The sequence below is a fragment of the Tractidigestivibacter scatoligenes genome (genome assembly GCF_001494635.1).
GTDB lineage: Bacteria > Actinomycetota > Coriobacteriia > Coriobacteriales > Atopobiaceae > Tractidigestivibacter > Tractidigestivibacter scatoligenes.
This window is the reverse complement of sequence record NZ_LOJF01000009.1, coordinates 345,006-402,676: the sequence shown is the minus strand read 5'-3', so window position 1 is coordinate 402,676 and position 57,671 is coordinate 345,006. Positions and strand designations below refer to the sequence as shown.

Genomic DNA, 57,671 nt, shown 5'->3' with positions numbered 1-57,671 from the left:
CTTGGAGGAGGATGGCCCCGCGCCCGATCTTCCTGTCTTCGAGCTGGGGGGCGTCCACTTTGGACTCGCTTTCTCCTTTGACGACCTCAATGACTTCGATGACTACGATTTCGACGTGGACGTGGTGCTCTATCTTGACGGTTATGGGTTTGCCATGGACGACCCATCATCTGCCATGGGGGTCTCTGTCTCGGACGGCCGTTTCATGGATGACGCCGAGGCAACAGACGCCTGGATTGTTGGCGTGGGCTCGCTTGGCACCTATGGCACTCAGGTGTTCACTGGCTCGAGCTTCGTCCTTACCCCGTGGGGAGAGCTTGCCGCGCAGTCTCCCTCCTTCGAGGAGGATCTTCTCATCGCAGACGTTGACCCGGAGCTTGACGGCCCTCTTGACCATCCGCTGAATCCCGAGGTTTACGATCGCCCCCTTGTCGCTTGGAACGCGTTGTCACAGGGCCTTGCCGAGTCCCTCTCGCAGATGGGCTTCACCCAGGCAGCCGTGCTGGTGGATGGCACGCTGGACTCCAGTGCCGTTGCCACCTTGGCCACCGACGCGCTTGGGCCCACCAACGTCCATGCGCTGCTCGTAACGGGTATCGACGACAAGCTCGACTCATCTGCCCGAAGGCTTGCCGAGAACCTCAGGCTGCCGGTTCGCGAGCTTCCCATGGCAGCACTCTCGCCCGATCATGCCCTGGCGGCAGACCTCGCGCAGGCCCACCTCGTGGCGCTTGCCAGAGAGGAGGGTGCCATGCCGCTCTCGAACCTCGACAAGACGGCGCTTGCCTTGGAGGTCTTGCCTGGGTCTATGCCGCACGCAGGCCTTGCCCCGCTTGGCGACGTCTACCGCTATGCCGTGATCGAGCTTGTGCACATGAGAAACACCATCTCGCCAGTTATCTCGCGCACCTCTCGGCACGCTTTCGAGGTGCCCGCCATCCCGGGCATCGAGGAGTGCGGTCTCACGGCAGAGTCTCGCCTTGACTTTGTCGACTACGTGCTCGCAAGCCACATCGAATGGGGGCGCCCCCTGTCTGACATTGTGGACGATGGGGGTCACCCGCAGGTGGTTTCCGCGATACTCGATCGCCTTGCCTCATGCGAGCCCGCACGGATGTCATGCGGACCTGTCATCGTTGCCTCGTCGCGGACACTCGAGGACGTTGCATGGCCGCTTGGCATGATGTGGCGCGATCGCGCGCGCACAAAGGCAGAGCGTGCAGGCGAGGGCATTGGCGGAACCATCTCGCTTGGTGACGACCTCGACGAGGCAATTGCCCAGGCGACAGAAGAGCTGGGCAGTGTTGCGGGGTCACATGACGCCAGCAAGGGGCAGCAAGGCGGAGAGGAGGCCGGCGTTCCTGCAACGCCTAGGGATCGCGAGAAAGACATGCGCGACATACTCAACCTCCTCCGAGACTTCTCGCTTACGGGAGGCCTTGCCGCCGACCAGCCCGAGGGGCGTTCCGGCAGGCATGGGCAGGGTGGTCGACCTGGACCGGGTGGAACGCCTGGTGACAGCTCCATATGGAGGACCTTCTCAGAGAACTAGCCCGCACTTCCCACGGGCGCACGGTATGCTAGAATAGAACGAACGTTCTAACCATCTTCATACGGTGGAGGAGGTGCTTCTCGTGATTATCCTGGGCATTGACCCCGGCCTTGCCAACACTGGCTGGGGAGTAGTCGAGACCCGTGGCCCTGTGTGCAGGGCGCGCGCATATGGCTGCGTCTCCACCTCGTCTTCGGAATCTATCGACCGCCGCCTGGGCAAGATTTACGAGGGCATCTCCAAGGCTATAGAGACCTATACGCCCAGTCAGCTTGCCATCGAGAAGATCTTCTTTGGTGAGAACTCCCGCTCGGCTCTCGCTACGGCGCACGCGCGTGGTGCGGCTCTTGTTGCAGCGGCAGAGGCTGGGCTTGAGCTAGGGGAGTACACCCCCATGCAGATTAAGCAGGCAGTTGTGGGTACTGGGTCTGCGGACAAGCGCCAGGTTATCTTCATGGTGAGGAGCATACTCGCCCTTGATCACGACCCGCGCCCGGACCACTGTGCGGACGCCCTTGCTGCAGCCATTTGTCACGCCAACCTCACGCGCACGCAGCGACTCACGCGCGAAGGGGCGGCGGTTCAGGTCTTCGAGCAGGAGAGGGCGCAGGAAGAGCTTGATGCCGCCACGGCGCGCGGCGTTACGGCGGCAGCAACGGCAGCGCGTCTTGCTGGGACCCGCGGGGAGGCGTCGCCCTTGGGTCACGTGCGGCAGAGCAGGAGGAACACCCAATGATCGTGCAGCTCACAGGTACTCTTGTCGAGGTGCTGCCCTCTCATGTGGTCATCGACGTTGGGGGCGTTGGCTACGAGCTTGGCGTCTCGGCTACTACGGCGGCATCGCTGCCGGCGGTGGGCGAGGCTGGCGTCACCGTGCTCACGCGCATGCTCGTGAAAGAGAACTCGGTAGAGCTCTATGGCTTCGCCACGCGCGAGGAACGTGCCGTGTTTGACAAACTCGTAGCCGTATCCGGCGTGGGGCCAAAGCTTGCGCTTGCAGTGCTCTCCACGTTTTCGCCGGCAACGCTTGCCACCATCGTTACCCTTCAGGACGAGGGCCGCATGGCGCAGGTGCCTGGCGTGGGCCGCAAGAAGGCGCAGCGGCTCCTTGTTGAGCTTCAGGATGTCTTTGCCAAGGACGCTACCTTGCGCGGTCTTGTGGGCATGAGCGAGCCTGAGGCACGTCAGTCCAAGGTGCCCGACACCGCCCAGTCCGTTACCGACGAGGCAACGGCCGCGCTCCTCTCCATGGGGTTCTCGCCGCAGGAAGCCGAGCTTGCCCTTGACGGGCATGAGGAGGCTGGTGCCGTGACGGTCGAGAAGGCCATCCAGTTTGCGCTTAAGAGGCTTGGAGGCAACCTGTGACGTGGGAGGCACAAGAGGAAGACCTCTTCGACGACGTGCCGGGCTCTGGCCATGGCCACGGAGGGCCTCGTCCCGTGACGGGGGAGCTCACGGCGGATGACCTCGAGGTGGACCGCAGCCTCCGTCCCACCACGCTGGACGAGTACTGTGGCCAGGAGCGGGTTCGCGATAACCTTCGCGTGCTCATTGCCGCCGCCAAGGACCGCCATGAGACGCTTGACCACGTGCTCTTCTCTGGCCCTCCGGGTTTGGGAAAGACAACGCTTGCCAACGTGGTTGCCAACGAGATGGGCGCGCGCCTTCGCACCACCTCCGGGCCCGCCATTGCGCGCACGGGCGACCTTGCCGCCATTCTTACCAACCTCGAAGAGGGTGACGTCCTCTTTGTGGACGAGATCCACCGCCTCAACCACCAGGTCGAGGAGGTCCTCTATCCCGCTATGGAGGACTTCTTCCTTGATATTGTCATTGGCAAGGGACCGGCCGCGCGCTCCATTCGCCTCGATGTCCCGCACTTCACGCTCATTGGCGCAACTACGCGCACGGGGCTTCTCACCGGCCCGCTTCGCGACCGCTTTGGCATCTCGTATCGCCTGGACTACTACACCGTCGATGAGCTCAAGCACATTGTCCAACGTTCGGCCGCCATCCTTGGTGTCGAGATAGACGAGCAGGGTGCTGCCGAGATAGCCTCGCGCTCTCGTGGCACGCCGCGCCTTGCCAACCGGCTGCTAAAACGTGTCCGCGACTACGCGCAGGTGAGGGCTGGCGGCGTCATAACATGGGAGGTTGCTGCCGAGGCGCTCTCGTTCTTCGAGATAGACGAGATGGGCCTTGACTGGATGGACAAGAAGATCCTTACGGCGCTCACGAGCACCTTCAGGGGTCGACCCGTGGGTCTTACCACCATTGCCTCTGCGGTGGGGGAGGACCCCTCTACCCTCGAGGACGTCTACGAGCCGTACCTGCTCCAGCGAGGACTCATCGTGCGCACGCCGCAGGGACGTCAGGCAACCCCTGCCGCCTTCGAGCACCTGGGGATGCCGCTTCCGCCCCAGCGCTAGAATCATGGTCGCAGAAGCGTATGCAGAGAGGATGGCACCATGCTTGAGAGGGACTACATCACCGAGCTTATCTCGCAGTTCGTCGAGGCGGTGACAAGGGCGCTTAGACTTGCCGTCGAGAAGGGCGACCCTGCCTCTTGCCGGGCAGTTGAGCAGCAGGTTGCAGACCTCATCGACCTTGACGCCCAGACCGCCATGGCGCTCTCGCCGGACTCACTCGTTACCATGCTCGTGCTCTCTGGCATGGGAGACTCGGTGGCGTCTTACGTCTGCTACGCGCTTGACCGCGTCTCGCGCGTGTACGAAGAGCATGGCGAGGAGGACCTTGCTGGCCTGCGGCGTCTTCAGTCCCAGGCGGTTGGCGAGAGCTTTGGCTGCGACCCGGCGACTCCTCCGGAGGAGCTTGCCTCGCTTGACGCCGAGCTCTTTGGAAGCACCGAAGAGGATGCATAGAGAGAGCCAGCAGCAACAAATCTCTGAGGTGTTCAATCTATAGCGTCAATATTATTTTTGTTGAACATTCAGCTTACCTTTGGCATACTGAAGCTTAACAAAAGCTTACAGGTGTCGGAGGTCGTATGGCACTTTCAAGAAGCATGTTCAAAGTTCTTGCCGCCCTTGCGCAGTCTGATGCTCGTATGACGCAACGTCAGCTCAGTGCCGCCTCCGGCCTTTCCCTTGGAACCGTAAATTCAGTGCTTCACGATGCCGAGGAGGCAGGTCTGGTTGAGGACGGGCTTCTTAGCATCGATGGCCTTAAGTCGCTCAAGCCCTACGAGGTGGGAAACGCCATCATCATGGCCGCTGGCCTCTCCTCTCGCCTTGCCCCCATCTCCTACGAGAAGCCCAAGGGCCTCCTCCGAGTTCGCGGCGAGGTCCTTATCGAGCGCCAGATTCGCCAGCTCCAAGAGGCGGGCGTCACTGACATTACCGTTGTGGTTGGCTATAAGAAGGAGTACTTCTTCTACCTTGCAAGCAAGTTTGGCGTTCATATCAAGGTAAACCCACAGTACGCCACGAGGAACAACAACTACACGCTATGGCTTGTGCGAGATCGCCTAGACAACACCTACGTGTGCTCGTCGGATGACTACTTCGAGGAGAACCCCTTCGAGCACTACGTCTACGAGGCCTATTACGCCACGCAATATGTGAGTGGTCATACAGACGAGTGGTGCGTGTCTACAGGCTCGGGTGGGCGAATCACCGAGGTGAGCGTGGGTGGCGCTGATGCTTGGACGATGCTCGGACATGCCTATTTCGACCGGGCTTTCTCCACGGCGTTCGTTCCCATCTTGGATGCTGCCGTGCGCAAGCTCGAGACCGCAGACATGCTCTGGGAGGATATATTCCGGTCCCACACGAATGAGCTGCGCATGGTTGCGCGTCACTACCCCGGCGCATCAATCCATGAGTTTGACACCCTCGATCAGGTGAGTGGCTTTGACCCTGCCTTCATCGAGAACGTTGACTCTAACATCTTTGAAAACATCGTCTCGGTCCTTGGATGCGAGAAGTCTCAGATCCACAGCTTCTATCCCTTGAAGCAGGGCCTCACCAACCTCTCGTGCCACTTCTCGGTGGGCGAAGGCGCGGACGAGCGGGAGTACGTGTACCGTCATCCTGGCCTTGGCACCGAGAAGATGGTCGACCGCGCTGCCGAGGAGGCGGGGCTTCGCCTCGCGCGTGACCTTGGGCTCGACAACACCTTTATCTACGAGGACCAGCGACAAGGATGGAAGATCTCGCGGTTTGTGAGCAACGCCCGTCCCCTTGACCCGCATGACCACGTGCAGCTTAAGCGCGCCATGGAGATGTGCCGCAAGCTTCACGAGAGCGGCGCCACGCTCAGCCGAAGCTTTGACTTTGTCGAGGAGGGCCTTGGGTACGAGAGGCTCCTCGCAGAGCGCGGGCCCATCGAGATCCCGGGGTACAACGAGCTCAAAGAGAAGGTCCTGCGGCTCAAGGAACTCGCCGAGAAGGACGGATTCCCATGCTGCGTCTCGCACAACGACTTTTTCTACCTTAACTTCCTCATTGACGAGCAGGACGAGTACAGCCTCATCGACTGGGAGTATGCCGGGATGTCTGACGAGGCAAGCGACTTTGGCACCTTCACGGTGTGCTGCGAGCTCTCCAACGCGGAGGCAGAGGAGGCCTTGCGCGACTACTTTGGACACACGCCAACCATCCGCGAGCGTCGCCACTTCTGGAGCTATGTGGTCTTTGCGGGCTGGTGCTGGTATGTGTGGTCCCTCGAGAAGGAAGTCGAGGGTGACAACGTAGGCGAGTGGCTTCTCATCTACTACCGCTACGCGCAGGACAACGTGGACCGCGTGCTCTCCTGGTACGAGGGCGTCGAGCCAAGAGGCGAGCGTGAGGCTTCGTAACTGTCCCTACGACTGCGGGGCAGCTCGCAAAAGCCCAGGCATCCTGTGTCCTTTTTGCATATGCCGTTCATGCTCCTCGCGCATGCGTGTAGTATGAACACGACAACTTCCTTACACGCAGTTGATGTGTTCATGACAAACGCTTGGCGGTGGCAGTATGGCGGGACGCGTTCACAAAGGCAACGCTACCCCGGGAATCTCTCGTAGGGGTTTCCTTGCGCTGACCGGTGGCGCCGCCGCTTGCCTTGGTCTAGGAGCCATGGCGGGCGCGGGAGGGACATCGAGCAACTCGGTTGTTATCTACTCGTGTGGCGAAGGCATTCGCAACGAGACACAGATGACCGCCCTGCGTGAGGTTTTTCCATCCTACGACATCCGCATGCACTACATTACCACAGGAAACTGTGCCGCCCGACTACGCATGGAGGGCACCTCAACGGAGGCGGACATAGTGATGGACCTCGAGGGCGGCTACATCAACCAGGTATCCGACAGCCTTGAAGTCCTTTCTGATTTTGACGAATCAATTTTCTGCGAGGACCTTCGCGATCCGGATGACCGTTACTTTCCCTTCTCCCGCGAGAGCGCTTGCATTGCCACGAATGATGACGTTCTTTCGGAGCATGGCATACCTACTCCCACCTCGTACCAGGATCTTCTTGATCCCATGTATGCCGGTGTAGTCTGCATGCCTAACCCCAAGACCTCGGGCACGGGTTACAACTTCCTAAAGAGCCTCGTCAACGCGTGGGGCGAGGACGCCGCATTCGACTACTTCGATGCGCTGGCGGAGAACGTCTACCAGTTCACCTCGTCGGGCTCCGGTCCCGTTAACGCGCTGGTACAAGGCGAGGCGGGCGTGGGTTTTGGCATGACCTACCATGCGGTTTCCGAGATTAACGACGGTGCCCCGCTTTCCGTTCACTTCTTTGAGGAGGGGTCTCCTTGGGATGTCTACGGCTCGGGAATCGTTCAAGGCCGTTCCAGCCGCCAAGCAGTCCACGACGTTTTTGGGTGGCTCTGCACCGAAGGCGTGCGCATTGACAACGAAACATACGTGCCCGATCAGGTCCTGGTAGGCGTGACGCCCGAGATTCCCAACTACCCGAAGGACATCACCTATGCCGACATGACCGGCATCACCGATGTGGACGAGAAGATGCGTCTGCTGGAGAGATGGAGCCACTGATTGCGATGACTGGACAAAATACCGATTCAAACGCAGCGCCCAAGCTCTCCGCCCACGGCATTGCGAAGTCCTTCGACGGCCGCGAGGTGCTCCATGGAATAAGTTTCGACGTGCTGCGGGGAGAGTTCCTCTCGATACTGGGGCCCTCGGGCTGCGGAAAGTCGACCATCCTGCGCATTCTCATTGGTCTTGAGCACCCTGACGCAGGCTGCGTTCTTCTCGACGGCAAAGACATCACGGACGCTGCTCCTAGCAAGCGTCACATGGGGATAGTCTTTCAGGACTATGCGCTCTTCGAGAACATGACCGTGCTGGGAAACGTTGAGTATGCGTTGCGCTTCGACCCAACCAGACGCGAGTGCCGTACCAAGATCGCGCTCGAGGCGCTCGCGAGTCTTGGCATGGCCGACTACGCCAACAAGCCAGTTGCGGGACTCTCTGGCGGCCAGATGCAGCGCGTGTCCATAGCGCGAACGCTCGCGCTGAGCCCCGAGGTCATCCTCTTTGACGAGCCTACAAGCGGGCTCGATGCGGACGCACGGCTGGCGCTGCGCTCGCAGCTCAAGAAAATCCAGCGAGACCACGGGACCACGATGGTCTTTATCACGCATGACCAGGAAGAGGCTTTTGCGCTGGCAGACCGCGTTATGGTGATGGGGGAGGGTTCCATCCACCAGCTTGACGAACCGTTGAGGATCGTCGAGAACCCTGCCGATGGCTATGTTCGTGACTTTGTGGTGAGCAACCTCAAGGCCAAGTATGACTCGCTCGCGAGGTTCGCCTCGCCGTTGAGGTAGGAGGCAGAATGACTCGCTACAACACCTCACACGGCACGAGGGTCCTCGAGATTGCACTTCTTCTATTCTTCCTGCTTGCTGTGGCATTCCCCCTCGTTGGGATGTTCTCCCGCCTGGCAGACCCACAGGTGCGGGAGGTCTTTGGGACCCCAGCTTTTGCAACCGCCTGCGTCAACTCCCTTGTGGTGGCAGCCCTCACCACGGTCATCTCTGTGCTTGCGGCGCTCCTAATGTCGTGGGTGCTCTGCAGGACCGCGATACATGGAAAGGGCGTCTTTGCCGTTCTGCTCACGGTTCCCATGCTTGTCCCCTCGCTGGCTCACGGCATGAGCCTGGTGTATCTCCTGGGGTCAAACGGCATACTCACGAATCTCTTGCATGGCTCGTGGTCGATTTACGGCTATCCGGGCATCGTGATGGGGTCGTTTCTCTACTCGTTTCCACCGGCTTTCCTCATGCTCTACGACGTGATGCGCTATGAAGACGCCACGCCCTATCAGGCCGCCGATGTATTGGGCATTCCCAAGGGCAGCCAGTTTGCGCACATCACGCTTCCGTTTTTGAGAAAGCCGCTTGTATCCGCTGTGTTCGCGACCTTCGCACTAGTAATTACCGACTATGGCGTACCGCTCATGGTGGGCGGCAAGGTTACGACGCTTCCCGTGCTCATGTACCAGAACGCGGTGGGGCTTCTCGACTTTGACGCCGGCGCCGCCATCGGATTTGTCCTGCTCGTCCCCGCAGTCATCGATTTTCTCGTCGACGTGCTGGCACGGGATAACGCTAGCGCACGTTACGTGTCGCGTGGATTCGATAATAAGCGGAGACCCGTTAGAGATGCTTTGGGTTATGTCGCCGCGGTACTGGTGACACTTGCCTTGCTGCTCCCCATCGCAACCTTCTGCATGGTCTCGTTTGTGACGAAGTACCCACTCGATCTCACGCCAACCCTTGCAAACGTGGGGCGTGCGTTCACCATGGGGGCGGGTTCATACTGGGTGAACTCGCTTTTCATAGCGCTCGTGGTGTCTATCTTGGGGACCATCGTCGCGTATCTCGTTGCCTACATCACGGCACGCGTCGGTGGTGTTTCTGCTCGTCTTCTTCACTTGGCATCGGTGACCACGCTCGCCGTTCCGGGCATTGTCCTGGGTCTCTCCTTTTCCCTTGCGTTTAAGGACTCTCCCATATATGGGACGTTTGCCATCCTCATTCTGGTGAACCTGGTGCACTTCATCGCGTCCCCGTATCTTATGGCCTACAACTCGCTCTCCAAGGTGAACAAAAACCTTGAGGCGGTTGGCCAGACCATGGGCGTGGGACGCGTGCGCATCGTGTTGGATGTCCTCGTCCCGGCGACTGCCGACACCATCGCCGAGATGTTCTCGTTCTTTTTCGTCAACTGCATGGTTACCATCTCTGCGGTCTCTTTCCTTTCAACCACGCTTGACATGCCGCTCGCGCTCCTGGTGACCGACCTCGATGCCCAGCGCCTGGTGGAGTGTTCTGCCTTTGTTGCTGTTCTCATCCTTTTCACAAACGTTGTTGAGAAGGCGGTCGTGGCTTTCGTCAAGCGCTACCGCCATGCCCAACAGACAGCCATCTAGTAACCAAGTGGAGGTACTTTAGCTATGACGCACAAGGAGTTTCTCGTTCTCTCGACCATGGCCACGGCTCCTGCGCCGCTTACCCAGCGTGCCGTGGCGGCACAGACAAAGATGTCAGTGGGGAGCGTGAACGAGACTATCTCTACTCTTTCCGACCTCGGCTATGTTTCCGAAAGGCGTGTGACTGATGAGGGCCTGGAGGCTCTCGAGCCCTTCCGTGCCAAGCGTGCGGTGCTCATTGCTGCAGGCTTTGGCTCTCGAATGGTGCCAATCACGCTCAACACGCCCAAGCCGTTGGTTCGCGTTGGCGGCAAGCGCATCATCGACACCATCCTCGATGCCGTCTACGCGGCGGGGATCACCGAGGTGTACGTGGTGAGGGGCTATCTTGGCGAGCAGTTCGACCAACTCCTCTACAAGTACCCCACCATTAAATTTATCGAGAACCCCCTCTACAACGAGGCGAACAACATCTCGAGCATGGTTGCCGCCAAGGACCTTCTCCAGAGCGCCTATGTATTTGAGTCTGATCTTCTCCTGAGAAATCCCAGCCTCATCACCCGTTACCAGGACCGTTCGAACTACCTTGGCATTCCCATGGAGCGCTCCGATGACTGGTGCTTCAAGGTAAAGAACGGCATGATTAACCATCTGGGCATTGGCGGCGATGGCGGCGTCTGGCAGATGGTTGGCATCTCGTACTGGACGCCCGAGGACGGCGCAAAGCTCGCAGAGGACATTCCCGCAACGTTTGCGATGCCCGGCGGCAAGGAGCGCTTTTGGGACGAGGCTCCCCTTACGTACTTTGCCGACAACTACAAGGTTTACGCTCGCGAGTGCTCTCTTGCGGATGTGACGGAGATTGATTCGTTCCGTGAGCTTGAGGCGATAGATCCCGCCTACGACTGCTAGGCTAGATTCATGTCACGAACCTACGCCATCTTCTCTGCGCAGTACCTCCCTCACGTGGGAGGGGTGGAGACGTTTACCGCAAACCTCGCTCACCAGCTTGTCTTAGGTGGGGACAGGGTATGTGTGGTGACGTCTGCGCGTGATGATGCACCGGAGGTCGAGACCCAGGCGGATGGCGTACGCGTTGTGCGGTTGCCCAGCGTTCAGCTCATGGGCGGAAGGCTTCCCCTCTCGCGTCACGGTGCAAATGAGCGCTCGCTGCTCTCTGCCGTATCCAGCCTTGGCGTTGACCGGGTCCTTGTGAACACTCGCTTCTATGGCACATCTGTCATGGGCCTTCGCTTTGCTCGCGAGCATAGCCTGCCTGCAGTTCTTCTCGACCATGGCTCGGCGTGGCTCACCTTTGGCCGCGGCGGCGCGCTTGATGCTGCCGCCCATGCGTGGGAGCGTCACATGACCGCCTGCGATGTGAGCTTGGGGGCCACCTTCGCCGGCATCAGCGAGAAGAGCGCAGCGTGGCTTTCGACCTTTGGCATTACGACATCGCTGGTCATCCCCAACGCGATTGACGCACGCTCGTTTCGCGGCGAGGCCTCGGCGAGGGACTTCCGCGCAGAGCTTGGCATTTCTGAGGACAAGATGCTCGTAGCCTTTGTGGGCAGGCTTGCTCCCGAGAAGGGGCCCGAACGGCTTCTCGATGCCATGCGAGAGCTGGGGGAGGGATACGTCGCCGTGCTGGCAGGCGAGGGGGCGCTGCGACCCCAGCTCGAGCGGGCCCTTCCCGCAAACGCCTATCTCGTGGGCAACCTTAGCCATCCGGATCTCTCAGCCCTGCTCTCGCAGGCAAGCGCCTTCTGCCTCCCCACGCGCTCGGAGGGGTTTTGCACCTCGCTGCTTGAGGCGGGTGCCTGGGGTGTTCCTTGCGTGGTGCCGGATGTGGGTGGCGCTCGGGAGGTACTTTGCCAGTGCCCCGACACCTTTGGATGCATTACAAAAGACCGTGAACCCGCAACCATGGCCGATGGAATTCGCTGGGTTTCAGCATCTTGGACGCCCGAGCGTTCGCTGAAACTGCGTGCACACGTTGAGCGCGACCTGTCTTGGGCGCAAACGGCGCAGGCGCTCGAGCTTGCCTTCGAGCAGGCGGAGCAGGACTAGGCGTCGGGCCCCTGGCGTTCTCTCGCCTTTTCAGTCTCCTTCATCTTATTTGGAGCTTTCTCTCCATTCCGTCTCCCCTTACTGCGTGATTGCATCGCTGTGCAAAAATCAAAAGCCAATTCTCAGTGCGGAGTCATCGCGCATTCAATCAATCGGAGTCCTGTCACTATGGCAACCGTATGCGTGTTCACGCCAACCTACAACCGCGCCTACGTCCTGCCCAAGCTTTACAAGAGCCTGGTGTCGCAGACCTCGCATGACTTTTCATGGCTTGTCGTTGATGACGGGTCAACAGACAACACCGCCGAGCTGGTTCATGGCTGGCAGGCAGAGGGCTTGGTACCCATAACGTTCATCCGCCAGGAAAATGGTGGCAAACAGCGTGCTACCAACACAGGCATGGAGCATTGCAAAGACGAGCTCTTCTTTGTGGTAGATTCCGATGACTACCTTGTTCCTACGGCAATCGAGCAGGTCGTAGAAGTTTGGCAGGGCGCGCGCAACGACGCCACGCTCGCGGGCATTGTGGCGCTTCGTGGCTCAGACGAGGAAACGCCGCTTGGAACGCACATGCCTGCCGGCGTGAGTCGGGTCAAGATGTGGGACCTGCTCCACAAGTATCACTTCAAGGGTGACACCTCGCTCATTCATCGTACGGCCATTGTGCGGCAGCACCCCTATGATGTTGCGCCTGGCGAGAAGTTCGTGGCCGAGTCCATGGCCTTCTTCGCGATAGATGATGACTACGACATGCTCACCTATGACCACGTGCTCACCATCTGCCATTACCTTCCAGATGGCTACACAAAGAACTTTGTCGAGAACACCAAGAAGAACCCCATAGGCTACATGCGCCACAAGCGCGACAGCGCGAGAAGGGCGACAAACCCCTACGATGCCTGTCGCGAGACCACGCTCTACCTTGTGGGCTGCATGCTTGCTCATCATCGTGGCGGGATTAGGGAAGCCCCCAACGTTCCCCTCGCCGTGCTGTGCTACCTGCCAGCGAAGCTTGCCTGTGTCACCGTCTTCCGATAGGCCGCTTGCAACGAAACTAGGTGTGGGCCATGAAGATAAGCATTATCATCCCTGTGTATAACTCTCGGGAATATCTGCGTGAATGCGTGCAAAGCATCACCTCGCAGTCATATCGAGACATTGAGGTGCTTCTCGTTGATGACGGGTCAACTGATGGCTCTGGTGACCTCTGCGACGTCCTCGCAGCAGAGGACAAGCGCGTTATTGCAATTCACAAGCCAAACGGGGGCACCTCCTCAGCGCGAAATGAGGGTATGGCCCAGGCATCTGGTGACTATCTCACGTTCTGCGACAATGATGACTTCTTCCGGGATGACCAGTGCCTCGAGCTCGTGGCACAGAGCCTCTCCGCCCGCCCCGTGGATGTCCTCATGCATGACAACTGCATGTACGATAATTCCAAGGGAATCGTCATCCCCCCAAAGCAGACCAGCCTTTCCGCGAAGGTTGCCAGCCTAAGCAAGGGCGAGGCAATCCTCGAGATCATCTCAAAAGGACTCATGGCTCGCACTGTGTGGAACAAGGTGGTGCGGACGAGCCTGGTGCGAGAATACGGTATCGTGTTCCCCGAGGGGATGCGCAACGAAGACACTGATTGGTCTGCTAGCGTCCTCGAACACGCCCAGAGCGTGGGCTGGCTTGACGATCCCTTCTACTGCTACCGAAAGGGAACCACCTACGCGCAGACATCGAAGCCCATCACTCGCAGCATGATCGATGACCTGGCAAAAGTTGTCGAGAAGCACGTTGCAGCCATTGACGAGCTGGGTTTAACTGGTTGCGAGGCTCGCTCCATCCGCACCTTCCTTGCCTACCCCTTCATAGTGTGGATGGGCCAGGCGGCGTCGCTGGGGGAATGCCGCAAGGACGACCGCACCTCCCTTGCGATGTGCGCCCATGCGCCCCTTCTCCTTGCTGCTGACGATGACCCTGCTGTTCACCTTGCCTTTCTTGCCTATCGCGTTCTTGGTTTCTGGGGCACGGCGCGACTGTTGGCTATCGCTTTTCGTCTCCGGCAGCATTCGAGCCTCCGCCACCAGTCGTAGGGGTTAAAGCCAGCGGGCGTCCACGTAGTGAGGCATGCGCTGGTCCTCGGGGGGCGGGGTCATGTAGTCGCCATACCAGCGCGTGAGGCAAAGGTCATAGTCTCTCGGTCCGTCGAACTGCTCGCCCTCGAAGTCGTAGAGGCAGGTGTCGAAGATAATGGAGCTGGGCATGCGCTCACTTGACCCAAAAGGCCAGGCAATTTGGGCAACCTCCTTGCTTCCCGCGAGGGGAGTCGCACGGGCGATGTCATCTATCTGCTGGGCGATCAGATAGATGTCCTCCTTGGGCATGATGGCCTTGAGCACCCGTTTTCCCAATAGGTTAATGGTTGAGGAGCCCTCGTGGACATTGGCGGTTAGGTAATCGTACTTATGCCTGAGCTTGGCTACCTCGTCAAAGGGCTTGTCGCTTTGTCCAATGCCATCGACAGGGAATACGTCCACCCATACACCCGTACGGCACCATCGCTCGTCGACGTAATGCTCAATCACCTCGGTGCGTGTATCCACTACCTTGATGAAGGGATAGATGGAAGAGCGGTCGCGATACCAGATGATCTTGTAGTACGGCTTGGACGAGCGTTTGGCAAATACTTCTGGCAGGCGCTCGTAGTCCTCTCGCGGCATAATAAGGTCGATATCATCGTCCCAGGGGATGAAGCCATGGTGCCGTATGGCGCCCAAGAGCGTTCCATAGGCCATGACGCATCTCAGGCCTTCCTCGTGGCACACACGGTAGAGCTCTCGCATAATGTCAAGCTCTATGGCTTTCATCTCGGCGGCGCCAATGCGATTTTCTTCCATCCTGTCCCCGTTCAGGTTACTTGTCATTATCTGATAGATTGTAAGCTCTGTATTAAGTAGGATGAGGCTGGCCGAGGGCACTCTCTGGTTATTTTTCGCTTGGTGGGCGTCGTGCCTCCTGCATGGGGCTGCCAATGCAACAATAACCAGATGCCCGTGCGGGCCGCCTGCTGCATTTTGTCATCCGACCGGAGCATCCTCATGAAAACAGTTTGTGTGTTCACACCAACCTATAACCGCGCCTACATTCTTCCGGCGCTCTACGAGAGTCTTGTCTCGCAGACATCGCAGGACTTCACGTGGCTTATCGTTGACGACGGCTCCACCGATGACACCGCTTCGCTCGTCGCTTCCTGGAAGCGGGAGGGCAAGGTCGACATCACCTACGTCAAGAAGGAGAACGGCGGAAAGCCCCGGGCGATCAACACGGGCGTCGAGCTTTGCGAGAGCCCCCTCTTCTTCTGCGTTGACTCTGACGACCACCTGGTTCCTGGTGCCGTCGCGCGCATAGTCGAGGACTATGCAGCGATTCGCGAAGACAACCGCATCGCCGGCATCGTGGCGCTCAGGGGAACTGACGAGCATACTCCCATGGTCACCTGGATTCCCAAAGGTCTCACCGAGGTCAAGTACTGGGACCTATTCGAGAAATACCACTTTGCCGGAGACACCTCGCTCATCCACAAGACCGAGGTGCTGCGCAAGTACCCGTACGACGTTGCCCCTGGGGAGAAGTTCATCGCGGAGACCTCCGTCTACTACCGCCTTGACGAGCACTATCTCATGAGGACGGACAATACCATCCTCACCATTTGTCACTACCTTCCCGACGGCCTTACCCAGAACTTTGCAAAGAACGCGCGCGAGAACCCCATTGGCTACCGCAAGCACAAGCTCTACTGCGCTCAGCGCTCGCAGACCCTCGTCGGCAAGTTCCGGGAGACCACGCTCTATCTAGTTGGCTGTCGCATGTCAGGGGAGAGGGGCGGTCTCTCGAAGGCTCCCAGCAAGGTTATTGGCGTCTTGTGCGAGCTTCCCGCAAGCATTGCCTATCACACCATATTTGGAGGGAAGAAGGCCAATGGCTGAGGGTCTCTCGCTCAAGAAGAACATCGCTTGGAACTCCGCCGGCTCCATCGTGAGGCTGGGCTGCAACTATCTCATCACCATTGCCGTGGTGCGGCTCTCGCATGGCTTTGACGCGGCGGGCGCGCTCTCGTTGGCCATGTCCGTCTCGAACCTCGTGGCACCATTCGCCGACTTCCGCCTGCGAACGGTGCAGGTAACAGATGTTCGTGGCGAGCACAGCTCCGGCGAGTATGTGGGGTTGCGCCTTCTCACGAGCGCCTTGGCGTTTGTGGTTGGCGTTGCGTATGCGTTTCTCACGTGCTCGCTGGATGCCGTGCCTGCAATCGTCGCCTACCTGGTGGCGTCGCTTGCCGCAAACTTCATCGAGGGTCTCCACGCCATAGACCAGCGGCACCTTCGCATGGACTACATTGGTCGCTCCTACATGATGCAGGGCATCTCAAACCTGGCGCTCTTCTCGGTTGTGCTGTGGTTTAGCGATTCTCTGGTGCTTGCCTGCATTTCCATGGCTGTCTCGACCCTGGCGATTTGCTTTCTCTACGACATGCCACGGGCTTCTGGCTTCGAGTCGATCAAGCCCGTCATCGATCTACGCTCCGCTGCCCGCACGCTCGCCACGCTCCTACCGCTGGTCATAGCGCAGGTATGCTCAAGCGCCGTCCTCACCGTGCCCAAGCAGTATCTCGCTGCCAGCGTGAGCACGGCGGCACTGGGCATCTACTCTTCCGTGGCTTCCCCTGCCGCCATTGTCCAGATGGGCGCCTCGTACATCTATAGCCCCCTCATGGGAGAGTTCGCGCAGCGCTTCAAGGATGACAAAGCTTCGGCGCTCAAGCTCTTCAAGCGCACCGTCCAGGGCATCGTGGGCATCACGGTGGTCTTCTCAGCGCTCATCCTTCTCTTTGGAAAGTGGGTGCTTGGCCTGCTCTACGGCCAGGAGATTGTGGAGTACAGCTACCTCCTGGGGCCAGCCGTGCTCTGCACCTTTGTGACCGCCTTCGCGTGGTTCATGAATGATCTACTCCTTTCTCTTAGGGATTACAAAGCGAGCTTTCTCGGTAACGTTGTTGCCACTGTGGTCTCGCTCGTGGTCACCATCCCCGTGGTGGACCTCTTTGGCATGAACGGCGTAAGCTGGGTTGGTGTGGGGTCCTACCTCCTGGCCGTCCTCTCCCTGGTCGCGTTCTTTGTGCGCGACTGCAAGAGGCTGAATGAGACAAAGGGACAGTCCCTTTGTCTCACTGACAAAGAGGAAAGAGAGTCCACCGAGCAGGGCGATAGGTCTACGAGGGGAGAGGAATGAGACAAAGGGACTGTCCCTTTGTCTCATTACGAGGGAAGGAAGAAGATGGGTGAGATGTGTCCATACCCTGAGGGTGCCCTAGAGCGCTTGCAGGATGCCGAACGGGACATCCTGAGGGTCGTGGACGCGCTCTGTCGAGAGAACGGCATCGAGTATTTCATCGACTCGGGGACCTGTCTGGGTGCCGTGCGCCACGGTGGATTCATTCCCTGGGACGATGACACGGATATTGGCATGCCCTATGAGGACTACCAGCGCTTCTGCGAGCTTGCCCCCAAGGCTCTACCCGCAGGCTACTCCCTTGCGACGTGCGAGAATACGCCGGGCCTCACGTCGCTCTGGGTCAAGGTGTTTCTCGATGGCACGCGCTTCATAGACGAGGTCTCTATGGAGGCGGGCTGCAACCAGGCCATTTTTCTCGATGTCTTCCCGTACTTCTGCGAGGAGAAGGACTCTGCACGGGCTCGTGACCAGAAGGCAACATGCCTGAGGCTCCAACGCATGAGCTATCTCCATGGCATTGCCCATCCCAAGATTCCCGCAGACACATCGCTTCGGGGTCTCAAGGCCAAGGCGTGCTCCATGCTCCATCACACGATTGCACATGTCTGGAAGCCGCAAGAGCTCTCTCAACAGCTCCTTGAGGCGGCACAGCCCATAGAGACATCAGGGCGTTGGTTCAACGCGACGTATCCGCTTGACGGAGTACATGACTCGGAAACGCTCTTCCCTACAAGGGACATTGCCTTTGACGGCCTGACATTGAAGGCGCCGCATGACTGCGAGACCTACCTGCGCACACTCTATGGCAACTACCTCGAGCTTCCTCCTGCTGAGAACCGTTACACGCACCTTCCCCGTGTGCTTGACTTTGGGGACGGAGTAAACGTGATGGAGGAGTAGGGCTGCGCTTTTCTTGCCGAGCTAGTTCTTGCCCTCGTCGTTATCCCCAAACTCTTTCTTTTCGAGTGCGAGCTCCTGGGAGAGCTGCTCGACCTTGTCGGAGAGACGCGAGACATCGCAGGCAAGGTTGAAGAGCTTGAGCAGCATGAGCGCAATGACCACAAGGAAGACGAAGTTGCTGGGCGAGAGGAAGCCCAGGAGGTCCGAGAAGAAGAACGCAATCCGTGGGAAGATTGCCAGAATAAGCAGAAGCACCGCAGCGCAGACCCAGTAGACCGAGTCGGCGATGCGGATCTTTGACTTCTTTACCTTGCGCACAACGATAGAGAGCGCAAAGAGAGCACCGAAGATGAGGACTATGCGGAGAACGATGGACATGGCTGGTCCTATCTAAACCATTGGAAGAGCAGGATGGAAAGGCACGTGCGTGCCATATAGGAGATAGAGGACATGAAGTGCAGGTAGCTTGTGCCGCCCTGACGCTCGCGCATCTCGGCGGGCACCTCGACCACCTTGGCGCCCCTGCGAATGAGCAAGGCTAAGGTGTCTGGTTCTGGTGCGAGGTCAAAGCCGCGCGCAAGCTTCTCGATCATCGCGCGGTTGTACATGCGCATGCCCGAAGTGGGATCGGTTATGGTCGCCCCGGTGGTCTGCCGAATTATTGCGGTGATGAGCTTGGCGCCGGCTCCGCGTGCGCCCACGGCGCCGCCTCCTGCGAGGTTACGCGAGGCAATCACGATGTCGGCACCCTCGTTCTGCATGGTCTTGGCCATGGTGGGAATGTAGCTGGGTATGTGCTGCCCGTCTGAGTCAATCTGCACGGCCGCGTCGTAGTTGTGGCGCATGGCGTACTTCATCCCGGCCTTGACGGCGGAGGTAAGCCCGCAGTTTACCGGCAAATCAATGTGGCTCAAGGCTAGCTCATCGCAAATGCGGGGGGTGGCATCACTCGAACCATCATTGACGACGAGATAGTCAACATCTGGACAGGTTTGGGTTAGCTCCTGCACGGTGTTCGCGAGGCATTCTTCCTCGTTGTAGGCGGGTACTATGGCGAGAACTCTCACAGGTCGCCTTTCCTCTCGTCCTTATTTTCTGCGATTGCCGTCCCATGGTATAGCAGTACGGCGCTCGCGCGGGTGTATTGAGGGCTTACTCAAAAAAACTCCCCTGCCAGACGGCAGGGGAGCCAAGTCCCACAAATCCCCACACGGGGTATGCGCTGGGCTATGAGCTAGATCTTGCGGACGTTGGAAGCCTGGAGCTTGCCGTTCTGGCCGGTGGTGATGTCAAACTCGACAGCCTGGCCCTCGTCCAGGGTCTTGAAGCCGTCCATCTGAATCTCGGAGTAGTGGACGAACAGATCGTCGCCATCCTCACGAGAGATGAAGCCATAGCCCTTGTCGGGGTTGAACCACTTAACAGTACCCTTTGCCATGTCGTGCCTTTCTTTCTTTGCCCCGCAGGACAAAAAGCTGCGCTCTCGCGCGATACCTTGTGGCCCCAACAGCCACGGGTGCTATATTACCCCAACGGTTCTGGGGATAGCGCATAAATCCTCAAGTGGTAATCAATGGCCGCTTCCGGTCCTACGCATGCCGCTCACAAAAAAGTGGCGCTACTTCTCGGTCCCCAGGGCTTCTCGCCAGTTTGCTATTGCACAGTCGGAGGCGCCAACAACCTCTCGCTCGTCTTGCAGGGGGTTGTTGCTCAGGACGGCGCAGGTTTTCATTCCCGCACGCTTGGCGGAGCAGATTCCCTGGAGAAGATCCTCAAAGACCATGCAGTCCCCGGGCTTCGCAGAGATGCGCTTTGCCGCTTCTAGATAGATGTCCGGATGATCCTTGCCGCAGCCAACCTCTATTGCGCAGACTACCGCGTCGAAGAGGCCGTATACGTCCACGTTCGCCTTCATGGCAGCAAGTACGTCCGGGTCGTTTGTGGTTGCAAGTGCCAGGGGCACGCCCGCGCTCCTCAGAGCGGCGAGGTATTCCTCTGCGCCCTGCCTCAGCCGCACCTGTGTAGCATAGAGCGCGCGGCCCATGGAGTTCCACTCGTCGCAGATTTCCTCCACGGTGTCCTTGAGACCATAGCGCTCGATGCACCAGCGCGCCCCGCCCGCAAATCCCAGCATGGTGAGCGTTCGCCCCACATCCGGTGTGTACGAGATACCTCGTGACCTGAGGAACGCAATGTCCACCTGCCGCCAGAGGTCGTGGGTAAGCGCTAGCGTGTCGTCGAAATCGAAGATGGCCGCCGAGAAGCTCGGTGGCCACAGGGGGTTCTCGCTGTGAGTTTGTCTCATGAACGTCTTTCTTTGACTCTGTTGAAAGGTTTAAGGTATCGAAGTTGATTCTATGTCAGACTGTCACTCACATATAGTTCGTCGTTGGAGAATCATGGCTAAAACGAAACAGCGATTTGTGCGTCTGATACGTGGCGTTTCACTTGTCCTAGGCGTGGTACTAGCCCTTGTCTTGGTGCCATCCACCGCCAAGGCGGCAACCACCACCTACACCACCGCAAGCTCAGATGGTTCGCTCTCTACGTACTCGAACATCTCCCAGGCGCTCTCGGTGGCCAAGCAAACGGGAAGACCCATCGCCATCGATCCTGGCCACGGTGGATCGGACCCTGGCGCCTCTGCAAACGGCATGAAGGAGGCCGACCTCACCTGGAAGATCGCCCAGGCCTGCAAGGACTACCTCGAGTCCCGTGGCGTCACGGTCTACCTCACGCGTGGTCAGGACGAGTACGTCTCCGTGTATGACCGCGTGGAGCGCGCCGTAGAGAACAACTGCTGCGCCATCGTCTCCATCCACATCAACGCCGGCGGCGGCAGGGGAGCCGAGGTGGAGTCCACCAACTCCTCGAGCTACAACCAGGACCTGTACTACGCAGGGCAGTCCCTCTCGGCCCTTGTGCTCTCCGGGCTTCAGTCCAGCGGTCTTACCGTCCACGGCGCCGGAATCATTACGAGAGACTATCCTTCCGGCGAGAATTCCTCGCTCTACGAGGACGGTTCCGTAGCGGACTACTACGGCATCACCCGCTACGCGAGGAAGGCTGGCATCCTTGGCGTCATCATCGAGCATGGCTTCATCGATGGCACGTCTGATTCCGCAAAGCTCTCGAACAGCAACTACCTCACGAGCTTTGGCAGAGCTGACGGAGCCGCCATCTACGACCAGTTCTACAGCTCCGACACCTGGTGGAGCGTCTCGGGCATCAATGTTTCGACTACCGAAGCCTATGTTGGCGAGGCTGTGACCTACTCGCCCAAGATCATGGGCGTGGGCGAGAACCTCACCTATAACTATGTGTGGGCTAAGCCGGACTGGTCCTCGTGGGGCTCAACCGTGAAGAGCACGGGCTCTATGACCACGTCCGCTTCCGGCACCTTTACTCCAACGGAGGCAGGCACGTATCGGCTGTTCATAGACGTGTGCTCCAACGGGACGTCAAAGACCACGCGCATGGTCACTATCACCGTGAAGAACGGCTATCGTTATAGGGGTGTTAAGGTCACCACGGATATGCCTGTCGTGGGCGATGCCGTGACCTTCTCGGCAAACCTTGGTGGCTGCACCGCCGGTCTCACGTACAACTACGTCTGGCAGCTCGACGGCTCCTGGGCCAAGGGCGACTGGGGCTCGACCGTGCTCTCGACGGGCTCCGACACGAGCGAGACCTCCGGCTCGTTCACGCCCGCCAAGGCCGGCACCTACAACCTCTACGTGGACGTCGTGAGCCCCGACGGCACGAGGGAGACCAGGTCCACCACCGTCGAGGTGAAGGATGGCCATGTCTACAACGGAGTCACCGTCTCCACCGCATCGCCTGTGGTTGGCAGTCCCGTGACCTTCTCGGCAAACCTTGGTGGCTGCACCGCCGGTCTCACGTACAACTACGTCTGGCAGCTCGACGGCTCCTGGGCCAAGGGCGACTGGGGCTCGACCGTGCTCTCGACGGGCTCCGACACGAGCGAGACCTCCGGCTCGTTCACGCCCGCCAAGGCCGGCACCTACAACCTCTACGTGGACGTCGTGAGCCCCGACGGCACGAGGGAGACCAGGTCCACCACCGTCGAGGTGAAGGATGGCCATGTCTACAACGGAGTCACCGTCACCACCGCATCGCCCACTGTCGGCAGCCCTGTGACCTTCTCGGCAAACGTTTCGGGCGCTACCGCCGGCCTCACGTACAACTACGTCTGGCAGCTCGACGGCTCCTGGGCCAAGGGCGAGTGGGGCTCCACGGTCCTCTCGACGGGCTCCGACACGAGCGATGCCAGCGGTTCCTTTACGCCCGCCAAGGCGGGCACCTACACGCTCTACGTTGACGTCGTGAGCCCGGACGGCACGAGGGAGACCAGGTCCACCACCGTCGAGGTGTCAAGCGCCGCCGCTGTGTACAACGGTGTCAAGGTCAAGACTACGGCACCTGCCAGGGGATACCCTGTCACCTTCTCCGCTGATGTGTCCGGTGACACTTCTGGCTTCACGTATAACTACGTCTGGTCCTACGAGGGCTCCTGGGTGAAGGGCGAGTGGGGCTCCACGGTCCTCTCGACGGGCTCCGAGACCTCGGACGCTACCGGCTCGTTCATCCCTGAGAAGACAGGCTCTTACACGCTCTATGTGGACGTCGTGGGCCCCAATGGCAAGACCGAGACCAAGTCAGCAACCATCGAGGTTGTTGAACCCACGCCCATCCTGGGAGACCCTCAGGTGACGAAAGCCCAGCTCGTGAGCAATCTCAAGGCTGGGCTCAAGGCGCGCAACGCCACCTTCCCCTCGGACGTGTATTCCGCGTATGGCGCCTCGACGGTCGAGGAGTTCATCGACAAGCTCTGGGAAGCCGCCGTTGCCGAGGGCGTTCGTCCGGAGGTTGTCTACGCGCAGGCCATGGTCGAGACTGGCTATCTCCAGTTTGGCGGAGACGTTAAGATTGAGCAATGCAACTTCTGCGGGCTTGGCGCTACGGGTTCTGGCAATTCCGGCGCGGACTTCAGCTCATATGGCTCTGATGCCATCTACATTGGATTCCTCGCACAGGCGCAGCACCTCCGTGCCTACGCTGGGTACGCGCCTCTCTCCTCAAAGACCTATGATCCGCGCTACGGTACATGGCTCTTTGGCAGGTCTTATACCGTCGAGGGCCTAAGTGGCACGTGGGCAACCGACACGTCCTATGCCAACAGCATCAAGGCGGTTCTGAACAACCTGTAGGCAGATAGGCTCGGTGCAACAACGGGGGCCGGGTTCGCAAGCGTGGTGCGAAGCCGGCCCTTTTCGTAGGCTTGTTTGCAGACAGCGGCTAGTGATCTGGCTCGTCCTCAATCGAGCGGAGCATCCCGTAGTACACGTCATCGTGCGTCATGAGCCCCAGGATGGTCATGAACTCCCTTGCCACGGGGAAGATCTCGGCGTCAAGCGATGCCCGCATGCCTTCGAAGAAGACGTCGGACACCTCCTCGGTGGGTGCAATGGCAATGTCTCTCGCTGCAAGCGCCGCGCGAACCTGATCCTCGGAGAGGGGCTCACTAGAGGTTGCAGCCCCCTGAAGCTGAAGGACAATTGCCGAGAGCTGCGAGGCCATCTGGGTTGCCACCCCAGGCATGAATGAGAGGGCGCGCTGGTAGCAGGCTCGTGCCGCGCGTACGTCCTGGCGGTTCCACTCGTAGCTCGCCATCCGGAAATAGCCCAGTCCAACTCCTTCTGGGTCGTGCGCAAGCTCGAGGAGGTGTCCCACCTCAACCATCGCGTCATCTGTGCGGCCCTCGGCGTCAAGGCATTGTGCAAGCTGTAGCCTTGAGTGGATGCTCATGGGAGCAACCTCCACGGCTCGCCGCGCGCGCTCGGTGGCAACGGACATCTGTCCTTGCGCGAGTGCCGCAACGGAGACGACAAGCTGTGCCTCAAGGTAGGCATCGGGCGCAAGCCGCGTCTCGTGGAAGCCGTCCCAAAGCAGGCGGTTGTAGAGAACGCGGTCCACATAGCTGCCAAACGCACGCCACTCTACCGTGGCGTCGTCCTCAAAGGCATGGCCCTCCTCGAGAGGTTTGAGAGCGTCGAGGGTTGTCGAGAGTGCACCTGAGGCATCCCTCTGTGAGAGCTGTTCTTTGGCCTTCTCAACTGCTACGGTGAGTGCGTCTCCGTTGATGAACTCGTCTTGGATTGCCTGCGGGTCATCCTCCGCGAGCGTTCCGTCGATAAGCTTACCTACGCAACGTCGCGCCGCGTCTTTTACGGTTGTGTCCTCGTCGTTGCCGGCTAGCTCCATGATGGCGCGGACGTTCTCCTCGGTAGAGGAGGAGAGGCGGCGTGCAATCTGAGACGCAACCTCGGTCCTCTTGCTCTCTTCCACAATCCCAAGCTGGCTCACTTGCTTGGCTCCAAGCGCCTTTGCAAAGGGGTCCGCAAGGACGCGTTGTGAGAGCTCGACAGAGTCGTAGCGGCGTGCGGGGCAGAAGCGCTCGCTCTCAAGCGAGAAGCTTTGCCTCACGGGCGAGAGCTGGCCGTCCTGCTCTGCGATTGTGGCATCAAAGCTCTGGTAGGTCTGCACGGGGTCAAAGCTTCCCGTGAGGGGAATCCTTGAGAAGCCATCGCGGTCAAAGCACACGGAGTAGTAGCAGTCATGGGAGTTTGGCGTATCTACGGTGCCAGCGACCCATGCCCTCTGGAGGCATGGGCTGCAGCGAAATGCGCACGCTGCCAGAAGGATGCCAATCCGCAGGTTGTAATCGGTGGCGGCGCGGCGGCGCATCTCAGGCGTTGACGGCACTATGCCCATGTCATCCACCCACACGTGGGCAGGCATGATGGATGGCGGCGTGAGATCCACGACAAGGGCAACGTCACCGTCTGCCACGTTAGTGCGGAAGCTCGCCTGGAGGCGATAGGGCACCTGGAAGTGCTCGATGCCCGTGGAGATGCCCTTGCGCACCGCCCATTCGCCGTTGGGACGCTCTTCCTCGCGGGTGGGCAAGCCATCGGCAATGGTGGGGATCTGCGAGGTCACGGACGCGGCCACACGCTGCCTAAACCTTACAAGCTCGCCTGTGGGCACGTCATCCGCGTTCTCGAAGAACGCCGACGCGAGAAGGGCTGCATTGAGTGCCGCTTCTATGCGCAGCACCCTGAGCTTTGCCGCATAGCTTAGCTCGGGGTCGTTGACCCTAAGGTAGAAGAGACGTGACGTGTGTGGACGAACTGCGCTCACCGAAGGCATGGCAACGTCTGGGGCAAGAAGTCCCGCGTCGTCCAACGCATCGGCGAGAAACACCTCGAGGTTTGAAGGTGGGAGCGCGCCATTACTGGCAGAGGCGGGAACTATGATGGACCCCGTGTCCCCATTCTGGGCGTCCCGCTGGCGCGAGCGAATGTCTGCCACAACGAGTCCCAGGTCAGACAGGGGGTCGTCCGAGGCCATGAGCCGCTGAGAAAGCACATCGATGTCTAGGGTTGAGGTGACGCGCGGCCGCGCCGCATCAACGGCTGCCGCAAAGCGTGCACCAAGGCTCTGATTTGCAGTAGGGGTATCGGAGCCTCCCGCATGTAAAGATGCCTCGTCTGTGGGGGCGGGCTGCCTACCAAAGGCATGCGACAGCGCCTGTGTGAAGTCGCGTGTCCAGTGCGGCCAGCGCTCGTCGTCCGTCTCCTCCATGGGGCACCTCCTCATCACATGTGAACCGGCATCTCCGGTTGCCTCCTGAGTTCACCTTATACCCATGAGGCAGAAAAGGCACCCCAGAGACCGTGCTGACCTCTGAGGTGCATGATTACGCTCCTATGCCTGGTGCTTTGCGGCGCTCCCGAGGATTGGCCTAATGAAGAGGCCGCTTCTAAGCTTGGGCTCGAACCAGGTGGACTTGGGCGGCATGATGCCCTCCTCGTCCGCCACAGCCATCATGTCGGCTACGGGAGTTGCCCTCAGTGCAAAGGCAAGGCCGCCCTCGCCGGCGAGTGGTTCAAGGGTGCGGGCGTCCGGCTGCCCGCCCACAAAGCGGATGCGTGCGTCGCGACCGGGGTCGGTGATGCCCAGGATGGGCCCAAGAACCTGGTCTTGGAGGACCGAGACGTCGAGCTTGCCCACTGCCGACTGGGGGATGTCGCCCTGCCAGGCAACCTCGCGCCATGCACCGTTGAGGAAGAGCCCGTAGTGGAGGGCGTCCGTTGGGCGTGTGGGCGTCTCGGCTGGCTCTCCCACGACAAAGCCCCGCTCTGCGAGACGAGCGAGAAGTTCGTCTGGCGTGAGGCCGGCGGTGTCTGCCACCACGCGGTCGTAGGGGAGGGTCATGAGCTGGCTTTCGGGGAAGAGCACGGCCAGGAGGTAGTCGCAGGGCTCGGTGCCGGGTGCCCCCATCATGTCTTCGTGTGCCTCGCGAAGCGACTTGCGCACGCGCGCCGCCGCGGCCGCGCGGTGGTGGCCGTCTGCGATGTAGGCGCGCGGGACAAGCGCGAGCATTGTGCGCAGGGCATCGACGGCAGCGGGCCTGTTGACGCGCCAGACCGTTTCGCGCAGGCCCTCGGCGTCCGTGAAGTCGTAGAGCGGGGTTGCCGTCGTGGCGGCGGACACGATGGTCGAGAGCGTGGGGTCATCGCGATAGGCGAGAAGCACGGGCCCGGTCTGGCAGCCGGTGGTGACAATGTGGTCTGCGCGGTCCTTCTCGTCAACCGGACGCGTGAACTCGTGGCGACGGATGGTGCCGGACTCGTAGTCGTCAATCGAGAAGGCCGCCACGATTCCCGTCTGCTCGTGGCCGTTGCCGCTCAGACGGTACAGGTAGTAGCAGGGGTCCCCATCGCGTACGAGGGTGCCGTCAGCCACACGGTCGGCAAGGAGGCTCGCGGCCTTCTCGTAGACGTCTGGGGCGTGCATGTCGTGGGAGGGACCAAACGCGGTCTCGGGTCGGTCGATGGCAAGGAACGAGTGCGGTCGCTTTGCCACGGCCTCGCGTGCCTCCTCCTTTGTGAAGACGTCATAGGGCAGTGACGCGAAGTCCTGGGCCTTCTCGGGCTGAGGCCTGTAGCACACGAACGGCTCTGCGCGCATGTCGCTCCTTCGTTGCGGTCTTGATACGGTTGGGAGTCCTGCCGACTCCCACAAGCAGATTCTAACGCGCGCATCCCATGGGTTCAGGTACCGTAGACGCTTGGAAACCCGTATGTGACAGCAGGGGGATGGCGCCAATGAAATTTGAGAAATTCGTCCGCGGAATGGATGTGCGCGGCCGTAGGCTCGTGGTCTTTGACTTTGACGGCACGCTCTCTGACACCATCGCGGGCATCATCTCCACGGCTCGCACTGTTCTGCGCAACCACGGCCTAGCTGATGAGGCCATGGGGGACCTCAGGCGTATTGTGGGGCCTCCCTTCCCCGAGGCCTTCTCGATGGTCTATGGCTTCTCGAAGGAGGAGGCTGCCCAGATTACCGAAGAGTACCGTGCCATCTACAACACGCTGGGTGCCGAGGCGTTCCCGGCCATCCCGGGCGTGGCAGAGCTTGCCGATTCCCTCCATACTGCAGGGAAGGTCCTTGGCGTTGCCTCGTCAAAGCGCGCCGCGTTGCTCGAGCGTGGCATGCGCGAGTCTGGCCTTGCACCTCACTTTGATGTCTACCTTGGAAAGCTCGATGACGGTACCGACACCAAGCCGCAGACCATACGTCGCGTGATGGACCGCACGGGCCTGGGTCCCCAGGACGCAGTGATGGTGGGTGACAGGTTCTACGACGTCGACGCGGCTACAGAGGTTGGCATCCCCTGCGTGGGGGTGCACTATGCGCATACCTGCGAGGTGTCAGAGCTCTGGGATGCCGGGGCGGTTGACGTTGCCGAGGCCGTCGATGAACTTGGGCGCATACTTCTGGGGTGAGGCATCGGGCGCCTGCCGAATTTTGCGTTCTCTGCGCAACCAGCCAGCAGTTGTGGGGTAGAACAGATAGCATCACGGCCGCGGGACAAGGTGTCCCGCTTCTGAAGGGAGACATCATGGCAGACTTCGACATTACGGACCCCTTCCGCAAGATTTTCCTGGCTAGCGTTGGCGCAGTTGCAACCACGGCAGAGAAGTCCCAAGAGGTCATTGATGGCTTCGTCAAGAAGGGCGAGCTTACGGTTGCCCAGGGCAAGGCCATCAACGAGGAGCTTACCCGCAAGGCCAAGGAAGTCATGGGGGACACCTCCGATGCCGCTCTGCGCGCCAAGATGGAGGCAATGACCGCTGAGGAGCGCGCCGAGTTCGCCAAGAAGGTCGCCTCCATGGCATCCGATATCGACGCGGACGTTGTCGAGCCGGATTCCGTTGAGGATGCCCCAGTAGGCGATGGTGACGCCAAGGAGTAGAACCTGTGCCCGAGGTTCACGACACAAGTGATGCCACGAAGGGGGGCTCGCCACACACCAGTGACGAGCTCCTTGACGCGTGGTACAAGACCGTGAGCGAGGATGGCTTCGAGGACGACGACGCACAGACCATCGGTTTGTTTGGCGGTCGCAGCAAGACGTCCGACGGGTACGAGTCGTCGCGCAGCTCGCGGCTCAAGCGTGTGCGCGAGATTCTCTCGATTGTGCGTCGCTATGACATCTTCCATGGCCTCACGCCAAAGAGTCTGCGTCACATGCTCGAGGAGCTTGGCCCCACCTTCGTGAAGGCGGGACAGATTCTCTCCATGCGCTCGGAGATACTGCCCGAGAGTTTCTGTCGAGAGCTTACCAAGCTCCGCTCGGATGTCGAGCCCATGGACCGCGACATGGTTCTCCAGGCGCTGCGAGACGAGTACGACACTCCCATCGAGGACATCTTCGACGCCATCGACGATGTTCCTTTGGGCTCCGCCTCCGTGGCCCAGGTGCACAAGGCACGTCTCGTCACGGGCGAGATGGTCGCCATCAAGGTGCAGCGACCACACGTCCAGGAGACCATGGCGCAGGACATCGCCATCATGCGCTCGCTCGTGGGGTTCATGGACCGTTTCATGTCGGGGAGCCAGTTCCTGGACATGCAGTCGGTAGTGGACGAGCTTTGGCAGTCCTTCCGCGACGAGACAGACTTCCTTGTGGAAGCCAGAAACCTCGAGGAGTTTAGGCGCAACAACGCGGACTGCAAGTTTGTCGACTGCCCCAAGCCCTATCCCAAGCTCTGCACCAAGCACGTCGTGGTCATGGACTACATCGAGGGCATTCCCATCGACAAGACGGCAAAGCTGGTCGCTGCCGGCTACGACCTCGAGGAGATAGGCACCAAGCTCGTCGACAACTACACGCGCCAGATGATCGATGACGGCTTCTTCCACGCGGACCCCCATCCCGGCAACCTCATCGTCCGCGGCGGGCAGATCGTCTACATCGACCTGGGAATCATGGGGCGTCTCTCCTCGCATGACCGCAAGGCCATGTCGGACATGGTGAAGGCCGTCGCACTGAGGGACTCTGCCGGGCTAGCCGACGGTCTCCTGCGCTTCTCGATATCCGACACTTCCGCCGTCGACCACGCGCACCTCCTGGACGATCTCGACATGATTATTGCCGACTACGGCGAGGCTGACCTCTCAGACCTTGACGTTGGCTCCTTCGTGAACTCTCTCATCTCTATGGCGAGAAAGAACGGCGTCGAGCTTCCCGGCACGGTCACCATGCTGGCACGCTCCCTCGTGACGCTCGAGGGCGTGGTCGACGAGTTTCTCCCTGGTGTCTCGATCATCGAGATCATCACTGCCCACATCAAGGCTCACACCACGCCAGAGGACCTCATCAAGCACGAGGTCAAGGGCTTCGCGCGCGAGGGAACGCGCGCCGCGCATGGACTTCTCGGCGCGGCCTCGCAGGCGGACCTTGCCATGAAGATGCTCACCCGCGGCCAGCTGCGGCTTAACCTGGACGTGGCGGGAACAGAGGACCCCATCAACGACTTTGCCCACATTGCCAACAGGCTCTCGATGAGCGTGATGGTGGCAGGCCTCTTCATTGGCTCGTCGGTGGTCTACTACGCACGCATCCAGCCCGTTATCTTTGGCATTCCCATCATCGGCTTCGTTGGCTACCTTGCTGCCCTCATCCTGGGCATATGGGTTGCCCGCAGCATCATCAAGGACGACCGTCGCCGCAGGCGATGAGACAAAGGGAGTTTTCCCTTTGTCTCATCGCGGGTGCTAGCGCACTGCGGGAAGCGTTGGCGCACCGTTAACCGCAAGGTCGATGACGCGATAGGCGCCGTCGTAGATGCCGGCCTGGGCGGCGTCCTCGATACGGTCGCACATGAAGCCGAGAAGTCCGCGCTCGCGCTGGAACGAGTCGATCATCGAGAGCACCTCTGCGGTGTCGTCCATTTCGTAGGTGCCGTCGCCAACCTCCGCGGCGCGGATGGCGCCCCAGGCCTCGTGGCCGCCCACGCGGTGAATCATGAGCTTGGGCACGGGGTAGAACGAGAACTCGCTCGGCTTGGTAACCAGCACGTCCGAGCAGCGCATGAGCAGGTTGGACGAGTAGACCGCCGTGAAGATGTCCTTGTCGCAGAAGGCATGCACGCCGCTCACGTCACCGTCGAGTGCCGCCGTTGCAAACCGCGCGACCTCGTCGATACCCTCGAAGTGGGGGAGTGCCTCGCTGCGAAGGCCGTCCACGCTCCTAAGCAGTGCGTCCCACACCTTCCTGTGATCTCCCACGTTGACAAAGACCACGGCCTCTCCGCGCCTCACATAGGGGAGGAGGTGCTCCACGATTGCCGCAAAGAGCTCCTGCTGCGCGCCTGCGCCGCCAACGGAGAGCAGGTAGCGCACGGGTTCGCCTCCCATGACGCGGTTTCTGCGTCGCGCGCAGTCTTTGGGGATGTTGGAGACAAGTTCATGGTCAACGTAGTGGCCGGTGTAGTAGATGGACCCCTCGGGCATGGGTTTGAGCTGGCGTGCAGGGTCCATGCCGCGAAGCTGGTGATACCCCAAGTAGGCGCTGGGCGTCTGGACGGTGTGGATTGAGCCCTCCGCAAGGTGGAGCGCCATGGGCCAGTTGTCGGGGATGGCGTTTACCACATGAGTCATGCCTGCGTGCACTGCTGCCTGCGAGGGCCAGACGTGCGTCCCCACGTAGGGGATGTCCTTGTCGATGTCGTGGAAGAGGGGTACGCAGAGCTCGGCGTTCTTTTGGTCCGCCGCGTTGTACGAGAGCTTACGGAAGCCCTCCGAGTTGAGCGGCTCCCACACGAGCTTGTTGAAGGCCCCCACGCGCTGAGAGATTCTTGACCCCTTGGAGTAGAGGTCGTTCTGGTAGCGGATGACCTTGGACCCCGTAGCGTCCTTGAAGGAGGCCAGATCTAGCCAGTAGGGCGTGTAGCCCATGGCATGTGCTGCCGATGCCATGGCCATCGAGATGCGATAGTGCCCAAAGCCCATGCGGATGTTTCCCACTATGACCGGCGCACCGTTTGCGCCCTCTACGGTGCGATTGGTGGTAGGTGGCTTGGGGGCCTGTGCGGCGTCTGCGCGGATGTCGAGAGGCGTGCCGTCGGGCGAGATGACGAGGTTCCTCACGCCAAGCATGTCTCCGATTACGGGCGTGGGAGCTGCCGAGAGGTGATAGACGGTCTTGGAGTCGTCGCCAAAGCGGCGAAGGTAGCGCTCCTTCGATTGGACCGCCTTCTGGTACGTTGCATCGTCCTGCTCGTTGCCAAAGGCGCTTCTCGCCTGGTCTGTCGACGCTTCCATCGAATCCTCCTTGACCCTGTGTGGACAGAGGTGATAGCCTCGCTATCAAGTTGATAGTAAGACTATCACCCACGGGAACGGAGCGTCAAGGATGGCACAGGGTGACTCAACGGCGGGTCTTGCACCTGCGGTGTGGCAGGAGAGGAGCCTCACGGGCGACGTGCGCATGGACCGCGCCGTCGAGTGCGCGGCCGGCCTCTTCCTTAAGCGGCGCATCGCGGATGTGCGCATGACCGACGTCGCAGAGGCGGCGGGCGTTGGCGTGGCCACGCTCTACCGGCGTTTCTCGACCAAGACTCGCCTCGCGCTTGCTGCGGGCACGTTCCTGTGGCGGCGCTTCAACGAGCGCATTGTGGCGCTTGTCGAGTCGGACGCGTTTCTCGGCATGAGTGGTGCGGACAGACTCGAGCGGATGCTCCGCCTCTATGCCGAGGGCTACGTGGAGAACGCCGGCTTTGTGCTCTTCATCGACGACCTCGACGGGCTTCTCGTCACCGAGGGGGCGCCGCTTGACGCGGTTGTCGCCTACGGGCGCGAGGTGGACTCGTTCTACCTCATCTTTGCCGACGCGTACCAGCTGGGACTCCAGGATGGCTCCGTTGCGCGCGAGGTGGACTTTCCGGTCTTCTACAGGAGCGTTGCCCATGCGCTCATGGGCGTGGCGCAGAAGCTCGCGCGCGGCGAGGTCATCCCCTCGGATGACTTCTCCGCGGGGGCCCAAGAGCTTGAGTGCATCGTTGACATGGCAGTGCGTGCGCTGAGATGAGACAAAGGGAGTTTCCCTTTGTCTCATGGCGAGAGGGGAGTAGGGATGGCAGGGGAGAAGGCTTCGGGGACCAGGCTTGCGGACAAGCGGGTCATCAGACTCTTTGCGATAGGACAGCTGGGATGGGCGATACTCTCGGGTATCGTTAGCAACTGGCTCGTCTACTTCTACATGCCCTCCGACACCATGCTGTCGCGTGGCATGGCCGTCTTCATCACCCAGGGTGCCGTGTTCGCGGGACTCACGGTGATTGGCATCATCACAGGTTGTGGCAGGCTTCTCGACGGCTTCATCGACCCCCTCATTGCCTCCCAGTCTGACAGGCTGAAGAGCCCTCTTGGGCGCCGTATCCCGTTCATGCGCGGCGCTGCCGTTCCCTTTGGTGTGATGACAGTCCTCGTCTTTGTGCTGCCGGGAACCGGAAGCCAGACCCTGAACAACGTGCTGCTCTTCTGCTGTCTCATGCTCTTCTACATCACGCTCTCGCTCTACTGCACACCCTTCAACGCGCTCATTCCCGAGCTTGGACGCACGCAGGAGCTGAGAATCGACCTCTCCACGCACATCTCGGTCACCTACTTCCTGGGAACGGCACTTGCGTACCTCGTGACCACGGTCGCCGCCTACCTCGAGCCTGCCATGGGGATTGCCGGTGCCTTCAGGGTTACGGTTGCCGTGCTCGCCGCCGTTGCCGTTGCCTGCATGCTTGTGCCCGCCTTTGGCATCGACGAGACCCTCTACGCCAAGGCCGAGCCCTCCTCAACTCCCATGTTCCAGTCCGTTGCCAAGACATTCAAGAACCATGACTTCCAGGTCTTCGAACTCTCCGACGTGCTCTACTGGGTTGCCATCACCATGTTCCAGACCGGCATGACCTACTACATCACCGAGCTCATGGGTTTGCCGGACTCGCTCTCGTTTGTGTTCTTCGCCGCCATGACGCTCATCTCGCTGTTGTTCTACGCGCCCGTGAACATGCTGGCCAAGCGCCACGGCAAGAAGCGTATTGTTGCGTTTGGCTTTTTCTTCTTCTGCGCGGCGTTTGCCGTCACCTCGGCGTGCGGCATGTTTGGCATCCCGGGCATGGTGTGGGGCATGCTCGTGGCGGTGCTCGCTGCCGTGCCCATGGCCATCCTGGGCATCCTTCCCCAGGCGGTGCTTGCCGACATCGCGGAGTGCGACGCCGTTGAGACGGGCGAGAGGCGCGAGGGCATGTTCTACGCGGCTCGCACCTTCTCGATGACCTTGGGCCAGACGCTTGCGATGATCCTCTTCACCTCCATCTCCATTCTTGGCGAGAACGGCATGGGCTACCGGGCCACCGCGATTGTTGCCACAGCGTTCTGCCTCATAGGCGGCCTTGTCTTCACGCGCTACAACGAGCGGCGCGTCCTTGGGACCATCGGCGGCGCCTCTGGCGAGGCCAGGGGAGGCGACAGGGCGTGACGGCGCTTCTCGGCGAACCTACCTTCTGTGTGTGCTGGCACGTGGCGTCTGACCAGGGGCGCGTTGCCCACGTACAGCCGTCTGGCCTGGTGACGGGTGCGGATGCGGCAACGCTCGGTATCTCACTTGTGCGCGACGGGGAGTGCTGGCGGCTGTGCGCGGAGCCCCGGCGTGAGGTTGTGATCGACGCCGTGGAGGCAACGCTGCCCGCTGCGCTGGGTGAGGCAACGGCGCTCTACCTGAACGGCTACAACTCCTGGACAGACTCCGTGGAGCGCAGTCCGCGCGACCGCATGCGCAACTTCTCCGTGCCACGCGTGGCCATACGCCATTGGGTGCTTGACGCCTCGGGCGACTACCGCTTTGTGGAGGAGGACGAGAGACCCGGTCACCAGCATGGCTTTACCTATGGCTACCTGCGGCGGGATGGCGAGGTTGCCCTGGTGGGCTCGCTTGGAGAGGACACGGGGATGACGCTCATCCGCGAGGACCTGCCCGCAGAGGCGCTCCTTGTGAGCAAGGAGCCGCCGGCCGCCCCCGTTGCGGCGGGCGTGCGGCGCTGCCTTCTGGGGCTTGCCATCGTGTGTGCCGGGAGCGTCGGCGAGGCCGTCGAGCGCTGGCTTGCGCTCTGTGGCGTTTGCGCGTTGCCCTGCTCGCCGCTGGTTGGCTATACCAGCTGGTATCGGCACTACACGGACATCTCGGAGCAGTGCCTGCTGCATGACCTGAATGCGCTTGCTGACTGTCTGGGGAGCTTTGAGCTTGGGGAGCGCCGACCCACGTTTCAGGTGGACGACGGCTACACGCGTGTGGGCGACTGGCTGCATCCAGATGGCGAGAAGTTCCCGCATGGCCTCTCGCCGGTGGCTGCTGCCGCGCGCGAGCGTGGGCTCATGCCAGGCATCTGGGTCGCGCCCTTCGTGTGCGAGCGAAAGTCCCAGCTCTTCTCGGCGCATCCGGACTGGCTTCTTCATGACGAGAAGGGCGAGCTTGTGGTGACTGGCTCTCACTGGTCTGGCCACGTTGCGCTCGACACGCGTAACCCCGAGGTGCGCGACTACGTGGCGCGTGTCATGGCAACGCTCACCGGAGAGTGGGGCTTCTCGCTTCTCAAGTGCGACTTTCTCTACGCGGCATGCATGGTCCCGCATGGCGGGATGAACCGCGGGCAGCTCATGGCAGATGCGCTTGACCTCCTGCGCCAGAGCGCGGTGTCAGGCACGTGGTTTGACCTCTGTGGCGTTCCTGTTGGATCTGCCCTTGGCAGGACGGAGTTCTGTCGCATTGGCTGTGACGTGGGACTCGACTGGGACGGACCAGCCTACATGCGAGGTACCGGTCGCGAGCGCGTGAGCACCAAGAACAGCCTGGCAAACACACGCGGACGTGCGCATCTGGACGGACGGGCGTTTAGGTGCGACCCTGACGTCTTCTTCCTGCGACCTGACGTGCGACTTACGGACGAGCAGCGCTCAGAGCTCCTTGAGGCGGACTCCACGCTTGGGGGTGTGCTCTTCACCTCGGACGACATGTCGCTTTGGGACACCGACCAACGCGCTCTCTTCTCGCGCGCGTTGGGATGAGACAAAGGGAGTTTCCCTTTGTCTCATCCCAGGACGTTTGCCACGATGTCGTGCGTGAGCTCGTAGACGCCGGGCATCTTTGACTCGCGCGGGCCCGCAACGTTGAGCGTCAGGGCGTTTGCCCCCAGCGAACGGAGCCACGCCAGCGCCTCCGTCGCGGCCTCGCTTACGTTGGAGCCCTCCAGAACAAGCACCGGACGACCCATGCGCTCGGCGAAGATGGCGGTCATCTCCGTTCCGCTTCTGGGCTCGAGCCCACCGGGGGAGACGATGAGCGTTGCGTGGCTGTCGCGCACGTTCCACGCCGTCCGCTCGACGTAGCCTTGGCTGGGTCCTTCGCGGAGCTCGGGGTACAGGGCGAGAAGGCCTGGCGGCTTGGGCAGGTCCTCGGCAAGGCCCCCGGGCGGGCACCAGCCGCAGATGGGCACGTTATGCTCGCGCGCGGCATCAAGTCCGCCACGGTCCGCGCCGGTCTGCCCGCCGGACCGCACGAGCGCGATGAGCGGCAGGCGGTCGATGATGCCGGCCGCCTCCGACTGCTGGCGTGCGATGGTTCCGGCATCAGTGGGATCTGCGGCGAGTGAGGTTTCCCACTCCTGACGCGTGATGCTCTGTACGCGCTCCGTGTGGGTGGCGCCGAGGTGGTCGACGACTCCCTCGATGTGGTAGTGCGGGCGCAGTCCGGCCTTCTCCTGGACGCGGCGGCTGCCCTCGTTGCCCTCGAAGTAGCTCGCGCGCACGGCGGCGAGGTTCTCCACGAGGAAAGCGTAGCGCAGCACCTCTCGGACGGCCTCCGTCATGTAGCCGTGGCCCCACCAGGGACGGGCAATCCAGTAGCCAATCTCGGCCTCGTGTACGGGGAGGGGGTCTGCGGCATTTGCGGCCTGGTGGCGCAGGGCGATGGCGCCCACGGCCTCGTCCGCCAGCATTCCTTCTCGCTCACGCAGTGTGATTGCCCAGGAATCCGGTGCCATGAGAATGTCTTTTAGGACCGTCTTGCTCTCCTCGAGCGACGCGTGTGGGGCCCAGCCTGCCCGAAGACCAACCTCGGGGTCGCGCGCGTAGCGATAGACCGCCTCCGCGTCATCCAAGCGCCAGGGACGCATGACAAGGTGTGCCGTTGTGAGCGTGATGGGCCAGCGCATGGGTTCCTCCTGGGTTTGCGGTGCCGAATGGCCACCACCATAGCGCAGTTGACCCCAGCGGAGGGTGCCGGCCCGTCCGGAAGGTGCTGTTGAGAACAATTTGGACGTTTTAGTCCTTTGGAGCCAAGCAAAACGTCGATTTCCTTCTCAGCAACACAACGCTACTTGGCTTTGACCGCTACTGACCGCGTGACCGGCTGGGACCATTCCGTGAGGCAGGAAGGACCCGTCACTGGTGGACCGCCCCACCGTTTGCCGCCTCAACGCGACGGTCGCAGCACGTGAGGCAGACGGTCATGAGCGCCAGGAGCCCGGCTGCAACCACAGGTAGGAGAATCGGCGAGACCTTCTCAACAATAATGCCCATGAGCGGCGGAAACGCCATCGAGCCCACGTAGGCGCAGGCCATCTGCAGCCCCATGAGCGACTGCGCGTTCTGCGAGCCAAAGCGCACAGGCGTGAGCTGAATCATCTGCGGGTAGATGGGGGCGCAGCCCAGGCCGAGAAGTACGAGGCCCAGGCCGAGGCTCGCCTCTCCCGGTGAGACCATGAGCACGACAAGTCCAATGCCCATGATCGTCTCGCCTAGCCTGAGGAGCTGCTTGCCATCAAGGCGCAGGGTAAGCACGCCCGAGAGAAACCTCCCCACCGTTATGCCTGCATAGAAGAGGCTGGCGAGAAGGGCGGCCGCTTGTGCGGAAACGCCGTGCCCTAGCACAAGGAACGTCGAGGCCCACAGCCCGCATGCCGACTCGAGTGCGCAGTAGCAGAGAAACCCTGCCATTGCGAGCTTCACGCCGGGGAGGGCAAGAAGCTTGCGGCGCGTGGGGACGGTGTGCTTCCCGTCTTGGTCGGCCGCGTCGTTTTGGTCACGCCACAACGGGATGCTCAGGGTGATTGCCACCACGAGTGCCACTTGGAGAGCGCCTACGATGCGGTAACCTCCCGGCCAACCGGCGGAGCTGCCCATCTGCCACGACATGATCATGGGTCCGCCGGCGGCACCGAGTCCCCAGCAGCAGTGAAGCCAATTCATGTGGCGTGCGGCGTAGTGCGTTGCTACGTAGGCGTTAAGCGATGCGTCCACCGCTCCAGCACCCAGGCCATATGGAATAGCCCAAAGCGCGATCTGCCAGAACTCAGCTGAGGCTGAGAAGCCAAAGAGGGCTACCGCGGTGAGCGCCACCGAGAGCGCGGTGAGCTTGCCCGTCCCCAGCCGGCGCACGAGCTGCACGGTCAGCAGGCTCGAGACGATGGTCCCCAGGCAGATGATCATTGATATGACGCCCGCCAGCGAGACGTTGGCGCCAATGCTCACGTGCATGGTGGGCCAGGCTGCGCCAAGAAGACCGTCCGGTAGGCCTAGGCTCACAAAGGCCAGGTAGATGATGCCGAGAAGTGCGGTGGTCATATGATGTGGCTCCCGGATGCGTCGAGACCGCTGATGAGCCCATGCTAACGGCGAGCCGCCGGCTTCGCAAATCGGCAGTAGGGGCTGCGTTGCGCCGCGTGCGTGGTCCGTGGCGCCACAGCGAGGGTTTCCGCAAACCGCTCCACCACAACAAAGAGCCCCTCCGGCGCCGTGAGGCGTCGGAGGGGCAAGGGGCGAGGCAATCGCGGCACCCTGGGGTCGTAAGCGCCTACTCCAGCTCGAAAGCGCCCGTGTAGAGCTGGTAGTACGTGCCGTGCTTTGCGATGAGCTCGTCGTGCGTGCCGCGCTCGATGATGTGGCCGTGGTCAAGCACGATGATCACGTCGGAGTTGCGCACGGTTGAGAGCCTGTGCGCGATCACAAACGTGGTGCGTCCGTACATGAGGGCATCCATGCCACGCTGCACAATCTGTTCGGTGCGCGTGTCGATGGAAGACGTTGCCTCGTCCAGAATCATTACCGGCGGATCCGCAACTGCCGCGCGCGCAATGGAGAGGAGCTGACGCTGACCCTGCGAGAGCTGGGCCGCGTTGTCGGTGAGCATCGTGTCGTAGCCCTCCGGCAGGCGTCGGATGAAGCTGTCCGCGCCCGCGAGCTTTGCGGCGCCAATGCACTCCTCGTCGGTGGCATCCAGACGCCCGTACCGGATGTTGTCCATGACGGTGCCGGTAAAGAGGTTGGTGTCCTGAAGGACCATGCCAAGTGAGCGACGCAGGTCGTCCTTCTTGATCTTGTTGATGTTGATGCCGTCGTAGCGAATCTTGCCGTCGGCAATGTCATAGAAGCGGTTGAGAAGGTTGGTGATCGTCGTCTTGCCCGCGCCGGTCGCTCCGACAAACGCCACCTTCTGACCAGGCTTGGCGTAGAGCGAGATGCCATGGAGGACGGTGTGGTCGGGCGTGTAGCCAAAGTCCACGTCAAAGAGGCGCATGTCACCGGCAAGCGGTGTGTAGGTGACGGTGCCGTCGTGGTGGGGGTGCTTCCATGCCCAGCTCTCGGTGCGCTCGGGGCACTCCTCAAGCTCGCCTGCGGCGTTCTTGCGCACGTTGACCAGGGTGACGTAGCCCTCGTCCGTCTCGGGCTTCTCGTCGATGAGCGAGAAGATGCGCTCGGCGCCCGCAAGGCCCATAACCACGAAGTTAATCTGCTGGGAGACCTGGCCAATGGAGCCAGAGAAGCGCTTCGTGAGGTTGAGGAACGGCACCACGATGTCGATGGAGAGTGCGACGCCCGCGATGGAGGGGTTGTGCGTTCCCGCGGCGAGCATGGCGCAGCCAGCCAGTGCAACTACCACGTAGGAGAGGTTGCCCATGTTCATGAGGATGGGGCCAAGCGTGTTGCCATAGATGTTCGCTCGCTTGGAGGCATCGAAGAGCTCGTCGTTGACCTCGTCGAAGCCCTTCTCGGTGGCAGCCTCGTGCGTGAAGACCTTGATGACCTTCTGGCCGTTCATGGCTTCCTCGGCGAAGCCCTCCTCGGCAGCGAGCGCACACTGCTGGGCGAGGAAGAAGTGAGCCGAACGCCCACCCATTACACGGGTGATCACGACCATCAGGACGACCATCGCAAGTACCACGAGCGTCAGGGGCACCGAGTACCAGAGCATGATGACGAGAACCGAGATCATCGCCGTGAGCATGGTGATGAGGTTCGGCACGGCAACGCCAATGAGCTGGCGAAGGGTATCCACGTCGTTGGTGTAGTGCGACATGATGTCGCCGTGCTTGTGCGTGTCGAAGTAGCGGATGGGCAGGTCCTCCATGTGGTCGAACATCTGGTTGCGGACCTTCATGAGGGTGCCCTGGCAGATCACGGCCGTGAGCTGCGCCTGAGCGATGTTCGCGCCCAGGGCAACCACATAGCACCCAATGAGGCCCAAGACGATGTGCGTGATCTGGACCTGCGCCGCCCCCCAGTCTCCCGTGCCCACGAACTCCTGCACCACCGCGATTGCCTGCTGCATGAAGACAGAGGGCAGTGACGAGAGGATCGAGGCGGTGAGAATGCAGAGCACCTGCACGGTCACGTGAACGGGGTAGTAGTGGAAGGTGAGTGCCAGCGTGCGCCTGAGCGTCTCCCCGGGGTTTGCGGCGCCGTGGCCGCGGCCGGGGCCGTCGGTGCGCCTGGGCTCGGTTGCCTGCTCAGAAGGAGACTTCATTTCCTGGTCTTTCTCTTTACTCATTGTTCGCCTCCTTCTGGGGCTTGACGGCGCCCTTGGATATGGACTCCATGGCCTCGTCGTGCGACTGCTTGTTCTGCGTGGTGTACGTCTCGCGGTAGATGTCGTTGGTTCGCAGCAGCTCTTCGTGCGTGCCCACGGCGTCGATGTGCCCATCGCGCATGACCACGATGCGGTCAGCGTCCTCAACCGAGCTGGTGCGCTGGGCGATGATGACCTTGGTGGTCTCGGGGATGAAGCTCTTGAATCCCTCGCGGATGAGGCGGTCGGTCTTGGTGTCCACGGCGCTCGTGGAGTCGTCGAGAATCAGGATTTTGGGGTTCTTGAGCAGGGCGCGCGCAATGCAGAGACGCTGCTTCTGCCCGCCCGAGACGTTGGTGCCGCCCTGCTCGATGTAGGTGTTGTACTTCTTGGGGAACTGCTGGATGAACTCGTCTGCCTGTGCGAGCCTGCAGGCTTCGAGCATCTGCTCGTCGGTTGCGTTGGGGTTACCCCAGCGGAGGTTGTCCTTGATGGTGCCCGAGAAGAGGACGTTTCGCTGGAGTACGACCGCCACCTGGTTGCGGAGGGTATCGAGGTCGTAGTCGCGAACGTCTCGGCCACCAACGCGCACGGTCCCCCTGGTTGCGTCATAGAGGCGGCAGATGAGCTGCACGAGCGTCGACTTTGAGGAACCCGTGCCGCCAATGATGCCGATGACTTCACCGCTCTTGATGTGAAGGTCAATGTCATCGAGTGCCATGCGATCGGCCCTGGCAGAGTACTCAAAGCTCACGTGGTCGAAGTCGATGGAGCCGTCAGGGACTTCCATGACGGGGTTCTTGGGGTTCTTGAGGTCGGGCTCCTCGCGCAGGACCTGACAGATGCGTCGCGCAGACTCGTCTGCCATCGTGATCATCACGAAGACCATCGAGAGCATCATGAGGCTGATGAGCATCGAGAAGCCATACGTGATGAGGGCGGAGAGTTGCCCCACGCCCATGAGCTGGCCCTGGCTGGAAACGATTGCCTGGGACCCAAAGAAGATGACGAAGGTGTAGATGACGTCGATGGCCAGAGTCATGAGGGGCTGGTTCCATGCCAGGATGCGCTCGACGTGAACAAAGTCGTGGTAGAGCGTGCCGGACGCCTCGTTGAACTTTTCCTTCTCGTGGTCCTCTCGGACGTAGGACTTCACCACGCGAATGCCCTGGACGTTCTCTTCCACAGAGTCATTCAGACGGTCGTACTTTCTGAAGATGCGGCGGAAGATGGGCATCACGGTGAGCGCGATCTTGAAGATGCCCCAGCCGAGGACAAAGGCAACGATCACGTAGATAACGGCCATGGGGCCGCCCGAGACGAACGCCATCACGATGGAGAAGATCGCCATGAGCGGACAGCGGATCGCCATGCGGATGATCATCATGTACGCCTGCTGGACGTTGGTGACGTCGGTCGTGAGTCGGGTCACGAGCGAGCTCGTGGAGAACCGGTCAATGTTGGAGAACGAGAACCCCTGGATCTTGTGGAACACGTCGTGCCTGAGGTTCTTGGCAAGGCCAGTGGCCGCAATCGAGCAGGTGACGCCGGCTGCGGTTCCAAAGGCGAGCGAGGCGAGCGCCATGATGATGAGAATTGCCGCGTGCCCGGCGATTGCGGAGACGCCGCCCCCAAGTGCGAGGGTATCGATGAGCTGTGCTGTCACGAATGGGATTGCGCACTCAAGCACAACCTCCCCGGTGACGAGAAACGGCGTCGCCCAGGCGGGCTTGCCAAACTCCCTCAGCGACCCAGCAAGCGTCGAGATGATCTCCTTGAGCCCGTACTGGGGAAGCGAGGATTGCTCGCCTGCATTCAATGTTTTTTTCAGCTTCTTGCGTATGCTCACTTTTCCACCGCCCTGTCTTTCTCCTCGATGTCCTGCCAATGCTCCATGAGGCGGTCGAGCATGCCTAGGAGCTGGCCCTTCTCGTCCTCGGTGAGCACCGAGAGCGCCTCCGCCTCGAACTTTGCGTGCTTCTCGGCACATACCTTAGCCTCGGCCTGTCCGTTCTCAGTCAAGGTGACGTCAAGCTGGCGCTTGTCGCTCTCGGAACGCGTGCGGGTGATGAGGCCCTCGGACTCGAGTTTGGCGAGAACCTCGGAGACTGCGGCAGAGCTTATGGGCACGGTGTCCTGAAGCTCTCTCTGGCTTATGGTGCCGCCCTCGCGCAGGATGCGCTCGAGCATGCGCTGCTTGCCGCTGCGCCCTCCGGCGTGGAGGTGCAGGAAGTGCCCAAAGTAGCCCAGGTCCCTCATAATACGAGACTCCGCCGAGGCAGAGAGCTCCTTGGGCGGCCGGCACCTCCCGGGTTGCTGTGTTTCAGACGTAGCGATCTCTCCCTTATCTCTTACCACTTGATGTTGACGAGAGAAGATTAGGTACCTAACAAAAAAGTGTCAAGGTACTTAGCAAATTACCATATCTGGTAGACACAATCGCTCCGAACCGGTGCCAACCAAGGTGCCCTTACACAAATGCAGTACCGTCTACCTGCAGCGATACTGTGGCATTACAAATGCTCACACCAAATGTAAGGCAAATGTAATGTGCGGTCAGGGTGTCGTAATGCATTGCCAACGAGGCAGGGGAGAGCCAGACCAACCCATAGCATGCAAGTTGACAAGGCCCGCCGGGGGAATGGGACGGCGCGGTCACACACTCTGGAAGGAGAAACATGTCCGATAGTCTCTCTCGCCGTTCTTTCCTCTCGCTTGCAGGCGGCACTGCGGTTGTCCTCGCCGGCCTGGGCCTCGTTGGCTGCGGCGGGTCCAGCAGCTCCGACACGAGCTCCGACTCCACAGCCAAGGCCCTTTCCGGCACCGTGAACTGCTCCGGCGCCACCTCGTTCCAGCCGCTGGTTGAGGCCGCCGCCAAGAAGTTCGAGGACGAGAACCCCGACGTGACCATCGCCATCACCGGTGGCGGCTCTGGCCAGGGCCTTTCCGACGTCCGCGACGGCAAGGCGCAGATCGGCCGCTCCGACGTCTTTGCCGAGGAGAAGCTCGATGCCTCCGACGCCAAGGCTCTTACCGACAACACCGTGTGCGTGGTTGGCATGGGCCCCATCGTGAACTCCAACGTCGACGTTGACGACCTCACCACCGACCAGCTCAAGGGCATCTTCACCGGCAAGATCACCGACTGGTCCGAGGTCGGCGGCACCGCTGGCAAGATTCAGGTCATCGAGCGCAAGGCTGGCTCCGGCACCCGTGCCACCTTCGAGGCCGCCGTCCTCGGTGGCGAGTCCGCTCCCGCCGACTTTGCCCCCGTTGCCGAGGAGGACTCCTCGGGCACCGTTGTCGAGAAGATCCAGCAGACCGAGGGTGCCATCTCCTACCTGGCCTTCTCCTACTTCGACGACACCAAGTTCAAGGCCCTGAAGGTCGACGGCGTCGAGGCCAGGGCAGAGAACGTCTGCAACGGCTCCTTCAAGATCTGGGCGTACGAGCACATGTACACCAAGGACGCCGACGAGGTCACCCAGGCCTTCATCGACTACATGATGTCCGACGAGGTCCAGGGCAGCATGGTCGAGGAGCAAGGCTTCATCCCCGCCAACGACATGAAGGTCAAGAAGGACGCGTCGGGCACCATCACCAACGCGTAACTTCCGAGCAAAACCGTGGGGGCGTCCGTGTTTGGGTGCGGATGCCCCTTGTCTGTACAGGTAGAAAGGCTACTCATGGCTAAACGCCTCATGCCGAAGAAGCAGCTCGAGGGGGTGGGACTCACCCTCACCGGCGCGTGCGTGCTCCTTGTCGCTCTCGTCGTTATCACGCTCATCTTCATGGTCGCCCAGCAGGGCCTATCCGCCTTCTTTGTGGACGGCATCAACTTCTTCTCGTTCATCTCGGGCACCAGCTGGGTCCCCTCCGATGGCGTCTATGGAGCGCTCCCGCTGATCGTGACTTCCTTTGGCGTCATGCTCCTGGCAACGCTCTTCACGCTGCCCATCGCACTCGGTAGTGCCATCTTTGTCGTCGAGGTCCAGCCCGGGTTTGGCCGCCGCGTCTTCCAGCCGCTGGTCGAGCTCCTGATGGGCATCCCCTCGGTTGTCTACGGCCTCATCGGCCTTACGGTGGTCAACGCGGCGATGCGTGCAATCTTTGGCGATGCGGCGGGAACCGGCGCGGGCATCCTCTCCGGCGGCATCGTACTGGCCGTGATGATTCTCCCCACGGTTACCACGCTCTCCATCGATGGCCTTGCCGCCGTCCCCAACGAGTACCGCGAGGGCTCCTACGCCCTTGGATGCACCCGTTGGCAGACGGTCTGGCACGTGGTGCTCAGGAGCGCCATGCCCTCCCTCATGACTGCCGTCATCCTCGGCATGACGCGTGCGTTTGGCGAGGCGCTTGCCGTCCAGATGGTCATCGGCGGCGTCGAGAAGGTCATGCCCGCCGGTCTCCTTTCTCCTGCGGCAACGCTCACCACGGCTCTCACCTCGGGCTTCTCGAACGCAACCACGGGCTCCATCCAGTACCACGCCCTCTGGGCGCTGGGCCTCTTGCTGATGGCCATGTCGCTTGTCTTCATCCTGATCATCCACGTCATTGGCGCAAAGGGGGCGAAGAACCGTGACTAGCGAGACTACCGCAAAGCAGGTCGGCAACGACCTTGGCGTCGACCTTGACGATCACGTCAAGAGGATTGGTAGGCAGGACCGCGTGGCAACGGGCATCCTTACCGTCATCGTTGCCTTCGTCCTTCTCCTCCTTGCCTCCATCGTGGCGTTTATTCTCATCAGGGGCCTGGGCAAGGCATTGACGCCGGGCTTCCTCACCACGTCTCCTTTGGCAGATGAGAACCCGGGCATCTCATCGGAGATTTTCGACTCGTTCTACATGCTCATCATCACGCTGCTTATCAGCGTGCCCATCTCGCTCGGTGCGGCCATATTCCTCGTGGAGTATGCGCCTGACAACTGGGTGACCAAGGCTGCGAGCACGGCAATCGAGACCCTCTCGAGCCTTCCCTCCATTGTCGTGGGCATGTTCGGCTCGCTCTTCTTTGTGGTTACGCTTGGCTGGGGTATCTCGATCATCGCGGGTGCCATGGCTCTCACCATGTTTAACATCCCCATCCTCGTCCGCGTGATCCAGCAGGCGCTGCAGGACGTCCCGCGCTCGCAGCGCGACGCCGCACTTGCCATGGGGCTCACCCGCTGGGAGACCACGCGCCACGTGCTGCTTCCGGCAGCCATGCCCGCCATTGTCACGGGCATCGTGATTTCCGCCGGCCGCGTGTTCGGCGAGGCAGCTGCCCTGATCTTCACGTCCGGCTCCGCCGCCGTGAACATCAACTTCGCAAGCGTCAACCTCTCGAGTCCGCGTAACCCCTGGAACATCTTCAGGCCTGCCGAGACCCTGGCCGTCCACATCTGGAAGCTCAAGATGGAGCCCACCCCCGGCAACGACGAGATTGTGTGGGGCACCGCAGCAGTTCTTATCATCTGCGTGTTGCTCTTCAACATCCTCGCCCGAGTCCTGGGCAAGACGCTTGCCAAGAAGATGACGAGCGAATGATGGAGGACGAGACGATGACACCCACTGCGGGCGAGTGCAGCACCCTCCTCTACACCAAGGACGTGACGGTCAAGTACGACTACATGCACGAGGCCCTGCATCCCACGTCGCTCTCCTTTGACGCCGGTACGGTCACAGCACTCATTGGGCCCTCGGGATGCGGCAAGTCCACGTACCTGCGCTGCCTGAACCTCATGAACCGAGAGATTCCCCGCTGCGTGGTCGAGGGCGAGATCCACTACCACGACCATGATGTGAACACGCCCGACGAGAACCTCTTTGAGCTGCGCAAGTCCATCGGAATGGTGTTCCAGCAGCCCACGCCGTTTAGGAAGTCCATCCGCGAGAACATCCTCTTTGCCCCCAAGCGTCACGGTCGCATCAAGAACCGTGCAGAGGCGGACGAGCTCGTGGAGACGTCGCTCCGCCAGGCTGCCCTCTGGGACGAGGTAAAGGACAAGCTCAACCAGAGCGGTTTTGGCCTCTCCGGCGGCCAGCAGCAGCGCCTGTGCATTGCGCGCACGCTTGCCATGAAGCCCGATGTAGTCCTCTTCGACGAGCCCTGCTCGGCGCTTGACCCCATCTCCACCTACTCCATCGAGGAGACCATCAGGTCCATCGCCTCGACGGGCATCTGCTGCATCATCGTGACGCACAACATGGAGCAGGCCACGCGCGTCTCCGACCGAACCGCCTTCTTCTACGTGGGCAACATGGTCGAGACGGGGACGACCAAGCAGATCTTCTCGGCGCCCAATGACCAGCGGCTTGCCGACTACCTGTCCGGACGCTTTGGTTAATGGAGCTGATGATGGAGAAAGAGTTCACGCAAACGCAGCACAGGAGCGTGGCGGACGTGTCCCCCGTCATCTCCGTGAAGCACTTCAACCTCTGGTACACGGACTTCCAGGCGCTCAAGGACATCTCGCTGGACATCCCCGAGCACCGTGCCACGGCCTTCATTGGCCCCTCGGGCTGTGGCAAGTCGACCCTTCTGCGCACCTTCAACCGCATGTGCGACTTTGTCGAGGGCGTGCGCGCCGAGGGGGTTGTGGAGTTCAAGGGCCAGGACATCTTCAAGACCGACGCCAACGCCCTTCGTGTGCACGTTGGCATGGTGTTCCAGCACCCCAACCCGTTCCCCATGAGCATTCGCGAGAACATCCTTTACGGTCCGGCGCGTATGAAGCGCCTCTCCCGCGACGAGGGTGACCAGATCGTGGAGCGCTGCCTCACCAGGGCGGCGCTCTGGGACGAGGTCAAGGACAAGCTCAATCAGAGCGGCCTTGGCCTCTCGGGCGGCCAGCAGCAGCGCCTGTGCATCGCGCGCGCCCTGGCAACGAGCCCGGACGTCCTGCTCATGGACGAGCCCACAAGCGCCCTCGACCCCATCTCAACTTCGATGGTGGAGGAGCTCATGGTGGAGCTCTCCCGTGACCACACCGTGGTTGTCGTGACGCATAATATGCAGCAGGCGACGCGCGTGGCGGACAAGACCGCCTTCTTCTACCTGGGCCAGCTCATCGAGGAGGCCCCTACGGCAGAGCTCTTCTCCAACCCGCGCGAGACCCGTACGCAAGAATACCTCTCAGGGAGGTTCAGCTAATGACCATCCAGACCCGCACCAAGCTCACCGCTCAGCTGAAGGACATCGAGGACCTGCTCGTTCGCTTCAAGGACAAGTGCGCGGCCGACATCCGCGCCACCGGCCTCGCCACCACCGGCGACAAGGGTGCCCAGGAGGGCTTGGCCCGAGGGCGCAAGGCAGAGGACCGTCTGCGCTCCTCGATCGAGTCCTCCTGCCTCGACGTGCTGCTCCTCCAGCAGCCGCTCATCGGCGATGACATGCGCTTTGTCACCGGCTCCTTCAGGATTGTCTCGGACCTCTCGCACATCGATGGTATGACGCGCGACGCCAGCTTCCTGGTGTCAGAGGTTCCCGAGAAGGCTACGTCCAAGTTCACCAGCGAGTTCACCCAGATGGCCGATGCCACGGCAAAGATGGTCGAGAAGGCCATCGACGCCTTCTGCAACTCCGACGTTTCCGCGGCTCAGGAGGTCATTCAGGACGACGCAGCCGTTAACCTCATCTATGGCGACGTGACGGACAAGCTCGTGGTGCAGATTCGCGAGGGTAAGTCCTCTGCCCGCTACCTCCCCGAGGTCCTTATGGTGGCCAAGTACTTCGAGCGTATTGGTGACCTTGCCAAGCGCATTGCCTCCTGGGCCATCTTCCGCGTGACTGGCGAGCATGTGACCGAGAAGGGCGTCGATCCCATCCCGACCGACGACTAGGCTCTTAGTTTGACAGCGCAAGAGAAGGGATGGGTTTAGGCGATGCCAGAGAAGACAGCACCAGTCTCGGGCGTGGTGTACTACGTCGAGGACGACAAGAACATTCGCGAGCTCACGGTCTACGCGCTGCGCCAGGCGGGGCTCGATGCGGTTGGGTGCGATGACGATTCCGAGTTTAGGCGCCTGTGCGCCGAGAGGAGGCCCGACGCCGTTCTTCTCGACATCATGCTTCCTGACGCGGACGGCCTGGACATCCTGGCACGCATTCGCCACACTCCGGGCATCACGCGCGTGCCAGTGATGATGCTCACGGCGAAGGACTCCGAGCTCGACAAGGTGCGTGCCCTCGACGGTGGTGCCGACGACTACCTCTCGAAGCCCTTTGGCATGATGGAGCTGGTGAGCCGTACCCGTGCCCTTCTCAGGCGCGCTGGCAGGTCATCCGACAGCATGCCAGAGCGCAAAGCGCTCTCTGTCGAGAACCTCACGCTCTGGCCAGACCGCCGCGAGGCGACCATCGACGGCGAGCCCCTGTCGCTCACAATGCGCGAGTTCGATCTTCTCGAGTTCCTCATGAGGAGTCCCGGCGTGGTCTTCTCGCGCGAGACCCTGCTCCAGCGCGTGTGGGGCTGGGACTTTGACGGCGGCTCCCGCACCGTCGACGTGCATGTGCAGCAGATTCGTGCCAAGCTCGGGGATTCCTCGGATCTCATCGAGACCGTACGCGGCGTTGGCTACCGCATGCGCGGGTAGGCGAGGCCGGTGTCAGATGGAACCAATGGAGTCGTGAGCGGGATCCATTCGCTTCGCAGGAGCGTCTTTGTGTCGTTTGCCGTCTCGTGTTCGGTTGTGGCGGTCGTGTTGCTCCTTGCGCTCTCGCTGTTTTACCAGTCGTCCGTCCTTGCCGACGCCAAGGGGATGCTCGCGCGCGAGTGCGACACCGTTGCAACGGCAATCGATGATGGGGGAACCGCCAAGGAGGAGATTGCCCTTCTCTCCTCAATCGACTTTGGCGAGGAGCGCGCGACGCTGGTGGCGCCCGACGGCACCGTGCTCTATGACTCCCAGGTGGATGCCGCCGCGCTCGAGAACCACGCCGACCGGCCGGAGATTGCCGAGGCGCTCCGGAGCGGCGAAGGGGAGTCTGACCGCGACTCTGACACGCTGGGCTACGTGAGCCTCTATCACGCGCGCCGCCTTCCCTCAGGTGATGTTGTGCGTCTGGGGCTGGACCGCAGCAGCGTCGGGCGCATAGTTGGCCAGGACCTGTTCATCATGCTCATCGTCGTTGGATGTCTGGTTGTGGTCGCGTGGTTTGTCTCGCGCATCATTGCCAACCGGCTGGTGCAGCCTATTCTTGAGATTGATCCCGAGGCAGAGAACGCGCAGGCCCCCTACGTGGAGCTTGAGCCTATGGTGTCGCGCCTTAACGAGCAGCACCATGACCTTGTCGAGCGCATGGACCAGGTCCAGAGCGCCGACGACATGCGCCGCGAGTTCACCGCCAACGTCACGCACGAGCTCAAGACGCCCATCGCTGCCATTTCCGGCGCCTCCGAGCTCATTCGCGATGGCATCGTGCGCCCGGAGGACATCCCCAACTTTGCAAGCCGGATCTACGACGACGCGCAGCGTCTCTCGGCCTTGGTAAGCGACATTCTCACGCTATCCAAGTTGGATGAGACGGAGCGCTCCCAGGATCGGCAGCTCTTTGGCAGCGTCGAGCCCGTTGACCTGCTCTCGGTTGCCTCGGACGTCTGCCAGCGCTACGAGCAGCGTGCTTGCGACGCAGGCGTAAAGCTCAAGCTTGACGGCGTGTCCACCACCATTAAGGGCAACCCACGCCTGCTTGACGAGCTGATTGGCAACCTTGTCTCCAACGCCATCAGGTACAACCGTCGCAGCGGAAGTGTCTTTGTGTGGGTGTTGCCGCAGAACGGCCAGCCCTGCGTGCGCGTGAGCGACACGGGCATCGGCATTCCGCAGGAGGACCAAGCCAAGGTCTTCGAGCGCTTCTATCGCGTTGACAAGGGACGTAGCCGCGAGAAGGGCGGCACCGGCCTTGGGCTTGCAATCGTGAAGCACGCCGCGGCCTTCCACGATGCGACAATCGACCTCAAGAGCGAGCTCGGCAAGGGCACCCAGATCACGGTGACGTTCCCGGCGCAGTAACGCCCGGAGGCACGTTTCAGCATCCATCACGTACAAGGTTGCTGCTCCGGCGTCATTTTGGCGCCGGAAAGCGTGTCTCGTACGTAATCCTGTCGATAACCATCGCTCCGGCGCCACTTTGCCGTCCAAAGGCACGTTTCCGCAGCTATCACATACAAAGTCGCTGCTAAGGCGTCAAATCCTCGCCCGAGACTCGATTTTCTCCAATCAGAGTGACGAGAATGCCCCTCCGGTGCCGTTTTGTCGCCGGAGGGGCCGTATTGTTGCAATCTGCGCCAAAAGCAGCCTTCCGGCGACTTCCAGAAGCGAGACTAAGAAAAATGAGACAAAGGGACTGTCCCTTTGTCTCATTGGCGGACTGTTGTGCCGTGTTCGCTCGCGCGCAGCGTGCGCACCCAGAGCGTGGGCATGGCCTCGCTCACGGCGCGGGCAACGCTTGCCGCGCGCTCATCGCCGTCGGCAATCGCCATCATCGTGGCACCCGAGCCCGAGATGAGGAACGTGCAGGCGCCGTTCTCGTGGGCAACGTCATGCAGCATTTGGTAGTCGGGGATGAGGGGCGCGCGGTACGGCTCGTGAATGCGGTCGTGGCAGCATGCGCGAATGGCATCGGCATCACCCTTGGCCATGGCGCTCACCATAGCGAGGCAGCGCCCCACCTGCCAGGAGACGGTGCTTGTGGGGACCATGGCAGGAAGCGCGCGCCGTGCGTCGCGGGTGAGGACGCGGTAGGGGGGAGCCATGCAAACAAAGCGCAGGTTGTCGGCAACCACCCACCGCGTGGTAACCGTCGTTGGCCCCTCGACGTAAGAGCTCACGAGGCCACCCATCACGGCGGGGGCCACGTTGTCGGGGTGCCCCTCGATGGCGGTGGCGAGAGAAAGCGTGCGCTCTCGGTCGAGAGGCAGCCCGGCTAGCGCCTGGGCCGCCGCAATGCCCGCCACCACGCACGTTGAGCTGGACCCAAGACCGCCGGAGGCTGGAATCGTGCATGACTCGGTGATGTGGAGCGGCTGGGCCTCAAGACCAAACTCCCTGCAGCCGCAGAGGTACGATGTCCACACCAGGTTGTCCTCGCCCGCAAGCTCGGGCGCGCACCCGTCGATCTTCAGGGTGTCTGCCGGCTCGAAGGCAAACTCGGCGGAAAGGTCGAGCGCAAGGCCAAGGACGTCAAAGCCAACGCCCAGGTTTGCCGAGGTCGCAGGCACGCTTACCCGCACGGTTCTGCCAACGGCCGCCTGTCCGCCCTCCGCCGCGCTCACAGGAAGATCCTTGCGCACGCGGACTCAACGAAGGCGCCCATCTTGTCGCGATCGCACACGTTGTCGTGAAGGCTCTCGGCGTCGCGCAGGCTCGAGAGCTGTACGGGCGCCGTTGTGCCCGTGACGTGCTCGAGCGAGTCCATGCTTGCAAAGCCGTTCATGCCCGAGGCGTCCAGCCCCAGGGCCCCCAGTACGTCTGCCGGGAACTTGTAGGGGCTTGCCGTCGAGAGGCACACCCGCGCCGAGCCGTCTTGCGGCAGCGCGTCCATGACGTGCTTCGCCACGGCTGTGTGCGGGTCGATGAGCTTGTGGCAATTCTCCCACGTTGCACGGATGGTCTCGCGCGCCATCTCGTCGTCCGCGCGCCCGCAGCCAAAGGTCTCCTGGATGCTGGCGAGAAGTGCGGGCGGCACGGTGTAGGAGCCCTTCTCGGCAAGGTCTGCCATGAGGGACGAGACAAGCTCGACATCACCGTTTGAGGCGAAGTACAGCAGACGCTCAAGGTTGGAGGAGACCAAAATGTCCATGGAAGGCGAGATGGTCTTCACAAACGGGCGGCGCTTGTCGTACGTGCCCGTGGTGAGGAAGTCCGTGAGGACGTCGTTGGCGTTTGAGGCCACGACTAGCCTGCGCACGGGCAGCCCCATGCGCTTGGCGTAGTAGCCGGCCAAGACGTCGCCAAAGTTGCCCGTGGGGACAACATAGGTGACCTCGTCGCCTTGCGCGATGGCGCCTGTGCGGACGAGCTGCGCGTACGAATCGAAGTAGTACGTCACCTGCGGCGCAAGGCGGCCAACGTTGATGGAGTTGGCGCTCGAGAGCACCACGTTGCGCGCCGAGAGGCGCTCCGCGAGGCTGCGGTCCGAGAAGATGCGCTTGACCTCGGACTGCGCGTCGTCGAAGTTGCCGCGGATGGCGCATACGGCAACGTTGCCACCAATCTGCGTGACCATCTGGAGGCGCTGGATGTCAGAGACCTTGCCCCAGGGATAGAAGACGCAGACGCCCGTGTGGGGCACGCCCGAGAAGCCATCGAGCGCCGCTTTTCCGGTGTCGCCCGAGGTGGCCGTCACGATCATCACGTCATGGCCGTCGCCCTCGCGCGCAACGCCCATGAGCTGCGGCAGCATCTGCAGGGCAACGTCCTTGAAGGCGCAGGTGGGGCCATGGAAGAGCTCGAGGAGCCAGTTTGTGCCCAAAGGCGTGACGGGACACACGGCCGGGGTGTCCCACTGGGCGCCGTAGGCCGCGCTCACGCAGCCGGCGAGCTCCTCGGTCGTGTAGTCATGCAGGAGCGTTCCAAGCACGCGCTCGGCAGTCTGGGTGAAGCTGCTGGCGCACACTTGGGCAAGGTCGAGCTTCTCTGCACCAAGCGCGTCGGAGACGTAGAGGCCTCCGTCAGGCGCTAGGCCGGCGAGAATTGCTTGCTTGCTTGTTACCAATTCCCCGCGCGAACGGGTGCTGTGGTAGAACGTTTCCACGGTCGGCTCCTTGCGTCGTTAGGCCTTGTATCGTGTCCAGCACGTATGATAGCTGGTACCGCGCATGGCAGTGCGTCGCACGGCAAGCGCCGACACACAGTTGAAAGAGATTGGAAGCCGATGAAGATAGCCATCCTGGGGTACGGCACCGTTGGCCGTGGCGTTGCGCAGATCATCGAGGAGCGCGTGCCCGAGGTCGAGGTAGCCCGCATCCTCGAGCTGCCCGACCGTCTCACCGACCCGCGCATGACCCCCAACTACCAGGACATTGTCGATGATCCTGCCATCGAGCTCGTGGTGGAGTGCATGGGTGGCATCGAGCCCGCCCACACCTTCATCTTGCAGGCACTCAATGCCGGCAAGCACGTGGTGACGTCGAACAAGGCCGTTGTTGCGGCCCACTTCGCCGAGTTCGCTGAAGCCGCCTCAAAGGCAGGCGTTAGTCTTCTCATCGAGGCGTCGGTGGGCGGCGGCATCCCCTGGATCGCGAGCATTGAGAAGGTGCGCCGCATCGAGGACGTCCAGTCCTTCTCGGGCATCATGAACGGGACCACCAACTACATTGTCTACTCCATGCTCAAGGACGGCGCGGACTTTGCCGAGGTCCTGAGCAAGGCCCAGGAGCTGGGCTTTGCCGAGAGGGACCCCACCGCCGATATCGATGGCATTGACGTGCGCAACAAGACCATCATCTCGGCCTCCGTGGCGTTTGACGTCGCCTGCACGCAGGATCTTCCCGTCTCGGGTATCAGGAACCTCACGAAGTACGACCTCAGCCTCTTTGGTAGCCGCGGCCTCACGGTCAAGCTCATCGGCCGCGGCGTCCAGGCGGACGGCCGCTACGCCGTCTCGGTCGAGCCGGTGGCCGTGAGCACCTCGACGCTCGAGGCCAATGTGCCCACCAACTTCAACCTCGTGACGCTCGACGCGCCCTCCATTGGCGAGCTCAAGTTCTACGGCCAGGGCGCGGGAAGCCTTCCCACGGGCAATGCCATCGTCCAGGACATTCTCGACTGCGTGTCGGGCAGGCGGCCTACCTATGACTTCTCGCGCGGCCTCACGTATGACCCCGCCATGCTCCATGGGCCCTACGTCTTCCGCACCGAGGCCACCATCCCTGGCGCCACGTTCTACGAGCCCGGTGCCGTCATCGTGGACGATCTCACCGCAACTCAGGCGCGCGCCCTTCTCGACGAGGCCCTTAAGTCTGACCCAACCACGTTTATGGCGGCCGTGTCCGCGAACAGCTAGGAGAGGATCACATGATCAAGATCTGCAAGTTCGGGGGCTCCAGCGTCGCTACCGCTGACCAGTTCCGCAAGGTCAAGTCCATCGTCGAGGCGGACCCCGACCGCCGCTTTGTGGTGGTCTCTGCCGTGGGCAAGCGCTTCTCGGGGGACAATAAGATCACGGACCTCCTCCTTCTGGTGAACGCGCACATCGAGTACCACGTGGACTGCACCTCGCTTCTCGCCGACATCGAGCAGCGCTTTGTCGACATCGCGGATGAGCTGGGCGTCAAGTGGCCCGTGGCCGAGAAGTTCGAGACCTTCGCCGCCAACATCAAGAAGCACTCGCCCGAGTACGTGGTCTCGCGCGGCGAGTGGTTCACCGCCAACATCATGGCCGAGTACCTGGGCCTTCCCTTTGTGGATGCGGCTGACGTGATCGTGTTCCACCACGACGGCAACGTGGACATGGAGCGCACCGCCGTGCGTCTCAAGGACTTTGCGCACAGGAACGGCGCCTTTGTGCTTCCCGGCTTCTACGGAGCCACCGTCGACGGCGCCATTAAGCTCTTCCAGCGCGGCGGCGGCGACATCACGGGCGCCATCGCGGCGCGCTGCCTTGACGCCGACGTCTACGAGAACTGGACGGACGTCTCGGGCTTCCTCTCCGCAGACCCCAGGATCGTCGAGAACCCTCGCTCCATCCGCCGCATTACCTTTGATGAGATGCGCGAGCTCTCCTACATGGGCGCCTCGGTGCTCCAGGAGGAGGCCATCTTCCCGGTGCGCGAGGTCAACATTCCCATCAAGATCATGAACACCAACCGTCCCCAGGACGCGGGCACAACCATCCGCGAGACCGCCGAGGCCGGTGCCGACGAGCACCTGATCACGGGCATTGCCGGCCGCAAGGACTTCATGGCCGTGCACGTCAAGAAGGCCCACATGTCCAACGAGGTTGGCGTCATCTCTCGTGCGCTCTCGATCTTCGAGCGCTATGGCGTCTCCATCGAGCACATCCCCACGGGCGTCGACTCATTTGGCGTCGTGGTGGCCGCGGCCGACGTAAAGGACAAGATCTACTCGATCGTCAACGACATCCGTCGCGAGATCAAGCCCGACGACATCGTGATGGTGGACAAGCTGGCCCTCATCTCCGTTGTTGGCCGCAACATGTCCAGGCGCTCCGGCACCTCGGGCAAGATCTTTGGCGCGCTTGGTGACGCTGGCATTAATATCCGCATGATCACCCAGAGTTCGGAGGAGATCTCCATCATCGTGGGCGTTGACAACACCGACTTCGAGCGCGCAATCAAGGTCATCTACGAGCGCTTTGTTCGCAACGAGATGGTCACGGCCGAGAAGGCCTAGCTTCCCTAACACCCGCCCGCACGGGCATAGAGAGAGGAAACCAAACCATGGCAGACAAGACTGTCGCCATTCTCGGCGCCACGGGCGTCGTTGGCACGCAGATGATCCAGTGCCTCGAGGAGAGGAACTTCCCCGTGGGCAAGCTCGTGCCACTGGCGAGCGCCCGCTCTGTTGGCAAGACCGTCTCCTTTAACGGTGAGGCCGTGCCCGTGGTCGAGGCCACGCCCGAGGCGTTCGAGGGCGCAGACATCGTCTTGGGCGCTGCTGGGGACGCAACCGCAAAGGCGCTGCTCCCCGAGGCGGCAAAGCGCGGCGCCGTGTGCGTGGACAACTCTCACGCCTTCCGCCTGGAGCCCGACGTGCCGCTGGTCATCCCCGAGATTAACGCGGCAGACATCGCCAACCACCCGCGCAACATCATCGCGAACCCCAACTGCGCCACGATCATCGGACTCGTGCCCACCTGGCCGCTCCACAAGCTCGCCGGCCTGCGCCGCCTGATCGTCTCCACCTACCAGGCTGCCTCTGGTGCCGGCATGCCCGGACTCACCGAGCTGCAGCGAGAGATGAAGGTCGTTGCCAACGGCGGCGAGATGGGCGACACCAGTCCGTTTGCCTACCAGCTGGCCGCCAACCTCATCCCGCAGATTGGCTCCTTCAAGGACGAGGGCTACACCTCGGAGGAGTGGAAGATGCAGAACGAGGGTCGCAAGATCATGCACCTTCCCGAGGTCCGCGTGAACTGCACCTGCGTACGCGTCCCCGTCATGCGCTCGCACTCCGAGTCCATCACGGCAGAGTTCGACCGTCCCATCTCGCCCGACGAGGCGCGCGAGGCGCTTGCCGCTGCGCCCGGCGTCAGGGTTGTGGACGACCCGGCCAACCTGCGCTACCCAATGCCGCTTGACACCTCTGACCAGGATCTCGTATACGTGGGCCGCATTCGCCGCGACCTCTCGGCCCCGGATGATGTCAACTCGCTCACGTTCTGGTGCTGCGGCGACCAGATCCGCAAGGGTGCCGCCACCAACGCCGTCCAGATCGCAGAGTACCTGCTCTAGGGCGGGGGAGTGCCATGCCACTGCTTTCCAGCTGCTACCTTCCCGGTATCTACGCCGAGGACCACTCCATCGACGTGCCGCTAGACTGGCGCGGCACCAGCCCGGCTGCCCTTGCCGGCGTGGACCAGGATGACCCCTCTGCGCTTGCCATGGAGGGTGCTGCCGAGAAACCCGACCCTGCGTTTGTGGGCAAGAGCATCAAGCTCTTCTACCGTGTGCTCTGCTCGCCCGAGAACGTTGGCCGCGACCTGCCGCTCATTGCGTTTCTCCAGGGCGGGCCCGGAGGTGCGTGCCCTCGACCGCTCTCGCCCCAGAGTGACGGATGGATCGAGGAGGCGCTCCGCCACTTTCGCGTGATTCTTCCGGACCAGCGTGGCTGCGGACGTTCCTCGCGCGTGGACGGCGCGCGCATCGCTGCCGTGGGTGCCGAGGCTGCCGCTCATGGTGCGGATCCGGCGCGGCGCCAGGCCAACTACCTCAAGCGCTTCCTGGCAGACTCGATCATCCGCGACTTCGAGTACCTGCGCCTCACCGAGTTTGGCGGTCGCAAGTGGGTTACCTTGGGGCAAAGCTATGGCGGGTTTCTCACCTTGGCAAACCTCTCTGCCTTCCCGTCTGGTGTTGCGGCAAGCTTTACCTGCGGCGGCATTCCCCACGTGCCAGCAAGTGCGGCGGAGGTCTATGCGCACACCTTCCCGCGCATGGTGGCCAAGACCCGCGCCTACTACGAGCGCTATCCCGAGGACGAGAAGCGCGTTTCTCTCGTGGCAGACCGCCTTGC

General features: G+C 61.5%; 50 protein-coding genes (2 of these 50 cut by a window edge). 35 read left to right on the top strand and 15 right to left on the bottom strand.

The features are described 5' to 3' along the window. The 13 genes from AUL39_RS06310 to AUL39_RS06250 form a co-directional block, all read left to right on the top strand. On the top strand, positions 1 to 1,552 hold the 3' portion of the coding sequence (locus AUL39_RS06310; RefSeq protein ID WP_059054729.1) for a nitrilase-related carbon-nitrogen hydrolase. Its footprint begins 374 nt before the window's first position; only the last 1,552 of its 1,926 coding nucleotides appear in the window; its start codon lies off the left edge, out of view; the stop codon is at positions 1,550 to 1,552. A gap of 82 nt (positions 1,553 to 1,634) precedes the next feature. Beyond that, positions 1,635 to 2,288, top strand: coding sequence for a crossover junction endodeoxyribonuclease RuvC (ruvC, locus tag AUL39_RS06305; protein ID WP_059054728.1), 654 nt, complete (start codon positions 1,635 to 1,637; stop codon positions 2,286 to 2,288). Next, complete coding sequence (ruvA, locus tag AUL39_RS06300; protein WP_059054727.1) at positions 2,285 to 2,917, top strand: Holliday junction branch migration protein RuvA; 633 nt, start codon at positions 2,285 to 2,287, stop codon at positions 2,915 to 2,917. Before ruvC ends, ruvA begins: the two co-directional genes overlap by 4 nt. Beyond that, on the top strand, positions 2,914 to 3,981 hold the full coding sequence (gene ruvB, locus AUL39_RS06295; protein WP_059054726.1) for a Holliday junction branch migration DNA helicase RuvB: 1,068 nt from the start codon (positions 2,914 to 2,916) through the stop codon (positions 3,979 to 3,981). The genes ruvA and ruvB overlap by 4 nt, the downstream gene beginning before the upstream one ends. A gap of 39 nt (positions 3,982 to 4,020) precedes the next feature. After that, complete coding sequence (locus AUL39_RS06290) at positions 4,021 to 4,434, top strand: hypothetical protein (RefSeq protein ID WP_059054725.1); 414 nt, start codon at positions 4,021 to 4,023, stop codon at positions 4,432 to 4,434. A gap of 125 nt (positions 4,435 to 4,559) precedes the next feature. Continuing rightward, positions 4,560 to 6,371, top strand: coding sequence for an NTP transferase domain-containing protein (locus AUL39_RS06285; RefSeq protein ID WP_059054724.1), 1,812 nt, complete (start codon positions 4,560 to 4,562; stop codon positions 6,369 to 6,371). Positions 6,372 to 6,630: 259 nt separating this feature from the next. Then, a complete protein-coding gene (locus tag AUL39_RS06280) occupies positions 6,631 to 7,560 on the top strand; it encodes an extracellular solute-binding protein (protein WP_153001579.1) in 930 nt (309 codons plus the stop codon). Between the two features lie 5 nt (positions 7,561 to 7,565). Continuing rightward, entirely contained in the window at positions 7,566 to 8,357 is a 792-nt protein-coding gene (locus tag AUL39_RS06275) for an ABC transporter ATP-binding protein (RefSeq protein WP_059054722.1), read from the top strand. An 8-nt stretch (positions 8,358 to 8,365) separates the two neighbouring features. Continuing rightward, the gene (locus AUL39_RS06270) at positions 8,366 to 9,964 is read left to right on the top strand and encodes an ABC transporter permease subunit (protein WP_059054721.1); all 1,599 of its coding nucleotides are present in this window, start codon (positions 8,366 to 8,368) and stop codon (positions 9,962 to 9,964) included. 24 nt (positions 9,965 to 9,988) lie between these two features. Then, positions 9,989 to 10,876, top strand: a complete 888-nt coding sequence (locus AUL39_RS06265; RefSeq protein WP_059054720.1) for a sugar phosphate nucleotidyltransferase — start codon at positions 9,989 to 9,991, stop codon at positions 10,874 to 10,876. Between the two features lie 9 nt (positions 10,877 to 10,885). After that, positions 10,886 to 12,034, top strand: coding sequence for a glycosyltransferase family 4 protein (locus AUL39_RS06260; RefSeq protein ID WP_082667284.1), 1,149 nt, complete (start codon positions 10,886 to 10,888; stop codon positions 12,032 to 12,034). A gap of 168 nt (positions 12,035 to 12,202) precedes the next feature. Beyond that, on the top strand, positions 12,203 to 13,072 hold the full coding sequence (locus AUL39_RS06255; protein WP_059054718.1) for a glycosyltransferase family 2 protein: 870 nt from the start codon (positions 12,203 to 12,205) through the stop codon (positions 13,070 to 13,072). Between the two features lie 29 nt (positions 13,073 to 13,101). Further along, the gene (locus AUL39_RS06250; RefSeq protein WP_059054717.1) at positions 13,102 to 14,118 is read left to right on the top strand and encodes a glycosyltransferase family 2 protein; all 1,017 of its coding nucleotides are present in this window, start codon (positions 13,102 to 13,104) and stop codon (positions 14,116 to 14,118) included. 3 nt (positions 14,119 to 14,121) lie between these two features. On the opposite strand, the gene AUL39_RS06245 is transcribed toward AUL39_RS06250, so the two are convergent. After that, on the bottom strand, positions 14,122 to 14,922 hold the full coding sequence (locus AUL39_RS06245; RefSeq protein ID WP_059054716.1) for a LicD family protein: 801 nt from the start codon (positions 14,920 to 14,922) through the stop codon (positions 14,122 to 14,124). A 216-nt stretch (positions 14,923 to 15,138) separates the two neighbouring features. On the opposite strand from AUL39_RS06245, the gene AUL39_RS06240 reads away from it, so the two are divergent. Genes AUL39_RS06240 through AUL39_RS06230 form a run of 3 tightly spaced genes read left to right on the top strand, consistent with a single transcriptional unit; the run spans position 15,139 to position 18,217 of the window. Next, positions 15,139 to 16,011 carry a glycosyltransferase family 2 protein gene (locus AUL39_RS06240; protein ID WP_201783925.1) on the top strand — a complete coding sequence of 291 codons (873 nt, stop codon included), beginning with the start codon at positions 15,139 to 15,141 and terminating at the stop codon, positions 16,009 to 16,011. Further along, positions 16,004 to 17,314 (top strand): lipopolysaccharide biosynthesis protein, encoded by a 1,311-nt coding sequence (locus AUL39_RS06235; protein WP_070807566.1) that lies wholly within the window; start codon positions 16,004 to 16,006, stop codon positions 17,312 to 17,314. Before AUL39_RS06240 ends, AUL39_RS06235 begins: the two co-directional genes overlap by 8 nt. A gap of 45 nt (positions 17,315 to 17,359) precedes the next feature. Beyond that, positions 17,360 to 18,217 carry a LicD family protein gene (locus tag AUL39_RS06230; protein ID WP_059054714.1) on the top strand — a complete coding sequence of 286 codons (858 nt, stop codon included), beginning with the start codon at positions 17,360 to 17,362 and terminating at the stop codon, positions 18,215 to 18,217. Positions 18,218 to 18,238: 21 nt separating this feature from the next. Here AUL39_RS06230 and AUL39_RS06225 read toward each other — a convergent pair whose 3' ends face one another. From AUL39_RS06225 to AUL39_RS06210, 4 genes are all read right to left on the bottom strand, one after another. After that, complete coding sequence (locus AUL39_RS06225; protein WP_059054713.1) at positions 18,239 to 18,595, bottom strand: DUF2304 domain-containing protein; 357 nt, start codon at positions 18,593 to 18,595, stop codon at positions 18,239 to 18,241. A gap of 8 nt (positions 18,596 to 18,603) precedes the next feature. Beyond that, complete coding sequence (locus AUL39_RS06220; protein ID WP_059054712.1) at positions 18,604 to 19,284, bottom strand: glycosyltransferase family 2 protein; 681 nt, start codon at positions 19,282 to 19,284, stop codon at positions 18,604 to 18,606. A gap of 167 nt (positions 19,285 to 19,451) precedes the next feature. After that, positions 19,452 to 19,655 (bottom strand): cold-shock protein, encoded by a 204-nt coding sequence (locus tag AUL39_RS06215; protein ID WP_059054711.1) that lies wholly within the window; start codon positions 19,653 to 19,655, stop codon positions 19,452 to 19,454. A gap of 180 nt (positions 19,656 to 19,835) precedes the next feature. After that, entirely contained in the window at positions 19,836 to 20,522 is a 687-nt protein-coding gene (locus AUL39_RS06210) for an HAD family hydrolase (protein ID WP_059054710.1), read from the bottom strand. A 94-nt stretch (positions 20,523 to 20,616) separates the two neighbouring features. Here AUL39_RS06210 and AUL39_RS06205 point away from each other — a divergent pair, with 94 nt between their 5' ends. Further along, positions 20,617 to 23,448: an N-acetylmuramoyl-L-alanine amidase gene (locus AUL39_RS06205; protein WP_160327045.1), complete on the top strand. Its 2,832-nt coding sequence runs from the start codon at positions 20,617 to 20,619 to the stop codon at positions 23,446 to 23,448. 88 nt (positions 23,449 to 23,536) lie between these two features. Here the strand turns inward: AUL39_RS06205 and AUL39_RS06200 are convergent, their stop codons facing one another. Beyond that, positions 23,537 to 25,885 carry a tetratricopeptide repeat protein gene (locus AUL39_RS06200; protein WP_059054708.1) on the bottom strand — a complete coding sequence of 783 codons (2,349 nt, stop codon included), beginning with the start codon at positions 25,883 to 25,885 and terminating at the stop codon, positions 23,537 to 23,539. Between the two features lie 123 nt (positions 25,886 to 26,008). After that, positions 26,009 to 27,274, bottom strand: a complete 1,266-nt coding sequence (locus AUL39_RS06195; RefSeq protein ID WP_059054707.1) for a DUF1015 domain-containing protein — start codon at positions 27,272 to 27,274, stop codon at positions 26,009 to 26,011. 137 nt (positions 27,275 to 27,411) lie between these two features. Between AUL39_RS06195 and AUL39_RS06190 the strand changes: the two genes are divergently transcribed. The 3 genes from AUL39_RS06190 to AUL39_RS11080 all read left to right on the top strand — a co-directional run bounded on the left by AUL39_RS06190 (position 27,412) and on the right by AUL39_RS11080 (position 30,334). After that, a complete protein-coding gene (locus AUL39_RS06190; protein WP_160327044.1) occupies positions 27,412 to 28,095 on the top strand; it encodes an HAD family hydrolase in 684 nt (227 codons plus the stop codon). 116 nt (positions 28,096 to 28,211) lie between these two features. Continuing rightward, complete coding sequence (locus AUL39_RS11085) at positions 28,212 to 28,565, top strand: hypothetical protein (protein WP_059054705.1); 354 nt, start codon at positions 28,212 to 28,214, stop codon at positions 28,563 to 28,565. 5 nt (positions 28,566 to 28,570) lie between these two features. Beyond that, positions 28,571 to 30,334, top strand: a complete 1,764-nt coding sequence (locus AUL39_RS11080; RefSeq protein ID WP_235810780.1) for an ABC1 kinase family protein — start codon at positions 28,571 to 28,573, stop codon at positions 30,332 to 30,334. A 36-nt stretch (positions 30,335 to 30,370) separates the two neighbouring features. Here AUL39_RS11080 and AUL39_RS06175 read toward each other — a convergent pair whose 3' ends face one another. Further along, on the bottom strand, positions 30,371 to 31,918 hold the full coding sequence (locus tag AUL39_RS06175) for a DUF6937 domain-containing protein (protein ID WP_059054704.1): 1,548 nt from the start codon (positions 31,916 to 31,918) through the stop codon (positions 30,371 to 30,373). A 91-nt stretch (positions 31,919 to 32,009) separates the two neighbouring features. On the opposite strand from AUL39_RS06175, the gene AUL39_RS06170 reads away from it, so the two are divergent. The 3 genes from AUL39_RS06170 to AUL39_RS06160 are packed head-to-tail and all read left to right on the top strand — an operon-like array spanning position 32,010 to position 35,713. Beyond that, a complete protein-coding gene (locus AUL39_RS06170; protein ID WP_082667280.1) occupies positions 32,010 to 32,684 on the top strand; it encodes a TetR/AcrR family transcriptional regulator in 675 nt (224 codons plus the stop codon). Between the two features lie 45 nt (positions 32,685 to 32,729). Beyond that, on the top strand, positions 32,730 to 34,130 hold the full coding sequence (locus tag AUL39_RS06165) for an MFS transporter (protein ID WP_059054703.1): 1,401 nt from the start codon (positions 32,730 to 32,732) through the stop codon (positions 34,128 to 34,130). Continuing rightward, complete coding sequence (locus tag AUL39_RS06160) at positions 34,127 to 35,713, top strand: glycoside hydrolase family 36 protein (RefSeq protein WP_059054702.1); 1,587 nt, start codon at positions 34,127 to 34,129, stop codon at positions 35,711 to 35,713. Before AUL39_RS06165 ends, AUL39_RS06160 begins: the two co-directional genes overlap by 4 nt. A gap of 23 nt (positions 35,714 to 35,736) precedes the next feature. Here AUL39_RS06160 and AUL39_RS06155 read toward each other — a convergent pair whose 3' ends face one another. From AUL39_RS06155 to AUL39_RS06135, 5 genes are all read right to left on the bottom strand, one after another. After that, the gene (locus tag AUL39_RS06155; RefSeq protein WP_059054701.1) at positions 35,737 to 36,858 is read right to left on the bottom strand and encodes a GNAT family N-acetyltransferase; all 1,122 of its coding nucleotides are present in this window, start codon (positions 36,856 to 36,858) and stop codon (positions 35,737 to 35,739) included. A 229-nt stretch (positions 36,859 to 37,087) separates the two neighbouring features. Then, a complete protein-coding gene (locus AUL39_RS06150; RefSeq protein ID WP_059054700.1) occupies positions 37,088 to 38,269 on the bottom strand; it encodes an MFS transporter in 1,182 nt (393 codons plus the stop codon). A 229-nt stretch (positions 38,270 to 38,498) separates the two neighbouring features. Continuing rightward, complete coding sequence (locus AUL39_RS06145; RefSeq protein ID WP_082667279.1) at positions 38,499 to 40,472, bottom strand: ABC transporter ATP-binding protein; 1,974 nt, start codon at positions 40,470 to 40,472, stop codon at positions 38,499 to 38,501. Next, positions 40,465 to 42,261: an ABC transporter ATP-binding protein gene (locus tag AUL39_RS06140; RefSeq protein ID WP_059054907.1), complete on the bottom strand. Its 1,797-nt coding sequence runs from the start codon at positions 42,259 to 42,261 to the stop codon at positions 40,465 to 40,467. The genes AUL39_RS06145 and AUL39_RS06140 overlap by 8 nt, the downstream gene beginning before the upstream one ends. Before the next feature lie 74 nt (positions 42,262 to 42,335). Next, positions 42,336 to 42,749, bottom strand: coding sequence for a MarR family winged helix-turn-helix transcriptional regulator (locus tag AUL39_RS06135; RefSeq protein ID WP_082667278.1), 414 nt, complete (start codon positions 42,747 to 42,749; stop codon positions 42,336 to 42,338). Between the two features lie 419 nt (positions 42,750 to 43,168). Here AUL39_RS06135 and AUL39_RS06130 point away from each other — a divergent pair, with 419 nt between their 5' ends. The 8 genes from AUL39_RS06130 to AUL39_RS06095 all read left to right on the top strand — a co-directional run bounded on the left by AUL39_RS06130 (position 43,169) and on the right by AUL39_RS06095 (position 50,486). Then, positions 43,169 to 44,101: a phosphate ABC transporter substrate-binding protein gene (locus AUL39_RS06130; protein WP_059054698.1), complete on the top strand. Its 933-nt coding sequence runs from the start codon at positions 43,169 to 43,171 to the stop codon at positions 44,099 to 44,101. 75 nt (positions 44,102 to 44,176) lie between these two features. Then, complete coding sequence (gene pstC / locus AUL39_RS06125) at positions 44,177 to 45,079, top strand: phosphate ABC transporter permease subunit PstC (RefSeq protein WP_059054697.1); 903 nt, start codon at positions 44,177 to 44,179, stop codon at positions 45,077 to 45,079. Further along, positions 45,072 to 46,019: a phosphate ABC transporter permease PstA gene (gene pstA / locus AUL39_RS06120; RefSeq protein ID WP_082667277.1), complete on the top strand. Its 948-nt coding sequence runs from the start codon at positions 45,072 to 45,074 to the stop codon at positions 46,017 to 46,019. The genes pstC and pstA overlap by 8 nt, the downstream gene beginning before the upstream one ends. Continuing rightward, positions 46,016 to 46,819, top strand: coding sequence for a phosphate ABC transporter ATP-binding protein (locus AUL39_RS06115; RefSeq protein ID WP_059054696.1), 804 nt, complete (start codon positions 46,016 to 46,018; stop codon positions 46,817 to 46,819). Before pstA ends, AUL39_RS06115 begins: the two co-directional genes overlap by 4 nt. A gap of 8 nt (positions 46,820 to 46,827) precedes the next feature. After that, positions 46,828 to 47,625: a phosphate ABC transporter ATP-binding protein PstB gene (pstB, locus tag AUL39_RS06110; RefSeq protein WP_268873226.1), complete on the top strand. Its 798-nt coding sequence runs from the start codon at positions 46,828 to 46,830 to the stop codon at positions 47,623 to 47,625. Next, on the top strand, positions 47,625 to 48,314 hold the full coding sequence (locus AUL39_RS06105) for a phosphate signaling complex PhoU family protein (protein ID WP_059054694.1): 690 nt from the start codon (positions 47,625 to 47,627) through the stop codon (positions 48,312 to 48,314). The genes pstB and AUL39_RS06105 overlap by 1 nt, the downstream gene beginning before the upstream one ends. A gap of 42 nt (positions 48,315 to 48,356) precedes the next feature. Then, a complete protein-coding gene (locus AUL39_RS06100) occupies positions 48,357 to 49,067 on the top strand; it encodes a response regulator transcription factor (RefSeq protein ID WP_201783924.1) in 711 nt (236 codons plus the stop codon). A 33-nt stretch (positions 49,068 to 49,100) separates the two neighbouring features. After that, positions 49,101 to 50,486, top strand: a complete 1,386-nt coding sequence (locus tag AUL39_RS06095) for a sensor histidine kinase (RefSeq protein ID WP_070807564.1) — start codon at positions 49,101 to 49,103, stop codon at positions 50,484 to 50,486. A 347-nt stretch (positions 50,487 to 50,833) separates the two neighbouring features. Here the strand turns inward: AUL39_RS06095 and thrB are convergent, their stop codons facing one another. Further along, the gene (gene thrB, locus AUL39_RS06090) at positions 50,834 to 51,766 is read right to left on the bottom strand and encodes a homoserine kinase (protein ID WP_235810779.1); all 933 of its coding nucleotides are present in this window, start codon (positions 51,764 to 51,766) and stop codon (positions 50,834 to 50,836) included. Continuing rightward, on the bottom strand, positions 51,745 to 53,229 hold the full coding sequence (thrC, locus tag AUL39_RS06085; protein WP_059054692.1) for a threonine synthase: 1,485 nt from the start codon (positions 53,227 to 53,229) through the stop codon (positions 51,745 to 51,747). The genes thrB and thrC overlap by 22 nt, the downstream gene beginning before the upstream one ends. 120 nt (positions 53,230 to 53,349) lie before the next feature. Between thrC and AUL39_RS06080 the strand changes: the two genes are divergently transcribed. The 4 genes in view from AUL39_RS06080 to AUL39_RS06065 are tightly spaced (at most 47 nt apart) and all read left to right on the top strand, a layout consistent with a single transcriptional unit that may run on beyond the window. Continuing rightward, a complete protein-coding gene (locus tag AUL39_RS06080; protein ID WP_059054691.1) occupies positions 53,350 to 54,480 on the top strand; it encodes a homoserine dehydrogenase in 1,131 nt (376 codons plus the stop codon). An 11-nt stretch (positions 54,481 to 54,491) separates the two neighbouring features. Continuing rightward, entirely contained in the window at positions 54,492 to 55,829 is a 1,338-nt protein-coding gene (locus tag AUL39_RS06075) for an aspartate kinase (RefSeq protein WP_059054690.1), read from the top strand. Positions 55,830 to 55,876: 47 nt separating this feature from the next. Continuing rightward, positions 55,877 to 56,890, top strand: a complete 1,014-nt coding sequence (locus AUL39_RS06070) for an aspartate-semialdehyde dehydrogenase (protein WP_059054689.1) — start codon at positions 55,877 to 55,879, stop codon at positions 56,888 to 56,890. Between the two features lie 14 nt (positions 56,891 to 56,904). After that, positions 56,905 to 57,671 carry the 5' portion of an alpha/beta fold hydrolase gene (locus AUL39_RS06065; protein ID WP_059054688.1) on the top strand. The gene runs 706 nt beyond the window's last position, so only the first 767 of its 1,473 coding nucleotides appear in the window; its start codon is at positions 56,905 to 56,907; its stop codon lies off the right edge, out of view.

Coding starts and splice junctions, on each gene's coding strand:
- AUL39_RS06230 (WP_059054714.1), top strand. CDS start 17,360: ATGGGTGAGATGTGTCCATACCCTGAGGGTGCCCTAGAGCGCTTGCAG.
- AUL39_RS06170 (WP_082667280.1), top strand. CDS start 32,010: ATGGCACAGGGTGACTCAACGGCGGGTCTTGCACCTGCGGTGTGGCAG.
- AUL39_RS06175 (WP_059054704.1), bottom strand. CDS start 31,918: ATGGAAGCGTCGACAGACCAGGCGAGAAGCGCCTTTGGCAACGAGCAG.
- AUL39_RS06145 (WP_082667279.1), bottom strand. CDS start 40,472: ATGAGTAAAGAGAAAGACCAGGAAATGAAGTCTCCTTCTGAGCAGGCA.
- AUL39_RS06075 (WP_059054690.1), top strand. CDS start 54,492: ATGATCAAGATCTGCAAGTTCGGGGGCTCCAGCGTCGCTACCGCTGAC.
- AUL39_RS06210 (WP_059054710.1), bottom strand. CDS start 20,522: ATGAGACAAACTCACAGCGAGAACCCCCTGTGGCCACCGAGCTTCTCG.
- pstC (WP_059054697.1), top strand. CDS start 44,177: ATGGCTAAACGCCTCATGCCGAAGAAGCAGCTCGAGGGGGTGGGACTC.
- AUL39_RS06265 (WP_059054720.1), top strand. CDS start 9,989: ATGACGCACAAGGAGTTTCTCGTTCTCTCGACCATGGCCACGGCTCCT.
- AUL39_RS06195 (WP_059054707.1), bottom strand. CDS start 27,274: ATGCGCGCAGAGCCGTTCGTGTGCTACAGGCCTCAGCCCGAGAAGGCC.
- AUL39_RS06070 (WP_059054689.1), top strand. CDS start 55,877: ATGGCAGACAAGACTGTCGCCATTCTCGGCGCCACGGGCGTCGTTGGC.
- AUL39_RS06285 (WP_059054724.1), top strand. CDS start 4,560: ATGGCACTTTCAAGAAGCATGTTCAAAGTTCTTGCCGCCCTTGCGCAG.
- AUL39_RS06215 (WP_059054711.1), bottom strand. CDS start 19,655: ATGGCAAAGGGTACTGTTAAGTGGTTCAACCCCGACAAGGGCTATGGC.
- AUL39_RS06235 (WP_070807566.1), top strand. CDS start 16,004: ATGGCTGAGGGTCTCTCGCTCAAGAAGAACATCGCTTGGAACTCCGCC.
- AUL39_RS06200 (WP_059054708.1), bottom strand. CDS start 25,885: ATGGAGGAGACGGACGACGAGCGCTGGCCGCACTGGACACGCGACTTC.
- pstB (WP_268873226.1), top strand. CDS start 46,828: ATGATGGAGAAAGAGTTCACGCAAACGCAGCACAGGAGCGTGGCGGAC.
- AUL39_RS06275 (WP_059054722.1), top strand. CDS start 7,566: ATGACTGGACAAAATACCGATTCAAACGCAGCGCCCAAGCTCTCCGCC.
- AUL39_RS06290 (WP_059054725.1), top strand. CDS start 4,021: ATGCTTGAGAGGGACTACATCACCGAGCTTATCTCGCAGTTCGTCGAG.
- AUL39_RS06135 (WP_082667278.1), bottom strand. CDS start 42,749: ATGAGGGACCTGGGCTACTTTGGGCACTTCCTGCACCTCCACGCCGGA.
- AUL39_RS06250 (WP_059054717.1), top strand. CDS start 13,102: ATGAAGATAAGCATTATCATCCCTGTGTATAACTCTCGGGAATATCTG.
- AUL39_RS06155 (WP_059054701.1), bottom strand. CDS start 36,858: ATGCGCTGGCCCATCACGCTCACAACGGCACACCTTGTCATGCGTCCC.
- AUL39_RS06245 (WP_059054716.1), bottom strand. CDS start 14,922: ATGGAAGAAAATCGCATTGGCGCCGCCGAGATGAAAGCCATAGAGCTT.
- AUL39_RS06130 (WP_059054698.1), top strand. CDS start 43,169: ATGTCCGATAGTCTCTCTCGCCGTTCTTTCCTCTCGCTTGCAGGCGGC.
- AUL39_RS06165 (WP_059054703.1), top strand. CDS start 32,730: ATGGCAGGGGAGAAGGCTTCGGGGACCAGGCTTGCGGACAAGCGGGTC.
- AUL39_RS11085 (WP_059054705.1), top strand. CDS start 28,212: ATGGCAGACTTCGACATTACGGACCCCTTCCGCAAGATTTTCCTGGCT.
- AUL39_RS06260 (WP_082667284.1), top strand. CDS start 10,886: ATGTCACGAACCTACGCCATCTTCTCTGCGCAGTACCTCCCTCACGTG.
- ruvA (WP_059054727.1), top strand. CDS start 2,285: ATGATCGTGCAGCTCACAGGTACTCTTGTCGAGGTGCTGCCCTCTCAT.
- AUL39_RS06080 (WP_059054691.1), top strand. CDS start 53,350: ATGAAGATAGCCATCCTGGGGTACGGCACCGTTGGCCGTGGCGTTGCG.
- AUL39_RS06115 (WP_059054696.1), top strand. CDS start 46,016: ATGATGGAGGACGAGACGATGACACCCACTGCGGGCGAGTGCAGCACC.
- AUL39_RS06225 (WP_059054713.1), bottom strand. CDS start 18,595: ATGTCCATCGTTCTCCGCATAGTCCTCATCTTCGGTGCTCTCTTTGCG.
- AUL39_RS06105 (WP_059054694.1), top strand. CDS start 47,625: ATGACCATCCAGACCCGCACCAAGCTCACCGCTCAGCTGAAGGACATC.
- AUL39_RS06190 (WP_160327044.1), top strand. CDS start 27,412: ATGAAATTTGAGAAATTCGTCCGCGGAATGGATGTGCGCGGCCGTAGG.
- AUL39_RS06270 (WP_059054721.1), top strand. CDS start 8,366: ATGACTCGCTACAACACCTCACACGGCACGAGGGTCCTCGAGATTGCA.
- AUL39_RS06205 (WP_160327045.1), top strand. CDS start 20,617: ATGGCTAAAACGAAACAGCGATTTGTGCGTCTGATACGTGGCGTTTCA.
- AUL39_RS06100 (WP_201783924.1), top strand. CDS start 48,357: ATGCCAGAGAAGACAGCACCAGTCTCGGGCGTGGTGTACTACGTCGAG.
- AUL39_RS06255 (WP_059054718.1), top strand. CDS start 12,203: ATGGCAACCGTATGCGTGTTCACGCCAACCTACAACCGCGCCTACGTC.
- AUL39_RS06280 (WP_153001579.1), top strand. CDS start 6,631: ATGGCGGGCGCGGGAGGGACATCGAGCAACTCGGTTGTTATCTACTCG.
- AUL39_RS06150 (WP_059054700.1), bottom strand. CDS start 38,269: ATGACCACCGCACTTCTCGGCATCATCTACCTGGCCTTTGTGAGCCTA.